Annotated in this window: 49 protein-coding genes and 1 pseudogene (2 of these 50 cut by a window edge); 24 read left to right on the forward strand and 26 right to left on the reverse strand. The window is 63.0% G+C overall.

What is annotated here, in order from left to right:
* From V7787_RS09435 to trxC, 4 genes are all read left to right on the forward strand, one after another.
* Window positions 1–1,565 carry the 3' portion of a potassium/proton antiporter gene (locus tag V7787_RS09435; protein WP_336087578.1) on the forward strand. The gene continues 178 nt to the left of window position 1, outside the view, so only the last 1,565 of its 1,743 coding nucleotides appear in the window; its start codon lies off the left edge, out of view; its stop codon occupies window positions 1,563–1,565.
* A gap of 35 nt (window positions 1,566–1,600) precedes the next feature.
* Entirely contained in the window at window positions 1,601–4,909 is a 3,309-nt protein-coding gene (mscK, locus tag V7787_RS09440; protein WP_198748275.1) for a mechanosensitive channel MscK, read from the forward strand.
* A gap of 183 nt (window positions 4,910–5,092) precedes the next feature.
* Entirely contained in the window at window positions 5,093–6,553 is a 1,461-nt protein-coding gene (selO, locus tag V7787_RS09445; RefSeq protein ID WP_064491021.1) for a protein adenylyltransferase SelO, read from the forward strand.
* 130 nt (window positions 6,554–6,683) lie between these two features.
* Window positions 6,684–7,118: a thioredoxin TrxC gene (trxC, locus tag V7787_RS09450; protein ID WP_010955616.1), complete on the forward strand. Its 435-nt coding sequence runs from the start codon at window positions 6,684–6,686 to the stop codon at window positions 7,116–7,118.
* On the opposite strand, the gene V7787_RS09455 is transcribed toward trxC, so the two are convergent.
* Together V7787_RS09455 and V7787_RS09460 are read right to left on the reverse strand one after the other, a co-directional pair.
* Window positions 7,115–7,888 (reverse strand): ParA family protein, encoded by a 774-nt coding sequence (locus V7787_RS09455; protein WP_010955617.1) that lies wholly within the window; start codon window positions 7,886–7,888, stop codon window positions 7,115–7,117. The two genes, trxC and V7787_RS09455, sit on opposite strands and share 4 nt — an antisense overlap.
* Window positions 7,889–7,964: 76 nt before the next feature.
* A complete protein-coding gene (locus tag V7787_RS09460; protein WP_064491022.1) occupies window positions 7,965–8,864 on the reverse strand; it encodes a LysR family transcriptional regulator in 900 nt (299 codons plus the stop codon).
* Window positions 8,865–9,029: 165 nt separating this feature from the next.
* On the opposite strand from V7787_RS09460, the gene V7787_RS09465 reads away from it, so the two are divergent.
* Window positions 9,030–10,217, forward strand: coding sequence for an MFS transporter (locus tag V7787_RS09465; RefSeq protein WP_231114223.1), 1,188 nt, complete (start codon window positions 9,030–9,032; stop codon window positions 10,215–10,217).
* A gap of 67 nt (window positions 10,218–10,284) precedes the next feature.
* On the opposite strand, the gene V7787_RS09470 is transcribed toward V7787_RS09465, so the two are convergent.
* From V7787_RS09470 to pilM, 11 genes are all read right to left on the reverse strand, one after another.
* Window positions 10,285–10,632: a YgiW/YdeI family stress tolerance OB fold protein gene (locus tag V7787_RS09470; RefSeq protein ID WP_014859120.1), complete on the reverse strand. Its 348-nt coding sequence runs from the start codon at window positions 10,630–10,632 to the stop codon at window positions 10,285–10,287.
* Window positions 10,633–10,748: 116 nt separating this feature from the next.
* The gene (gene hemE, locus V7787_RS09475) at window positions 10,749–11,813 is read right to left on the reverse strand and encodes a uroporphyrinogen decarboxylase (RefSeq protein WP_336087584.1); all 1,065 of its coding nucleotides are present in this window, start codon (window positions 11,811–11,813) and stop codon (window positions 10,749–10,751) included.
* Window positions 11,814–12,007: 194 nt separating this feature from the next.
* Window positions 12,008–13,426 carry an FAD-dependent oxidoreductase gene (locus V7787_RS09480; protein ID WP_003249156.1) on the reverse strand — a complete coding sequence of 473 codons (1,419 nt, stop codon included), beginning with the start codon at window positions 13,424–13,426 and terminating at the stop codon, window positions 12,008–12,010.
* Between the two features lie 123 nt (window positions 13,427–13,549).
* Complete coding sequence (gltB, locus tag V7787_RS09485) at window positions 13,550–17,995, reverse strand: glutamate synthase large subunit (protein ID WP_020191280.1); 4,446 nt, start codon at window positions 17,993–17,995, stop codon at window positions 13,550–13,552.
* Window positions 17,996–18,368: 373 nt separating this feature from the next.
* Window positions 18,369–19,958 carry an SPOR domain-containing protein gene (locus tag V7787_RS09490; protein ID WP_020191281.1) on the reverse strand — a complete coding sequence of 530 codons (1,590 nt, stop codon included), beginning with the start codon at window positions 19,956–19,958 and terminating at the stop codon, window positions 18,369–18,371.
* A 15-nt stretch (window positions 19,959–19,973) separates the two neighbouring features.
* Window positions 19,974–21,071 carry a 3-dehydroquinate synthase gene (gene aroB / locus V7787_RS09495; RefSeq protein ID WP_104886949.1) on the reverse strand — a complete coding sequence of 366 codons (1,098 nt, stop codon included), beginning with the start codon at window positions 21,069–21,071 and terminating at the stop codon, window positions 19,974–19,976.
* Between the two features lie 96 nt (window positions 21,072–21,167).
* Entirely contained in the window at window positions 21,168–21,686 is a 519-nt protein-coding gene (gene aroK, locus V7787_RS09500) for a shikimate kinase AroK (protein ID WP_010955625.1), read from the reverse strand.
* Between the two features lie 4 nt (window positions 21,687–21,690).
* Window positions 21,691–22,953 (reverse strand): type IV pilus secretin PilQ, encoded by a 1,263-nt coding sequence (locus V7787_RS09505; RefSeq protein ID WP_010955626.1) that lies wholly within the window; start codon window positions 22,951–22,953, stop codon window positions 21,691–21,693.
* Complete coding sequence (locus V7787_RS09510; RefSeq protein ID WP_336087593.1) at window positions 22,877–23,878, reverse strand: pilus assembly protein PilP; 1,002 nt, start codon at window positions 23,876–23,878, stop codon at window positions 22,877–22,879. Before V7787_RS09510 ends, V7787_RS09505 begins: the two co-directional genes overlap by 77 nt.
* An 11-nt stretch (window positions 23,879–23,889) precedes the next feature.
* Window positions 23,890–24,426, reverse strand: a complete 537-nt coding sequence (locus tag V7787_RS09515; protein ID WP_020191285.1) for a PilN domain-containing protein — start codon at window positions 24,424–24,426, stop codon at window positions 23,890–23,892.
* Entirely contained in the window at window positions 24,423–25,304 is an 882-nt protein-coding gene (pilM, locus tag V7787_RS09520; RefSeq protein WP_336087596.1) for a type IV pilus biogenesis protein PilM, read from the reverse strand. The genes V7787_RS09515 and pilM overlap by 4 nt, the downstream gene beginning before the upstream one ends.
* 206 nt (window positions 25,305–25,510) lie before the next feature.
* On the opposite strand from pilM, the gene V7787_RS09525 reads away from it, so the two are divergent.
* On the forward strand, window positions 25,511–27,961 hold the full coding sequence (locus V7787_RS09525) for a penicillin-binding protein 1A (RefSeq protein ID WP_371919370.1): 2,451 nt from the start codon (window positions 25,511–25,513) through the stop codon (window positions 27,959–27,961).
* Between the two features lie 154 nt (window positions 27,962–28,115).
* Here the strand turns inward: V7787_RS09525 and V7787_RS09530 are convergent, their stop codons facing one another.
* From V7787_RS09530 to rpmE, 3 genes are all read right to left on the reverse strand, one after another.
* Window positions 28,116–29,384 carry a malic enzyme-like NAD(P)-binding protein gene (locus V7787_RS09530; protein ID WP_004575488.1) on the reverse strand — a complete coding sequence of 423 codons (1,269 nt, stop codon included), beginning with the start codon at window positions 29,382–29,384 and terminating at the stop codon, window positions 28,116–28,118.
* Between the two features lie 177 nt (window positions 29,385–29,561).
* Window positions 29,562–30,383 (reverse strand): thermonuclease family protein, encoded by an 822-nt coding sequence (locus tag V7787_RS09535; RefSeq protein WP_336087601.1) that lies wholly within the window; start codon window positions 30,381–30,383, stop codon window positions 29,562–29,564.
* A 2-nt stretch (window positions 30,384–30,385) separates the two neighbouring features.
* On the reverse strand, window positions 30,386–30,601 hold the full coding sequence (rpmE, locus tag V7787_RS09540; RefSeq protein ID WP_003249127.1) for a 50S ribosomal protein L31: 216 nt from the start codon (window positions 30,599–30,601) through the stop codon (window positions 30,386–30,388).
* A gap of 167 nt (window positions 30,602–30,768) precedes the next feature.
* Between rpmE and V7787_RS09545 the strand changes: the two genes are divergently transcribed.
* The 3 genes from V7787_RS09545 to V7787_RS09555 all read left to right on the forward strand — a co-directional run bounded on the left by V7787_RS09545 (window position 30,769) and on the right by V7787_RS09555 (window position 35,612).
* Window positions 30,769–32,988, forward strand: a complete 2,220-nt coding sequence (locus V7787_RS09545) for a primosomal protein N' (RefSeq protein ID WP_010955632.1) — start codon at window positions 30,769–30,771, stop codon at window positions 32,986–32,988.
* A gap of 187 nt (window positions 32,989–33,175) precedes the next feature.
* A complete protein-coding gene (gene argS, locus V7787_RS09550) occupies window positions 33,176–34,912 on the forward strand; it encodes an arginine--tRNA ligase (RefSeq protein WP_010955633.1) in 1,737 nt (578 codons plus the stop codon).
* A 1-nt stretch (window position 34,913) separates the two neighbouring features.
* Window positions 34,914–35,612, forward strand: coding sequence for an SPOR domain-containing protein (locus V7787_RS09555; protein ID WP_014859104.1), 699 nt, complete (start codon window positions 34,914–34,916; stop codon window positions 35,610–35,612).
* A 90-nt stretch (window positions 35,613–35,702) separates the two neighbouring features.
* On the opposite strand, the gene V7787_RS09560 is transcribed toward V7787_RS09555, so the two are convergent.
* Complete coding sequence (locus tag V7787_RS09560; protein WP_010955634.1) at window positions 35,703–36,122, reverse strand: NINE protein; 420 nt, start codon at window positions 36,120–36,122, stop codon at window positions 35,703–35,705.
* A 164-nt stretch (window positions 36,123–36,286) separates the two neighbouring features.
* On the opposite strand from V7787_RS09560, the gene V7787_RS09565 reads away from it, so the two are divergent.
* Window positions 36,287–36,910: a C40 family peptidase gene (locus V7787_RS09565; RefSeq protein ID WP_020191289.1), complete on the forward strand. Its 624-nt coding sequence runs from the start codon at window positions 36,287–36,289 to the stop codon at window positions 36,908–36,910.
* Between the two features lie 139 nt (window positions 36,911–37,049).
* Here the strand turns inward: V7787_RS09565 and V7787_RS09570 are convergent, their stop codons facing one another.
* The gene (locus V7787_RS09570) at window positions 37,050–38,048 is read right to left on the reverse strand and encodes a type IV pilus twitching motility protein PilT (RefSeq protein ID WP_336087610.1); all 999 of its coding nucleotides are present in this window, start codon (window positions 38,046–38,048) and stop codon (window positions 37,050–37,052) included.
* Window positions 38,049–38,113: 65 nt separating this feature from the next.
* On the opposite strand from V7787_RS09570, the gene V7787_RS09575 reads away from it, so the two are divergent.
* The 9 genes from V7787_RS09575 (at window position 38,114) to V7787_RS09615 (ending at window position 44,683) form a co-directional block, all read left to right on the forward strand.
* Window positions 38,114–38,800: a YggS family pyridoxal phosphate-dependent enzyme gene (locus tag V7787_RS09575; protein WP_010955637.1), complete on the forward strand. Its 687-nt coding sequence runs from the start codon at window positions 38,114–38,116 to the stop codon at window positions 38,798–38,800.
* A 38-nt stretch (window positions 38,801–38,838) separates the two neighbouring features.
* Complete coding sequence (proC, locus tag V7787_RS09580) at window positions 38,839–39,657, forward strand: pyrroline-5-carboxylate reductase (RefSeq protein ID WP_004575483.1); 819 nt, start codon at window positions 38,839–38,841, stop codon at window positions 39,655–39,657.
* A gap of 10 nt (window positions 39,658–39,667) precedes the next feature.
* Window positions 39,668–40,258: a YggT family protein gene (locus tag V7787_RS09585; RefSeq protein WP_003249110.1), complete on the forward strand. Its 591-nt coding sequence runs from the start codon at window positions 39,668–39,670 to the stop codon at window positions 40,256–40,258.
* A 99-nt stretch (window positions 40,259–40,357) separates the two neighbouring features.
* On the forward strand, window positions 40,358–41,497 hold the full coding sequence (metX, locus tag V7787_RS09590; protein ID WP_010955639.1) for a homoserine O-succinyltransferase MetX: 1,140 nt from the start codon (window positions 40,358–40,360) through the stop codon (window positions 41,495–41,497).
* A 7-nt stretch (window positions 41,498–41,504) separates the two neighbouring features.
* On the forward strand, window positions 41,505–42,125 hold the full coding sequence (metW, locus tag V7787_RS09595) for a methionine biosynthesis protein MetW (RefSeq protein ID WP_003249106.1): 621 nt from the start codon (window positions 41,505–41,507) through the stop codon (window positions 42,123–42,125).
* A gap of 22 nt (window positions 42,126–42,147) precedes the next feature.
* Window positions 42,148–42,582, forward strand: coding sequence for a DUF4426 domain-containing protein (locus V7787_RS09600; RefSeq protein WP_020192921.1), 435 nt, complete (start codon window positions 42,148–42,150; stop codon window positions 42,580–42,582).
* Window positions 42,579–43,175, forward strand: a complete 597-nt coding sequence (rdgB, locus tag V7787_RS09605; RefSeq protein WP_336087615.1) for an RdgB/HAM1 family non-canonical purine NTP pyrophosphatase — start codon at window positions 42,579–42,581, stop codon at window positions 43,173–43,175. The genes V7787_RS09600 and rdgB overlap by 4 nt, the downstream gene beginning before the upstream one ends.
* A complete protein-coding gene (hemW, locus tag V7787_RS09610; RefSeq protein ID WP_336087616.1) occupies window positions 43,172–44,347 on the forward strand; it encodes a radical SAM family heme chaperone HemW in 1,176 nt (391 codons plus the stop codon). The genes rdgB and hemW overlap by 4 nt, the downstream gene beginning before the upstream one ends.
* Window positions 44,348–44,356: 9 nt before the next feature.
* Entirely contained in the window at window positions 44,357–44,683 is a 327-nt protein-coding gene (locus V7787_RS09615; RefSeq protein ID WP_003249095.1) for a DUF3392 domain-containing protein, read from the forward strand.
* A gap of 745 nt (window positions 44,684–45,428) precedes the next feature.
* Here the strand turns inward: V7787_RS09615 and trmB are convergent.
* The 4 genes from trmB to V7787_RS09635 form a co-directional block, all read right to left on the reverse strand.
* Window positions 45,429–46,151, reverse strand: coding sequence for a tRNA (guanosine(46)-N7)-methyltransferase TrmB (trmB, locus tag V7787_RS09620; protein WP_004575478.1), 723 nt, complete (start codon window positions 46,149–46,151; stop codon window positions 45,429–45,431).
* A 9-nt stretch (window positions 46,152–46,160) separates the two neighbouring features.
* Window positions 46,161–46,973 (reverse strand): thiazole synthase, encoded by an 813-nt coding sequence (locus V7787_RS09625; protein WP_003249091.1) that lies wholly within the window; start codon window positions 46,971–46,973, stop codon window positions 46,161–46,163.
* Between the two features lie 54 nt (window positions 46,974–47,027).
* A complete protein-coding gene (gene thiS, locus V7787_RS09630) occupies window positions 47,028–47,228 on the reverse strand; it encodes a sulfur carrier protein ThiS (protein WP_003249090.1) in 201 nt (66 codons plus the stop codon).
* 102 nt (window positions 47,229–47,330) lie between these two features.
* Entirely contained in the window at window positions 47,331–47,702 is a 372-nt protein-coding gene (locus V7787_RS09635) for a DUF423 domain-containing protein (protein WP_010955645.1), read from the reverse strand.
* A 29-nt stretch (window positions 47,703–47,731) separates the two neighbouring features.
* Here V7787_RS09635 and mtgA point away from each other — a divergent pair.
* Window positions 47,732–48,477: pseudogene (mtgA, locus tag V7787_RS09640) on the forward strand (monofunctional biosynthetic peptidoglycan transglycosylase).
* A gap of 474 nt (window positions 48,478–48,951) precedes the next feature.
* Here mtgA and rpoH read toward each other — a convergent pair.
* The 4 genes from rpoH to ftsY all read right to left on the reverse strand — a co-directional run bounded on the left by rpoH (window position 48,952) and on the right by ftsY (window position 53,098).
* Window positions 48,952–49,806: an RNA polymerase sigma factor RpoH gene (rpoH, locus tag V7787_RS09645; RefSeq protein ID WP_003249083.1), complete on the reverse strand. Its 855-nt coding sequence runs from the start codon at window positions 49,804–49,806 to the stop codon at window positions 48,952–48,954.
* 111 nt (window positions 49,807–49,917) lie between these two features.
* Complete coding sequence (gene ftsX, locus V7787_RS09650) at window positions 49,918–50,943, reverse strand: permease-like cell division protein FtsX (protein WP_010955647.1); 1,026 nt, start codon at window positions 50,941–50,943, stop codon at window positions 49,918–49,920.
* Window positions 50,940–51,611: a cell division ATP-binding protein FtsE gene (ftsE, locus tag V7787_RS09655; protein WP_003249079.1), complete on the reverse strand. Its 672-nt coding sequence runs from the start codon at window positions 51,609–51,611 to the stop codon at window positions 50,940–50,942. Before ftsE ends, ftsX begins: the two co-directional genes overlap by 4 nt.
* A gap of 2 nt (window positions 51,612–51,613) precedes the next feature.
* Window positions 51,614–53,098, reverse strand: a complete 1,485-nt coding sequence (gene ftsY / locus V7787_RS09660; protein WP_336087628.1) for a signal recognition particle-docking protein FtsY — start codon at window positions 53,096–53,098, stop codon at window positions 51,614–51,616.
* Between the two features lie 231 nt (window positions 53,099–53,329).
* On the opposite strand from ftsY, the gene V7787_RS09665 reads away from it, so the two are divergent.
* From V7787_RS09665 to V7787_RS09680, 4 genes are all read left to right on the forward strand, one after another.
* The gene (locus tag V7787_RS09665; protein WP_021783655.1) at window positions 53,330–54,685 is read left to right on the forward strand and encodes a M16 family metallopeptidase; all 1,356 of its coding nucleotides are present in this window, start codon (window positions 53,330–53,332) and stop codon (window positions 54,683–54,685) included.
* The gene (locus tag V7787_RS09670) at window positions 54,678–56,168 is read left to right on the forward strand and encodes a M16 family metallopeptidase (protein WP_336087631.1); all 1,491 of its coding nucleotides are present in this window, start codon (window positions 54,678–54,680) and stop codon (window positions 56,166–56,168) included. The genes V7787_RS09665 and V7787_RS09670 overlap by 8 nt, the downstream gene beginning before the upstream one ends.
* On the forward strand, window positions 56,168–56,770 hold the full coding sequence (rsmD, locus tag V7787_RS09675; RefSeq protein WP_010955651.1) for a 16S rRNA (guanine(966)-N(2))-methyltransferase RsmD: 603 nt from the start codon (window positions 56,168–56,170) through the stop codon (window positions 56,768–56,770). The genes V7787_RS09670 and rsmD overlap by 1 nt, the downstream gene beginning before the upstream one ends.
* Before the next feature lie 90 nt (window positions 56,771–56,860).
* Window positions 56,861–57,671: the 5' portion of a M16 family metallopeptidase gene (locus V7787_RS09680; protein WP_336087633.1), read on the forward strand. It continues 491 nt past the right edge of the window; 811 of the gene's 1,302 nt are visible here — the first part of the coding sequence; its start codon is at window positions 56,861–56,863; its stop codon lies beyond the right edge, outside the window.

The raw sequence follows: 57,671 nt of genomic DNA on the forward strand, positions 1-57,671 counted from the left end.
CCTACCTGGTGGGCAACCTGGCACTGGCCGTCATCCTGCTTGACGGTGGCCTGCGTACGCGGGTGGCAAGCTTCCGCGTGGCGCTGTGGCCGGCGCTGTCGCTGGCCACGGTCGGGGTGATGATCACCACCGCCCTCACCGGCCTGGTTGCCGCCTGGCTGTTCAACCTGAGCCTGATTCAGGGTTTGCTGATCGGTGCGATCGTCGGCTCCACCGACGCCGCTGCAGTGTTCTCGCTGCTCGGCGGCAAAGGCCTGAACGAGCGGGTTACGGCTACCCTCGAGATCGAGTCGGGCAGCAACGACCCGATGGCGGTGTTCCTCACTGTCACCTTGATCGACATGATCGCCAGCGGCCAGACCGGGCTGCACTGGGGCCTGCTGGGCCACTTGTTGCGTGAGTTCGGTATCGGCGGGCTGCTGGGCTTGGGCGGTGGCTGGCTGATGCTGCAACTGGTCAACCGCATCAACCTGGCCGGCGGCCTTTACCCCATTCTGGTAGTGGCCGGCGGCCTGGTGGTGTTCTCGCTGACCAACGCCCTGCATGGTAGTGGCTTCCTCGCCGTTTACCTGTGCGGCCTGGTGCTGGGCAACAAGCCTATCCGCAGCCGCCACGGCATCCTGCACATGCTCGACGGCATGGCCTGGCTGGCGCAGATCGGCATGTTCCTGGTGCTGGGGTTGCTGGTCACGCCGCACGACCTACTGCCCATCGCCCTGCCGGCACTGGGCCTGGCGCTGTGGATGATCCTGGTGGCGCGGCCACTGTCGGTGGTCGCGGCCCTGCTGCCGTTCAAGGCTTTTCACGGCCGCGAAAAGGGCTTCATTTCGTGGGTCGGCCTGCGCGGCGCGGTACCGATCATTCTGGCGGTGTTCCCGCTGATGGCGGGCCTGCCAGACGCCCAGCTGTTCTTCAACCTGGCGTTCTTCATCGTGCTGGTGTCACTGCTGGTGCAGGGCACCAGCCTGCCGTGGATGGCCAAGCTGCTGAAAGTGACCGTACCGCCAGACCCGGCGCCGATTTCCCGCTCCGCCCTTGAGGTGCACATCACCAGCGAGTGGGAGATGTTCGTCTACCGCCTGGGCGCCGAAAAGTGGTGCATCGGTGCCGCCCTGCGCGAACTGAAAATGCCCGAAGGCACACGGATTGCCGCGCTGTTCCGTGGCGAGCAACTGCTGCACCCGTCGGGCAGCACCGTGCTGGAAGTGGGCGACATGCTCTGCGTGATCGGCCACGAGCACAACCTGCCGGCCCTCGGCAAATTGTTCAGCCAAGCGCCACAGCGTGGCCTGGACCTGCGTTTCTTCGGCGACTTCGTGCTCGAAGGCGATGCCGAACTGGGGGCGGTGGCAGCGTTGTATGGCCTGAAGCTCGATGGCCTCGACGCGAAAATGCCGCTGGCGCAGTTCATCCGACAGAAGGTCGGAGGCGCTCCAGTAGTGGGGGACCAGGTCGAATGGCATGGCACGATCTGGACCGTGGCGACCATGGACGGGAACAAGATCCAGAAAGTAGGCGTCAGATTCCCCGAAGGAACGCGACCCGGACCAGGATTGTTCCTCTAAACTTCGTTTCAGCCGGATCCACAAGTAGTCTGCCTATGTCCCTGCGCGTGTACCTTCGCACAGCCCTGCTCGGGTTGTGCCTGTCCCTTTCTTTTGCGGCTGGCGCGGCAGAAGCCCCGACCACCGCCAGTATCCAGAACAGCCTCGACAAGATCGCCGAGCGCAAGCTGCCCGAGGCAGACCAGAAGGCGCTGCAGCAGGTGCTCGAACAAACGTTGAGCCTGCTTGCTGCCAAGGAAGACAACGAAAAGAAACTGGCTGCACTCAAGCAGCAGCTGAGCAGTGCCCCCAAGGAGACCAGCGACAGCCAGAAGGAGTTGGCCAGGCTCAAGGAAACCAAGGCACAACCGGTGGCACAGCGCTACGCCAACCTCACCGTGCCACAGCTTGAACAGATGCTCAGCGAACGCAACACGCTGCAGGGCGAGCTGCAAAAGGCGTTGTCTGAAGCCAACAGCCTGATCATCAACTCGCAAACCCGCCCCGAGCGTGCCCAGGCGGAGATCAGCAGCAGCCAGACCCGCACCCAGCAGATCAACAACATACTCAAAACCGGCAAGGACGGTGGCAAAGCCATCAATGCCGACCAGCGCAATCAGCTCAACGCCGAGTTGGCTTCGCTCAACGCGCTGACCCTGCTGCGCCGCCAGGAACTGGCCGGCAACAGCCTGCTGCAAGACCTCGGCAATGCGCGTCACGACCTGCTGGTCGAGCGCGCTGCGCGCCTGGAGCAGGAAATCCAGGACCTGCAGACGCTGATCAACGCCAAACGCCTGGCCCAGTCCCAGGAAGCCGTCACCCAGCAGTCGATCGAGGCTCAGAAGGCCGGCGGCAGCAGCCTGCTGGCCACTGAAAGCGCGATCAACCTCAAGCTTTCCGACTACCTGCTCAAGAGCACCGATCGCCTTAACGAACTGACCCAGCAGAACCTGCGCACCAAGCAGCAGCTCGACAGCCTGACCCAGGCCGACCAGGCGCTTGACGAGCAGATCAACGTGCTCAAGGGAAGCCTGCTGCTGTCGAAGATTCTCTATAAACAGAAACAGACACTGCCGCACCTGAAGGTCGACCGCGACCTGGCCGACCAGATCGCCGACACCCGCCTGTACCAGTTCGAAGTCAACCAGCAACGCGAGCAGATGAGCAGCCCGGTCACCTACGTCGACAAGCTGCTGGCGGCGCAACCGCAGGAAGCTGTGACACCGCAGCTGCGCAAGGCCCTGCTGGAAGTGGCCATCACCCGCAGCGACCTGTTGGAGCGGCTGAACCGCGAGCTGTCGGCGCTGCTCAACGAATCGATCACCCTGCAGCTCAACCAGAAGCAGCTGCTGGGCACCGCGCAGAGCCTGCGCACCACCCTCGACGAGCAAATGTTCTGGATCCCCAGCAACAAGCCGCTGGACTGGGACTGGCTGCAATACGTGCCAGAGCGCCTGGCCGACCAGGTCGCCAACCTGCCATGGGGCTCCAGCCTGAAAGAGCTGGCCGATGGCCTGAGCCAGCGCCCGTTGCTGTTCCTGCCGCTGCTGTTGGTGATCGGCGCGCTGTTGTGGCGGCGCAAATACCTTTACCAACGATTAGGCAAAGTGCACCAGGATATCGGCCACTTCCGCCGTGACAGCCAATGGCACACGCCCCAGGCAATCCTAATCAACATTCTGCTGGCGATGCCGGTCAGCCTTGGTCTGGCGCTGTGCAGCTACGCCCTGCAGATCGACGCCCGCGGGCAGAATGCCAACCTGGGCGCCGCACTCTGGCAGCTGGCCCAGGCCTGGCTGGTGTTCTATACCGCCTACCGTATCCTCGCACCCGGTGGCGTGGCGGAAGTCCACTTCCGCTGGCACAAACCGCAGGTCGAGTTCCTGCGCGGCTGGGTTCGCCGCCTGGGCACCGTTGTGCTGGCACTGGTCGGCGTGGTGGCGGTGGCCGAGCACCAGCCTTCGGCATTGGCAGACGACGTGTTGGGCATCGGCGTGGTGCTGACCTGCTATGCGCTGATGGCCTGGCTGCTCAGCCGTCTGCTGCTCAGCAGCCCGGCACACCGTGACACCTCGCTGTTCCGCAGGGCGGTGGGGGTAGCGTTCACCGCCCTGCCCATCGCCCTGTTCGTCGCCGTGTGCTTCGGCTACTACTACACGGCACTGAAGCTTACCGACCGACTCATCTACACCCTGTACCTGCTGCTGTTCTGGCTGGTGATCGAGGCCGCCTTCGTGCGCGGTCTGTCGGTGGCTGCACGACGCCTGGCCTACCAGCGTGCGTTGACCAAGCGTGCGGCAGCCAAGGAAGGGCTGGATGGCGAAGTCATCACCGAGGAGCCAACGCTGGATATCGAACAGGTCAACCAGCAGTCGCTACGCCTGATCCGCCTGGCCCTGCTCGGCGGCTTCATCGCCGGCCTGTACTGGGTATGGGCCGACCTGATCTCGGTGTTCGCCTACCTCAACAATTTCGTCCTCTACGAATACACCAGCGGCACCGGCGCCGCCGCCAGCATGGTACCGATCAGCCTCGGCGACCTGCTCGGCGCGCTGGTGATCGTCGGCATCACCTTCGCCCTGGCCGGCAACTTGCCAGGCTTGCTGGAAGTACTGGTGCTATCTCGCCTGAACCTGGCCCAGGGCAGTGCCTACGCCACCACCACGCTGTTGTCGTACACCATCGTCGGCATCGGCATCGTCAGCACCCTGTCGACCCTGGGGGTGAGCTGGGACAAGCTGCAATGGCTGGTGGCTGCGCTGTCAGTAGGGCTGGGCTTCGGCATGCAGGAAATTTTCGCCAACTTCATCTCCGGCATCATGATCCTGTTCGAGCGCCCGGTACGGATTGGCGACACCATCACCATCGGCAACCTGTCGGGCACGGTAAGCAAGATCCGCATCCGTGCCACCACCATCACCGACTTCGACCGCAAGGACATCATCGTCCCCAACAAGACCTTCATCACTGGCCAACTGATCAACTGGTCGCTGACCGATACGGTCACCCGGGTGACGCTGAAGCTGGGCATCGACTATGGCTCAGACCTCGACCTGGTGCGCGACCTGCTGCTCAAGGGCGCGCATGAGAACCCACGCGTGCTCAAGGATCCGGAACCGATCGTGTACTTCCTCAACTTCGGCGAGAGCTCGCTGGACCACGAACTGCGCATGCACGTGCGTGACCTGGGCGACCGCAACCCGACGCTGGACGAGATCAACCGCTACATCAACCGCGAGTTCAAGGCCCACAACATCAAGATCTCGGTACGCCAGGTAGAGGTGTTCCTGATGGATGCGAAGGGCAGCAAGCAGCAATTGATTCCGATGGAGCAGCCGAAACCGGATGGCACTGCTTCGGCCTGAATAGGCTCGAATACTTTATTGTGTGCAAAATGGCTGCGAGGGCTTCGCCCTCGTTCGCGGGTGAACCCGCTCCTACACAGGGACCGCACTGCTTTCAGGCACTGCATGTTCTTTGTAGGGGCGGGTTCACCCGCGAAGGGCCGCCAAGCGGCCCCATAGGCACCGATTCCAAGGAGCAGTCCCGTGAAAGCCCTCGACCAACTCACCTTCGACAACCGCTTCGCCCGCCTGGGCGATGCGTTCTCCACCCAGGTGCTGCCTGAACCCATCGCAGACCCGCGCCTGGTGGTAGCGAGCGAGTCGGCCATGGCCTTGCTCGACCTCGACCCCGCCCAGGCCGAGCTGCCGGTGTTCGCCGAACTGTTCAGCGGCCACAAACTGTGGGAAGAGGCCGACCCTCGGGCGATGGTTTATTCCGGCCACCAGTTCGGCTCGTACAACCCACGTCTGGGCGACGGCCGTGGCCTGCTGCTGGCCGAAGTGCTCAACGACGCAGGCGAACACTGGGACCTGCACCTCAAGGGCGCCGGCCAGACACCCTACTCCCGCATGGGTGACGGCCGCGCCGTGCTGCGCTCGTCGATTCGCGAGTTTCTCGCCTCCGAAGCCCTGCACGCCCTGGGTATCGCGACCAGCCGGGCACTGTGCGTAATCGGTTCCAGCACCCCAGTGTGGCGCGAAACCCGTGAAAGCGCGGCCATGCTGACGCGTCTGGCGCAGAGCCATGTGCGTTTCGGCCATTTCGAGTACTTCTACTACACCAAGCAGCCCGAGCAGCAGCGCGTGTTGATCGACCATGTGCTGGAACAGCACTATCCCGAATGCCGTGACGCCGAGCAGCCTTACCTGGCCATGTTCCGCACCATCGTCGAGCGCAATGCCGAACTGATCGCCCGCTGGCAGACGTATGGCTTCTGCCACGGCGTGATGAACACCGACAACATGTCGATCCTCGGCATCACCTTCGATTTTGGCCCCTATGCGTTCCTGGATGACTTCGACGCCAACTTCATCTGCAACCACTCCGACGATCGAGGCCGCTACAGCTACGCCAACCAGGTGCCCATCGCCCACTGGAACCTCAGCGCGCTGGCCCAGGCACTGACCACCGTGATCGAAGTTGAGCCACTGAAGGAAGCGTTGGGCCTGTTCCTGCCGCTGTACCAGGCCCATTACCTGGACCTGATGCGCCGGCGCCTGGGGCTGACCACCGCCGAAGATGATGACATGGCGCTGGTCGAGCGCCTGCTGCAGTGCATGCAACGCGGTGGCGTGGACTACAGCCTGTTCTTCCGCAAACTGGGTGAGCAGCCGGTGGCTGAGGCGCTGAAGGTGGCGCGCGATGACTTTATCGACCTGGCCGGTTTCGATGCCTGGGGTGCAGACTACCTGGCCCGCTGTGGGCGTGAACCCGGCAATGCCGAAGGCCGCCGTGAGCGTATGCATGCGGTAAACCCGCTGTACGTGCTGCGCAACTACCTGGCGCAGAAAGCCATCGAAGCGGCCGAGGCGGGGGATTACAGTGAAGTTCGACGGCTGCACCAAGTCCTGACCAGGCCGTTCGAGGAACAGCCCGGGATGCAGGCCTACGCCGAGCGACCGCCGGAGTGGGGCAAGCACCTGGAAATCAGCTGCTCTTCCTGATTAGCGCCGAATCCTGTGGGAGCGGGCGTGCCCGCGAAGCAGGCAACGTGATGGATTGCACCGGCTTCGCCGGTGTTCGCGGGCACGCCCGCTCCCACAAGGAAACCGTGAACCCAACACCGGAGATGAAATGACCGACCCACTGGTAATCCCCTGCCCCCACTGCAACGGCCTCAACCGCCTGCCCGCCGAGCGCCTGGGCGATGCGCCGAAATGCGGTCGCTGCAAAAAGGATGTGCTGTTGAGCACCCCCTTCGAACTTACCGAAGCCAGCTACGCCAGCCAGATCAAAGGCGACCTGCCGCTGCTGGTCGACATCTGGGCCGACTGGTGCGGCCCGTGCAAGTCATTCGCCCCCACCTTCGAAGAGGCCGCCCGGAAGCTTGCTGGCCGCTGTCGCCTGGCCAAGCTCGACAGCGAAGCCAACCGTAACCTCGCAGGGCAACTGGGCATACGCTCGATCCCCAGCCTGCTGCTGTTCAAGAACGGCCGCGAAATCAGCCGTCAGGCCGGGGCGTTTCCACTCCAGTCGCTGCTAGAGTGGCTGCGTAGCCAAGGGGTTTAAGCGTTTTCTTCAAGCAGCGAATGCAACTCGACAAACTGCTGAGTCAGCTTGTGCCGCGGCTCCAGGTGAATCAGCGGCAGGCTGGCGTGGTGCGATTCGCGCATTTTCACCGAGCTGCCCAAGTACACCGGCAGCACCGGCAAACCTTCGGCCAACAGCTCGTCGAGCATCTGCTGTGGCAGGCTGGCACGTGACTGGAACTGGTTGACCACGATGCCTTCGACCACCAGGTCTTCGTTGTGGTCTTCCTTGAGGTCTTCGATCTCGGCCAGCAGGCCATACAGGGCCTGGCGCGAAAAGCTGTCGCAGTCGAAGGGGATCAGCACGCGATCGGCAGCGATCAGCGCAGAAACCGCATAGAAATTAAGCGCCGGCGGGGTATCGATGTAGATACGCTCGTAATCCTCGTCCAGCTCGTCGAGCAACTTGCGCAGCTTGTTGATCTTGTGTTTTGCCTCCAGCTTTGGCTGCAGGTCGGCCAGCTCGGCAGTGGCGGTGACCACATGCAGGTTGTCGAACGGGGTTTCGTAGATATCGACCTTGTTCTTCTTGCTGAACGGCCCGCTGGAAAGGCTTTGCTTGAAGAAATCGGCGATGCCCATGGGGATGTCCTCTCCGGTCAGGCCGGTGAGGTATTGGGTCGAGTTCGCCTGGGCATCCAGGTCGATCAACAAGGTCCGGTAGCCTTCATTGGCACTGACCGCCGCCAGGTTGCAGGCAATGCTCGACTTGCCCACGCCACCTTTCTGATTGAACACCACGCGCCGCATGATTGACCTCCGTGTATCAACGAATGCCCGAGTATGTGGTGGCAGTGGGGCAATGACCAGTGCCATTTGACCGGCATCACGCCTGACCGACCACCTGCCCTGTCAACAACTCGGCAAATGCCTTGGCCATCACCGAATGACCACGCTCGCGCTGCACCAGCCACACCGCCGTCATCGCCTCTTCATCGAGCAAGGTGCGGTACACCACCCCTTCGATGCGCATGCGCTGGAACGACGCCGGCAACACCGACACCCCCAGCCCCGCCGAGACCAGGCCGATGATGGTCATCGCTTCCCCTGCCTCTTGCGCAAAATGGGGGCTGAAACCCGCATGCCGGGCCATGCTCAGCAATTGTGCATACAAACCGCTGCCATAGCTGCGCGGGAAGAACACGAAGGGCTCAGGGGCCAACGCCGCCATGTAGACGCCTTGCTCAGTGCCCTCGGCCAGCGGATGCGAGGCATTGATCACCGCCACCAACGGTTCTCGGAACAACTCGGTGGCCACCAACCCCTCCGGCAGCGGCATCGGCCGCATCAACCCCACCTCGATGGACTCGTCGAATACCCCTTCGGCAACGTCACGGCTGCTCATTTCCTTGAGGTTCAGGTGCACCGCCGGAAAGCGCTGACGGAAGGCGTGAATGGCCTTGGGGATTTTCGAGGTGAACGGGGCCGAGGAAGTGAAACCGATTTTCATCTCGCCCAGCTCGCCCAACTGCGCACGCCGGGCGACATCCGCGGCCTTCTCCACCTGCGCCAATACCTGGCGCGCTTCCTCGAGGAACAATCGACCGGCCTCGCTCAGTTCGACACGACGGTTGGTCCGGTCGAACAACCGGGCCCCCAACTCCTGCTCCAGGGCCTGGATCTGCTGACTCAAGGGCGGCTGGGAAATACCCAGCTGCTGGGCGGCGCGGCCAAAGTGCAGCTCTTCGGCCACAGCAATGAAGTAACGCAGATGACGCAGTTCCATGATCCGCTCCAAACAAGTCGCCAAACATCTCAAATAGGTCGAACAATATATTGGATCTAATCGTTAGCCAGCTATATGCTTTTTTCATTGCGCCAGAGGTACCCGCCCGTGAAAACTGCAGTAGCCCCCCTCCTCCTTGAGCCAAAACCTGCCATCCTGACCGAAATGTGGATCGAAAAAGGCACACCCGCCTTCATGAAAACCGTGCTGGCCTTGTTCAGCGGCGGTTTCGCCACCTTCGCCTTGCTGTACTGCGTACAGCCGATGATGCCTCTGCTGTCCAGGGAGTTTGCCATCAACGCGGCACAGAGCAGCCTGGTGCTGTCGGTGTCCACCGCCATGCTGGCGTTCGGCCTGCTGATCACCGGCCCCATTTCTGACCGCATCGGACGCAAGCCCGTGATGGTGTTCGCGCTGGCCTGCGCCGCCCTGTCCACCTTGGCCAGCGCAGTGATGCCCAGCTGGGAGCTGGTACTGGCCACCCGCGCATTGGTCGGCCTGTCGCTGAGCGGCCTGGCGGCAGTGGCAATGACCTACCTGAGCGAAGAGATCCACCCGCAACACATTGGCCTGGCCATGGGCCTGTACATCGGCGGCAACGCGATTGGCGGCATGAGCGGGCGGCTCATCACTGGCGTATTGATCGACTTCGTCAGCTGGCACACGGCGATGCTGACCATTGGCGGCCTGGCCCTGGTGGCCGCGCTGGTGTTCTGGAAGGTGCTGCCGGAGTCACGCAATTTCCGCGCACAGACGATGAACCCACGCAGCCTGCTGGACGGTTTTGTCATGCACTTCAAGGATGCCGGCCTGCCCTGGCTGTTCCTTGAAGCCTTCCTGCTGATGGGCGCCTTCGTCACGCTGTTCAACTACATCGGCTACCGCCTGCTGGCCGAGCCCTACCACATGAACCAGGCGCTGGTCGGCTTGCTGTCGGTGGTTTACCTGTCGGGTATCTACAGTTCTGCACAGGTCGGCGCCCTGGCGGACAAACTGGGCCGGCGCAAGGTGTTCTGGGCCAGTATCGTGGTAATGGCGGTTGGCTTGCTGATGACGCTGGCCAGTCCACTGGTGATGGTGATCGTGGGCATGCTGGTGTTCACCTTCGGCTTCTTTGGTGCGCACTCGGTGGCCAGCAGCTGGATCGGCCGCCGGGCGCTGAAGGCCAAGGGGCAGGCGTCGTCACTGTACCTGTTCTGCTACTACGCCGGCTCCAGCGTGGCCGGTACGGCGGGCGGGGTGTTCTGGCACCAGTGGGGCTGGAACGGGATCGGGCTGTTCATTGGCAGCTTGCTGGCGGTGGCCTTGATGGTGGCGTTGCACCTGAGCAAGTTACCACCCAAAACGGTTTGATGCGTTCGTGGGCACGCCCGCACCCACAACCTGTGGGTGCGGGGGTGACCACGAAGAGGCCATCAGATCAGTTGATGATCTCGACAATATCCACATCCACTTCCCGGCTCATCAGGTGCTTTTCAACCTCACCGGTCAGCTTCACCTTGGTCTTGTCGTTGAACGGCGTCGGCGGCAGGTCCTCGTCGTCGATCTCGACAGTGATGGTGCCGGTGTTGTCCTTGAACTCGTACTTGTCGTCGTTGTTGATCTTCTTGGTCACGAAGCCCTGCAGCACAACCGGGGTGTCATCGGCGGCGTCGTTGGCGGCGGCAACCGTAGTTACCGACTGGGCGCCAGGGCCGGTGTAGCCAGCGGCAAATGCGCCAGTGCTGAACAAGGGGGCGAGGATGAGCGCGAGATAACGGATTTTCATGAGGATCGGGTCCTGTTTCGGTTTCGATGGGACCAGATTAGCGACGATCGCTGAATTCAAACTTAACGTACAAAAAACCCGGCATCGAAGCCGGGTTTACTGTGCAGTGCATCAAGTCACTGGTGGTACTGCGCCGACAGTTCGTGCACGGCGTTGATGAATGCACCCGCATGTTCCGGGTCAACTTCCGGCGTGATGCCGTGGCCAAGGTTGAACACATGGCCAGTGCCGTGGCCATAGCTGGCCAGGATGCGCGCCACTTCCTTGCGAATGGCCTCGGGCTTGGCGTACAGCACGGTCGGGTCCATGTTGCCTTGCAGCGCCACCTTGTCACCCACGCGGCGACGGGCGTCGCCGATCTCGCAGGTCCAGTCCAGGCCCAGCGCGTCGGCACCAGCTTCAGCAATGCTTTCCAGCCACAAGCCGCCATTCTTGGTGAACAGGATCACCGGCACCTTGCGCCCCTCGTGCTCGCGGATCAGGCCGCTGACGATCTTGCGCATGTAGGCCAGTGAGAACTCCTGGTAGGCCGCCGCCGACAGGTTGCCGCCCCAGGTGTCGAAGATCTGTACGGCCTGGGCGCCGGCCAGGATCTGGCCGTTAAGGTAGCTGGTGACCGACTGGGCCAGCTTGTCCAGCAGCAGGTGCAGGGCTTGCGGGTTGTCGTAGGCCATGGCCTTGGTCTTGCGGAAGTCCTTCGACGAGCCGCCCTCGACCATGTAGGTGGCCAGGGTCCACGGGCTGCCGGAGAAGCCGATCAGCGGCACACGGCCATTGAGCTCACGGCGAATGGTGCTGACCGCATCCATCACGTAGCCGAGGTCTTTCTGTGGGTCCGGAACTGGCAGCGCCTCGATGTCGGCGGGGGTGCTGATGACCTTCTTGAAACGCGGGCCTTCACCGGTTTCAAAGTACAGGCCCAGGCCCATGGCATCGGGAATGGTAAGGATGTCCGAGAACAGGATCGCTGCGTCCAGCGGGTAGCGGTCCAGCGGCTGCAGGGTGACCTCGCAGGCGAACTGCGGGTTCATGCACAGGCTCATGAAGTCACCGGCCCTGGCGCGGCTGGCGCGGTACTCCGGCAGGTAGCGGCCGGCCTGGCGCATCATCCACACCGGGGTGACGTCTACGGGTTGCTTGAGCAGTGCACGCAGGAAACGATCGTTCTTCAGGGCAGTCATGTCGGCATCCGGAAAAATAGTGCGGGCATTTTCTCAGACACCAGCGCAAAAGGCACGGCCATGGCCATGTGTTTTGTCTATTGGATGCCACAGATCAAGCGTTTTTGTATACAAAAGCTTCGCGGGCATGCCTGCCCCCACGGGTTCTGCGCTTAACCCTGCGGGAGCGGGCATGCCCGCGAACAGGTCGAACCTCAGACTTCGAGGTAGTCCAGGATACCCTCGGCAGCCGTACGCCCTTCGAAGATCGCAGTCACCACCAGGTCCGAACCGCGCACCATGTCGCCACCGGCAAACACTTTCGGGTTGCTGGTCTGGTGCTTGAACTTGCCCTTCTCCGGGGCAACCACACGGCCCTGGCTGTCCAGCTGAATGCCATGCTGTTCAAACCACGGTGCCGGGCTCGGGCGGAAGCCGAAGGCGATTACCACAGCGTCTGCCGGCAGGATCTCTTCGGAGCCCGGGATTGGCTCAGGGCTGCGGCGGCCACGGGCATCAGGCTCGCCCAGGCGGGTCTCGACCACTTTGACGCCTTCGACCTTGTCCTCACCCACAATGGCAATGGGCTGACGATTGTAGAGGAACTTCACGCCCTCTTCCTTGGCGTTCTTCACCTCTTTGCGCGAACCCGGCATGTTGGCTTCGTCACGACGATAAGCACAGGTTACCGCCTTGGCACCCTGACGGATCGAGGTACGGTTGCAGTCCATCGCGGTGTCACCACCGCCCAGCACCACCACTTTCTTGCCCTGCATGTCGACGAAGTCTTCCGGCGACTTCTCGAAGCCCAGGTTGCGGTTGACGTTGGCGATCAGGAAGTCCAGTGCGTCATGCACGCCCGGCAGGTCTTCACCCGGGAAGCCGCCCTTCATGTAGGTGTAGGTACCCATGCCCATGAACACCGCGTCGTACTCGGCGAGCAGCTGTTCCATGGTCACGTCCTTGCCCACCTCGGTGTTCAGGCGGAACTCGATGCCCATGCCGGTGAACACTTCACGGCGGTTGCTGAGCACGGTCTTTTCCAGCTTGAACTCGGGGATACCGAAGGTCAGCAGGCCACCGATCTCAGGGTTTTTGTCGAACACCACCGGGGTTACCCCGGCGCGCACCAGCACGTCGGCGCAGCCCAGGCCCGCCGGGCCGGCGCCGATGATGGCAACGCGCTTGCCGGTTGGCTTGACCTTGGACATGTCCGGACGCCAGCCCATGGCGAAGGCGGTGTCGGTGATGTACTTCTCCACCGAGCCGATGGTCACCGCGCCGAAACCGTCGTTCAGGGTGCAGGCACCCTCGCACAGGCGGTCTTGCGGGCAAACACGGCCGCATACTTCCGGCAGGGTGTTGGTCTGGTGCGACAGTTCCGCCGCGGCCAGGATGTTGCCTTCGGAGACCAGCTTCAACCAGTTGGGGATGAAGTTGTGTACCGGGCACTTCCACTCGCAATACGGGTTACCGCAGCCCAGGCAGCGGTGCGCCTGCTCCACGGACTGCTGCGGCTTGAACGGTTCGTAGATTTCCACGAACTCCTTCTTGCGCTGGCGCAACAGCTTTTTTTTCGGGTCCTTTCGGCCCACTTCGATGAACTGGAAGTCGTTGTTCAGACGTTCAGCCATTTTTCAAAACCTCTTTACAGCAGCTGCAAGCTACACGCTGCAAGCCGCAAGACGATCACTTAAGCCGGGCAAACCTCTCACTGCCATTACGTGCAGCTCGAGGCTTGCCACTTGCAGCTGTTTTTACTGCGGGTTGGCACGGGTGCTGGACAGCAGCTGCTTCAGGTTGGCTGCCTTCGGCTTGACCAGCCAGAAGCGCCGCACGTAGTCGTCCAGGTTCTCCGAGAGCTCACGCCCCCACTCGCTGCCGGTCTCATCCACATACTCGGCAAGGACACGCGCCAGGTGGCTACGGTAGGCCTCCATCGCTTCACCACTGATACGCTGGATTTCCACCAGCTCGTGGTTGAGCTTGTCGACGAAGCTATTGTCCATGTCGAGCACGTAGGCAAAGCCGCCAGTCATGCCAGAACCGAAGTTGTAACCGGTCTTGCCCAGAACGCAGACAAAGCCGCCGGTCATGTATTCACAGCAGTGATCGCCAGTGCCCTCGACAACAGCATGGGCGCCGGAGTTACGTACAGCGAAGCGCTCGCCCGCAGTACCTGCGGCAAACAACTTGCCGCCAGTGGCACCGTACAGGCAGGTGTTGCCGACGATGGCGCTGTGCTGGGTTTCGAACGGGCTGCCGGCTGGCGGCACGATGGTGACCTTGCCACCGGTCATGCCTTTGCCGACGTAATCGTTGGCGTCGCCTTCCAGGTGCAGGTTCAGGCCACCAGCGTTCCACACGCCAAAGCTCTGGCCCGCAGTGCCCTTGAAGCGGAAGGTGATCGGCGCCGCGGCCATGCCCTGGTTGCCGTGCAGACGGGCGATTTCGCCCGACACACGCGCACCAATGGAGCGGTCGCAGTTGCAGATGTCGAGGCTGAACTCGCCACCCGCCTGGTCGCGGATGGCCGGCATGGCCATATCAACCATCTTCTCGGCCAACTCGCCCAGGTCGAACGGCGGGTTCTTGTCGACTTCGCAGAACTGCGGTTTGTCCGCAGGAATGTGCGAGCTGCCCAGCAGCGGCGACAGGTCCAGGTATTGCTGGCGTTCGGTGTCACCTGGCAGCACTTCGAGCAGGTCGGTACGGCCGATCAGCTCGCCAAGGCTGCGCACGCCCAGCTTGGCCAACCACTCGCGGGTTTCTTCGGCGACAAAGGTGAAGAAGTTGATCACCATGTCGACGGTGCCGATGTAGTGGTCCTTGCGCAGCTTGTCGTTCTGGGTGGCCACGCCGGTGGCGCAGTTGTTCAGGTGGCAGATGCGCAGGTACTTGCAGCCCAGGGCAATCATTGGCGCGGTACCAAAGCCGAAGCTTTCGGCGCCGAGGATGGCCGCCTTGATCACGTCCAGGCCGGTTTTCAGGCCGCCGTCGGTCTGCACCCGCACCTTGCCACGCAGGTCGTTGCCACGCAGGGTCTGGTGGGTTTCCGCAAGGCCCAGTTCCCAAGGGGCGCCGGCGTATTTGATCGAGGTCAGCGGCGAAGCACCGGTACCACCGTCGTAACCGGAGATGGTGATCAGGTCGGCATAGGCCTTGGCCACACCTGCGGCGATGGTGCCCACGCCCGCTTCGGCTACCAGCTTGACCGATACCAGCGCCTGCGGGTTGACCTGCTTGAGGTCGTAGATCAGCTGCGCCAGATCTTCGATCGAGTAGATGTCATGGTGTGGCGGTGGCGAGATCAGGGTCACGCCCGGTACCGCATAACGCAGCTTGGCGATCAGGCCGTTGACCTTTCCGCCCGGCAACTGGCCGCCCTCACCCGGCTTGGCGCCCTGGGCAACCTTGATCTGCAGCACTTCGGCGTTGACCAGGTACTCCGGGGTCACACCAAAACGGCCGGTGGCCACCTGCTTGATCTTCGAGCTCTTGATGGTGCCATAGCGCGACGGGTCTTCGCCGCCTTCACCAGAGTTGGAGCGTGCGCCCAGGCGGTTCATGGCCTCGGCCAGCGCTTCGTGGGCTTCCGGCGACAGTGCACCCAGCGAGATACCCGCCGAGTCGAATCGCTTGAGAATCGCCTCCAGCGGCTCGATCTGCTCCAGCGCCAGCGGCTGGTCGGCCACTTTCACCTTGAGCAAGTCACGAATCATCGACACCGGGCGCTGGTCCACCAGCGTGGTGTATTCCTTGAACTTGGCGTAGTCGCCCTGCTGCACGGCGGCTTGCAGAGTGTTGACCACGTCCGGGTTGTAGGCGTGGTATTCGCCACCGTGGACGAACTTCAGCAAGCCACCTTGCTGGATCGGCTTGCGCGCGCTCCAGGCTTCGGCCGCCAGCAGCTTCTGGTCGTTTTCCAGGTCTTCGAAGCGCGCACCCTTGATGCGGCTGGACACGCCCTTGAAGCTCAGGCCTACCACTTCCTCGGCCAGGCCAATGGCTTCGAACAGCTGTGCACCGCGGTATGAGGCGATGGTGGAGATACCCATCTTGGACAGTATCTTCAGCAGGCCCTTGGAGATACCTTTGCGGTAGTACTTGAACACTTCGTCCAGGTCGCCCAGCACTTCGCCGGTACGGATCAGGTCAGCCAGTACTTCATACGCCAGGTACGGGTAAACGGCCGAGGCACCGAAGCCCAGCAGCACGGCGAAGTGATGCGGATCACGGGCGGTAGCGGTTTCCACCAGGATGTTGCTGTCGCAACGCAGGCCCTGTTCGGTCAGGCGGTGGTGCACTGCACCAACGGCCAGCGAAGCGTGCACCGGCAGCTTGCCCGGGGCGATATAACGGTCGCTCAGCACCAGCTGGGTCTTGCCGCCACGCACAGCTTCTTCGGCCTGGTCGGCAATGTTGCGGATGGCCGCTTCCAGGCCGACGCCCTGCTCATAGTTGAGGTCGATCAGCTGGCGGTCGAAGCCTTCGCGCTCCAGGTTCATCAGCGAACGCCACTTGGCGGGCGAGATGACCGGCGAGCTGAGGATGACCCGCGAAGCGTGCTCCGGGGACTCCTGGAAGATGTTGCGCTCTGCACCCAGGCAGATTTCCAGCGACATCACGATCGCTTCGCGCAGCGGGTCGATCGGCGGGTTGGTTACCTGAGCGAACTGCTGGCGGAAGAAGTCGTACGGCGAGCGCACGCGCTGCGACAGCACGGCCATCGGCGTGTCGTCACCCATCGAGCCAACGGCTTCCTGGCCCTGCTCACCCAATGGGCGCAGTACCTGGTCACGCTCTTCGAAGGTGACCTGGAACATCTTCATGTATTGCTTGAGCTGGTCAGCGTCGTAGCTGGCCACACCCTGGTCGTCGGTCAGCGTCGCCTGGATGCGGGTGGCGTGCTGACGCAGCCAGCGCTTGTACGGGTGGCGCGACTTCAGGCGGTTGTCGATGGCGTCGGTGTCGAGGATCTGGCCGGTTTCGGTGTCCACGGCAAGGATCTGGCCCGGGCCGACACGGCCCTTGGCCAGCACTTCCTCAGGCTGATAGCCCCATACGCCGATTTCCGAGGCGATGGTGATGTAACCATTGGTGGTGGTCACCCAGCGCGCCGGGCGCAGACCGTTACGGTCGAGCAGGCACACCGCGTGGCGGCCTTCGGTCATGACGATACCGGCCGGGCCATCCCACGGCTCCATGTGCATGGAGTTGTATTCGTAGAAGGCGCGCAGGTCGGCGTCCATGGTCTCGACGTTCTGCCACGCTGGCGGTACCAGCATGCGCACGCCGCGGAACAGGTCGATGCCACCGGTGACCATCAGTTCCAGCATGTTGTCCATGCTGGACGAGTCGGAACCGACGCGGTTGACCAGCGGGCCGAGCTCTTCGAGGTCCGGGATCTGGTCATTGGCGAACTTGGTGCGACGAGCAACGGCCCAGTTGCGGTTGCCGGTGATGGTGTTGATCTCGCCGTTATGGGCGAGGAAGCGGAACGGCTGCGCCAGCGGCCATTTCGGCAGGGTGTTGGTGGAGAAGCGCTGGTGGAACACGCAGATCGCGGTTTGCAGGCGCTCGTCACCCAGGTCTGGATAAAACGCCGCGAGATCGCGCGGCATCATCAGGCCTTTGTAGATGATGGTCTTGTGCGAGAAGCTGCAGATGTAGTGGTCGGCGTCGTGGGCGTTGGCCACCGACGAACGACGACGGGCACTGAACAGCTTGATGGCGAATTCCTGGTCGCTCAGGCCTTCACCGCCAATGAACACCTGCTCGATCTGCGGCAGGCGCTCCAGGGCCAGGCGGCCGAGGACGCTGGTGTCGATCGGCACCTTGCGCCAGCCGACCAGTTTCAGGCCAGCGGCGAGGATCTCGCGGTCCATGTTGGCGCGGGCAGCTTCGGCTTTGACCGGGTCCTGGTTGAAGAACACCATGCCGACGGCGTACTGCTTGGGCAGCTCGACAGCAAAGTGCTCCTGGGCCATGGCACGCAGGAATTGATCGGGCTTCTGCATGAGCAGACCGCAACCGTCACCGGTCTTGCCGTCGGCATTGATGCCGCCGCGGTGGGTCATGCACGTCAGCGCCTGCATGGCAGTTTGCAGAAGGTGGTGGCTCGGCTCACCCGTCATATGGGCGATCAGGCCAAAACCACAGTTGTCCTTGAATTCTTCGGGATGGTACAGACCTGTTTTCATAGACACATTCTCACCAGGTTCACCTCTCAACGGAGGTAAATCTCTTTTTTAACAACCACTTACCATCCACGCCGATCAAACGCCAGCTTTTTTGCGGTGGTCATGGAAAACCATTGTTGCACAGCGACAGCGACGCCCACAAATTTTCATGTCTCGTCATTGAAAATTTATGTCGCAATTTTGAATGTTTTTGCGCCATGCGCCGTGATAGCGGCTTGGCTCGAGTCTGAAGCGTTTCAGCCATGACTGCAACTAAGGGCTTGTGGCCGGCAGTCCGGGACAGAAAAGCCTGCCGCGCTCGGGCGCAGCAGGCTAGTCGAAAGCTAGAATTCGCTTAGCTACTGGGCGACGGGGTGATGCCGCCCGGAAGGTATCAGCGGGCCGTGGCCAGCTCTTGTTGGACGCTGCCGACGGTACGTGGCCAAGGTTTACCAGCCTGGACCTTCGCTGGCAAGTTCTTGATTGCCGCAACCGCTGCGTCGCGGTTGGCGAAACTGCCGTAAGTCACGACGTACAGAGGCTTGCCCTGTAGGTTTTTCTTGAAGTAGCGATAGTCGCCACCCTGGGCCTTGACGTAAGCCTGGGCCGACGCCTCGGAGCTGGTACCAAGGATCTGCACCACATAATTGCCCGGCTTCTGTCCGGCATACCAGCCACTGTTTCCAGCGCCAGCGGCGGCTGGTTTTTCCGCAGCTTTGGCAGCCGGCTTGGCCACGGCGACCTGGGTCGGCGCCGGTGCTGGCTTGGCCGGCGCAACCGGCTTGGCGGGCTGGGTTGCAACAGGCTTGGGCGCAGGCGCAACCGACTGCACGGGCTGGGCAGGCGCAGGCGCCGGGCCAGCCGGCACACCTTGTGGCGGAGCGATGGTGGTCACGGTAGGTGGCGGGTTGCCAGGCTGCAGCGCGGTGTCGACAGCCGGGCCTCCCTCTTCACCCTCGCCCATGCCTGCGGCTTGGGCCAGCGGCTCGCGCATCACCGGCTGCGACTGGCCAACCAGTGGCAGCGGCATTGGCTGGGACGAGCCAGAGAACTCGATGGCAGCACCCTGCTTGCCGTCGCCCAGTGGCAACTGGGCCTGGGCAGCCGGCGCTTCGGCAGGGGCCTTGTCGCCTTTCTTGGGCATCAATACCGCGGCCGCAACGGCAACCACGACCACAGCGGACAGCGCGAGCACATGTTTTTTAGGCATCTTGAACCCCATGGTTGGTCGCTTGGCCGTAGAGCGGCTGGCGATCATGGCTTCGATCAAAGTGTCACGGGCGACCTGATTGATGTTGCCAGGCCAGCCGTCGGAGTTTTCATGGATATCGGCGATCTGTTCACGGCTGAACACCTCGATGCCCCGACCAGCCCCTTCCAGGCGCTGTTCCAGGTACTCGCGGGTTTCTTCTTCACTGTAGGGCGCAAGCTCGATGATGTGAAAACGTTCTTCCTCGACATTGAGCTCATCCAGCCCGGCAATCAGCGATGGCTCACCGAACAGAAACACGTGCGGACGCCCTTCAGGAACCCCCGCCGCCAACTCCAGCAACGCTTGGAGTGCCGACTCGTCGAGTTGTTCCGCATCGTCCACCAGCAAATACACTTCCTGCCCGGTCAGTGCCAGCTGCACCACCTTCGACAGGATCGCCTGCACCTCGGGCTGGGCGACACCCAGCTCCTGCGCAACCTGCGCGAGCATACTGGAGGCATCGCTGGCGCTGCGGGCCGACACCACCACACTTTGCACAGCCTGCTTGTTGGTGCTGGCCACCAGGGCCTGGCGCAGCAGCGACTTGCCGCTGCCCAATGGGCCACTGACCACCAGCATCAGCTGGCTATAGCGCGCCAGGTGGTGCAGTTGGCCAAGCACGGGCTTGCGCTGGGCCGGGAAGAACTTGAAGCCAGGTACGCGGGGCGCGAACGGATCATGGCTCAACTGGTAATGGTCGAGAAAGGCCTCATCGGCATGCAAACTTGTCATTGCGCTGTCACAACCTCAAAGCTGGGCCACGATCGCGCGGTAGTCCGCCGACAGCGTGGCCTGGAGAATCTCTTTCGAATAGTCGTCGGTCACCACGGCCTCGCCCATCTGGCGCAGCAGCACCAGACGCAAACGACCGTCGAGCACCTTCTTGTCGACCGCCATGTGCTCCATGAAATGCGCCGGGGTCATTTCCTGTGGTGGCACCACCGGCAAACCTGCGTCCTGCAACAGGCGGATTCCACGATCGCGCTCAGCCTGGTCGATCCAGCCAAGGCGCATGGACATTTCCAGGGCCATCACTGTGCCCGCCGCGACGGCTTCGCCGTGCAGCCACACGCCATAGCCCATATGGGTTTCGATAGCATGCCCGAAGGTATGCCCCAGGTTCAGCGTGGCCCGTAGGCCGGACTCGCGCTCGTCGGCACCCACCACTGCGGCCTTGGCCGCGCAGGAGCGGCGGATGGCCTCGGTCAGGGCTGTCGAATCGAGGGCACGCAGTGCCTGCATATTGTCTTCGAGCCAGGCGAGGAACGGCTTGTCGCAAATCAGGCCGTACTTGATCACTTCGGCCAGACCTGCAGACAGCTCGCGCGCTGGCAGGGTCTTGAGGCTGGTGGTATCGATCAGCACCGCCTTGGGCTGATAGAACGCACCGACCATGTTCTTGCCCAGCGGATGATTGATGCCGGTCTTGCCACCTACGGAAGAGTCGACCTGGGACAACAGGGTAGTCGGCACCTGGATGAAATCGACACCGCGCTGGTAGCAGGCGGCTGCGAAACCTGCCATGTCACCAATCACGCCACCACCCAGAGCGACCACAGTAGTACGACGATCATGCCGAGCTGTCAGCAGGCCATCGAAGATCAGCTGCAATGTTTCCCAGTTCTTGTGGGCTTCACCATCGGGCAACACAACGGGCAGTACCGAGTAGGCACCAAGGGCCTTGCTCAGGCGTTCGAGATACAGCGGCGCGACGGTCTCGTTGGAGACGATGGCAACCTGCCGACCCGCAATGTGCGGCGCCAGCAGCTCAGGCTGGTCCAGCAGGCCTTCGCCAATGTAGATCGGGTAGCTACGCTCGCCCAGGTCGACCTTTAGTGTCTGCATGTATCCCCACAATGTACTTGGGCGCGGCGCCATCCGGCGACCTGCGCGGTAACGTTGAGCCTCGCCTCGGCGCTGGAGGCCGAGAATAGTCCCGGGTTAACGGGGCGGCAACTGCTGCAAGCGCTCGAGAATATCGATCACCACCATGCGTGGTGGCCGCTCGTCGGTTTCAACCACCAGGTCGGCGATCTCGCGGTAGAGCGGGTCGCGGGTTTCCAGCAAGGTGCGCAAGGTCGCCTCAGGATTGGCCGTGCGCAGCAGCGGGCGATTGCGGTCGCGCGCGGTGCGGCCGACTTGCTGCTCGACCGAAGCATGCAGGTAGATCACCCGGCCACCCTGATGCAGCGCCTGCCGGTTGGCTTCGCGCATCACCGCGCCACCGCCGGTGGCCAGCACCACACCGTCGAGCGCGCACAACTCGGCAATCATCGCTTGCTCGCGATCACGGAAACCCGGCTCGCCTTCCTTGTCGAATATCCACGGGATGTTCGCGCCGCATCGCAGTTCGATTTCCTTGTCGGAATCCTTGAACAGCAGGCGCAGCTCTTTGGCCAACAGGCGTCCGATGGTGCTTTTACCAGCGCCCATGGGCCCCACAAGTATCAAATTTCGCACAGAATCAACGACTCACAGCAATCGCCTGGTCACTCATGATACGCGGAGTCAGGAAGACCAGCAGCTCGGATTTTTTCTCTTGTAATGCATCGCGTCGAAACAGCCGCCCAACATACGGCAGATCGCCGAAAAATGGCACCTTGTCGACCACATTGTTTTGCGAAGTCGAGTAGACGCCACCGATCACGATCGTTTCGCCGTCAGCCACACGAACCTTGGCATTGACCTCGTTCTTGCGAATCGGCGGTACGTTGTTCAAGGCATTGACGTAATCCGGCTCGTCCTTGGTCACCCTGACGGTCATGATCACCTTGTTGTCCGGGGTGATCTGTGGCGTTACTTCCAGCGACAGCGAGGCTTCGCGAAACGATACCGAGGTAGCGCCGCTTTGGCTCGTTTCCTGGTAAGGCACCTCGGTACCCTTGAGGATCCTCGCCGTTTCCTTGTCAGCCGTGACCACCTTGGGCTGCGAAATGATTTCGCCGTTGCCGCTTTTTTCCATGGCACTGAGCTCCAGGTCCAGCAGCACGTCACCGCGCAACAAACCCAGGCCGATACTGCTGCCGGCACGCTCCAGACCGAGGTCGACGAACAGCTCCTTGCCGGGCCGCAGTTTCTCGCCGTACAGCGGCCCACCCCAGCGTACCCCCAGGCTTTTCTCATAATCGACGTTGGCCTCGACAATACGCGCCTCGATCGCTACCTGGCGCACCGGCACATCCAACTGCGCCACCAGCTGGCGCATCTCGGCCAGGCGGTCAGCGGGCAGATGCACCACCAACGTGTTGGTGCGCTCATCGACACTCAAGCTAGCCGGAGGGATGCCGTCACCCTCCAGGCCTGCCAGCAGCAACTGCGCCAGATCGGCGGCCTTGGCGTGGTGAATGGGCAGCAGCTCCCGACGCAATGGCTGCAGGTGCGCATCCAGCGCCTGACTCACCCGGGCGTCTGCTGATTGCGCGGCAAACTCGGCTGCAGGTGCCACCAACAGCACATTGCCCTCCTGGCGCCGGGACAGGCCCTTGCTGCGCAGCACCAGGTCAAGCGCCTGATCCCACGGCACGTCCTGCAAACGCAAAGTGACACTGCCTTGTACTGCGTCACTGGCGACCAGGTTGACGCCAGCGTAGTCAGCCAGCACCTGCAGCACCGCACGCACCTCAACATCCTGGAAGTTCAGCGACAGGGGTTCACCCTGGTAAGGCGTCGCCGAAGCCAGCGGGATCGACAGCAGGGTCGCCAACAGGTATTTCATCCACGTTTTCATTCGGGTCCGAGGCCTCCTTGCCCAGGCGCTTGGTGAGGGTGATGAACGCCGTGCGCTCGTGCCATACCCCCGCCATGAACAGCCGCTCTCGCACTTCGACCTGACGTTGGTCTATATGCATCACTACCCCCTGATCACGCCCTACCCGGTCGCCCGGGCGTACGCGATAGAGCTTGCCAGCCGCCATCAGCAGAGCCTCGCGTGCCGCCCCGCGCGCCAGGCTGCCGACCATTTCCAGCTGCGCCAACGGCACGCCGACCAGCCCGGCGCTGGCCACTCGCGCCGCAGCGGGCGCAAACGGGTCCACTTCAGGCGCAGCCATTGCGGCCCTTGCCGGCAGGTGCGCCAGCATTGCAGGTGCCTTCATGGGCGAAGCCGCGTGATAGGCATCAACCCGCAACTGCAGGCGCAACAGTCCAGGCTGGCGATCAACGGTTGCCAGGCTCATGTCACCGCTGCGCAGAATCCGTGCCTGCCCTAACCAGTCGTCCAGCCACAGCCGCAAGGCCGGATAACGCCCCACCACTTGCACCACCAGCGGTACCTTGCTGAATCCGGCCTGTTGCTCACCCGCCTCTACATCGAGGCGTTCGACAAGCAAGCCATGTGCATGCCCCGACACTGCCAGCCGTTCAAGCAGGTCGCTCATGCTCTCCCCGGCGGCCAGATACCAGTGCGCCTCTTGCAACCGCTGTTCGGCAATCACCACTAAAGCCTTCAGCCGCTCCAGTTCGGCCAACTGCGCTGCATTGGCTGCCTGCAGCTGGTTCAACTCGACATGCCTGGCATCCTCCCGCGCCTGCTGCTGTAACAGGGCAGGCAGGCGCATCGCGCAGCCCAGGCTGAACAACACAACAGCGATCAGCACTGGCGCCAGCCGTCGGAAGCGGCCTGAGCCCTCGACCACCGCCAGCCAAGCGAGCATCTGCGCTGGACTCACGACCAGAACGCCGCAACACGAGCGGTGAGCAGAAACTCGTCGCCGTCCGGCAGACTCTTGATGCGCTTGAGCTCCAGATCGAGCAAAACGTTCGAGCGGTTCAAGTCGCGCATGAACTGCGCCACCACAGCACCGGACGCAGCCAACCCTGTCACCTGCAGGCGACCACTATCAAGGCTCAGGCCGACTAGCTGCACACCTTCAGGCAACGCCCCTTCAAGGTCGGCGAAGACACCGGCCAATACACCCTGATGGGCGCGCAGGCCCTCCAGGGCCACCACACGGGCAAGTAGCGCTTCATGCTGTGCACGCACTTCGGCCAGCGGCTGCAACTGCTCATCCTGTATATCAAGGGTCGCTTGGCGCTGGGTATTGGCCAGCACCTGCTGCTGCCCGCGTTGGCGGGCCAGCTGATCGACCAGCATCACGGCGCACAAAGCCAGGAGTGCGCCAGCAATCAACTGTCCTCGAAAGCGCCGCAGCGCCGCCTGACGCTGCCGTTCGCGCCAGGGCAGAAGGTTCAGCCGCATCATGGGCGCAGCCCTCCCAAGGCCAAGGCGCAGGCCAGGAGCATCGCCCCATCAACATGTTCCAGCCCTGCCAGCCCTGGCAGGTAGGTGCACGGCACATTCAGCCGGCTGCCAAGGGCTTGTAACCAGCCCGGATTGATCGATGGGCTGCTGGCAACCCACAACCCCGCAGGCCGGCTCTGCCCGACCAGTAAAGCCTGGAGACGCTCTGGCCATTGCCCGTTCATGTCCGGGCCAGTCGTTTGCAGCTCACAGCGCTGGTACGCCCTGCCCAGCTGCCAGTCATGAAGGGTTACGCTGCGGTTTTCGACACGCAGCAGCGCTGCTCCCTCAAGGCCACCCTGTGGCAACATGCGGCACAAGGCAATGTTGTCGACCTCGACGGCTTCCAACTGCAAGCCCGCCTCCTCGACGACGGCTTCGAGTGACGCCAGCGCACTCTGCCGACAGGCTGCAACCATTACCTCGGAGCAACCTGGCTGGTCATGGGAAGCCCCCATGACCTGAAAATCCAAGGCCAGGTCTTCCAGCGGAAACGGAAACAGCCGCTCTGCATCGGCAAGCAGCTGTGCCTCCAACTGCGCCCCGCTCTGCTCCACCGGCAGATGGCACAACTTGCAGATAACCTGACTGGCCGGCAATGCCAGCGCTACCCGGCGTTGCCTGAGGCCGCTGCGCCGGTAAGCTCGCTGCAGCGCAGCCACCACCACCCCAGGCGCCTGAGCCCAGTCATCGGCCAGCGGCGCCTGAAACAGCTCTTGTGCCGACCCCATCACACGGCAGCGTCGATTGCGCTGCTGCAGTTGCATGATCCGAACGGCGTCGGGCGTAATTTCCACCCCCACGAGTGAACCGGCATCCTTGCCGAAGCGTCCAAACATCGCGACTCCTTTGCTGTCTGTTACAGCTGCCAAGCGCAGCCACCTGTCGCAACCCCGCGGCAACACTGGGCCAGGGCTACCCATCGAGTCGACGAGTAGCCTGGCCGGTCACCCGGAAAGGCGAAAAATGCTTATAATGCCCAGCGTTTTTTGGTCCACCGGACCTGCGTGCAATCCACTCCCAACCTGGACACCGAAAAGCCTTGATACGTCTGCTGAAGTTCTTCTGGTGGTCTTCCGTCGCAGTCATCTGCGCGCTCGTACTCGGTGTGAGCGGTGCGTTTCTGTATCTTAGTCCCAGCCTGCCCTCGGTCGAGTCCCTCAGAAGCATCCAGTTGCAGATCCCCCTCAGGGTGTACAGCAGCGATGGCAAGCTGATTGCCGAATTCGGCGAAATGCGCCGCTCGCCGATCCGCTTCGCGGAAATTCCCCCACAATTCATTCAGGCGCTGCTGTCAGCCGAGGACGACAATTTCCTCAACCACTACGGCGTCGACCCCAGCAGCCTGATGCGCGCAGCAACCCAGCTGGTGAAAACCGGTCATATCCAGACCGGCGGCAGCACCATCACCATGCAGGTAGCGAAGAACTTCTTCCTCACCAGCGAGCGCAGCTTCTCACGCAAGACCAACGAAATCCTGCTGGCCCTGCAGATCGAGCGTGAGCTGACCAAGGACGAAATCCTCGAGCTGTACGTGAACAAGATCTACCTGGGCAACCGCGCCTACGGTATCGATGCAGCTGCGCAGGTGTACTATGGCAAGTCCATCCGTGACGTGAGCCTGGCGCAGATGGCGATGATCGCCGGCCTGCCCAAGGCACCGTCGCGCTTCAACCCGCTGGCCAACCCGGTGCGCGCCAAAGAGCGCCGCGACTGGATCCTCGGGCGCATGTACAAGCTGGGCAAGATCGACCAGGCCAGCTACGAGGCCGCCCTGGCCGAGCCGCTCAACGCCAGCTATCACGTGCCGACGCCTGAGGTGAATGCCCCCTACATCGCCGAAATGGCCCGCGCGGAAATGGTCGGCCGCTACGGCAGCGACGCCTACACCGAAGGCTTCCGCGTCACAACCACCGTGCCTAGCGACATGCAGGAAATGGCCAACAAGGCCGTCCTCAAGGGTCTCTCCGATTACGATGAGCGCCACGGCTACCGTGGCCCTGAAGCACGCTTCCCGGGCCGCACCCAGGCAGCGTGGCTGCAGGAGCTGGGCAAGCAACGCACCCTTGGCGGCCTGGAGCCAGCCATTGTCACCCAGGTGGAACACACCGGCCTCAAGGTGCTGACCCGTGACGGCCAAGAGGCGCAGGTTGCCTGGGACACCATGAAATGGGCGCGCCCGTTCATCAACAACAACGCCCAGGGCCGTTCACCGCAGTCGCCGGCCGACGTGGCCCAGGTCGGTGACCTGGTGCGCCTGCAACGCCTTGACGATGGCACATTGAAGTTCAGCCAGGTGCCCGTTGCGCAGAGCGCCCTGGTCACCCTCGACCCGAACAGCGGCGCCATCCGCGCCCTGGTCGGCGGTTTCTCGTTCGAGCAGAGCAACTACAACCGCGCCGTGCAGGCCAAGCGCCAACCGGGCTCAAGTTTCAAACCATTCATCTACAGCGCCGCGCTGGACAGCGGCTACACCGCTTCCAGCCTGGTCAACGATGCGCCGATCGTGTTCGTTGACGAGTCAGTGGATAAAGTGTGGCGACCGAAGAACGATACCAACACCTTCCTCGGCCCTATCCGCATGCGTGAGGCGCTGTACAAGTCACGTAACCTGGTGTCGATCCGCCTGCTGCAAGCCATGGGCGTGGACCGCACCATCGACTACATCGCCAAGTTCGGCTTCAACAAGCAGGACCTGCCGCGCAACCTGTCGCTGGCCCTGGGCACCGCCACCCTGACCCCGATGGAAATCGCCACCGGCTGGAGCACCTTTGCCAACGGTGGGTACAAGATCACCCCGTACCTGATCGAGCGCATCGAGAGCCGCAGCGGCGAGACACTGTTCACCGCCAACCCGGCCCGCGTACCGCAAGGTGCCGAAGACCAGGCGGGCCTGGCCGCACCCGAGCAGCCAATCAGCACTGCGGCCATGCCAGGCGAGGCACCTTCTGCCTTCAGCCAGGTGGGCGCGGCATCGCAAGCGCCGGCAGTGGCCGAACAGATCATCGACGGGCGTACCACCTACATCCTCACCAGCATGCTGCAGGACGTGATCAAGCGCGGCACCGGCCGCCGGGCGCTGGCCTTGGGCCGCACCGACCTGGCGGGCAAGACGGGTACGACCAACGAATCCAAGGACGCCTGGTTCTCCGGTTACAACGCCGATTACGTGACTACCGTTTGGGTCGGCTTCGACCAACCGGAAACCCTCGGCCGCCGCGAATATGGTGGGACTGCGGCACTGCCGATCTGGATGAACTTCATGGGCGCGGCGCTCAAGGACAAGCCTGCGCATGCCCCGGCAGAACCGGAAGGCATTCTCAGCTTGCGCGTCGACCCGATCAGCGGGCGCGCTGCATCGCCGAGCACACCGAATGCCTACTTCGAGCTGTTCAAGGCCGAAGATTCTCCGCCGTCGGTGGACGAGCTGGGCAATGGCGCGGCACCGGGCAGCCCGCTGCCAGCCGATGAAGCGACGCCGATGGATCTGTTCTAAGGCAGGGCGCCTGACTCAGGTTTTGCGTGGGCGATCGATCTGATAGGCGCCACAAGTGCCCTGACCAACACCTTGCAGCCCTGACACATTCCCAAGCCCCAACAAAAAGCCCCGGCTCATGCGAGCCGGGGCTTTTTTATGTCGCTTGCTGCAATCAGCCGTTGAACACTTCATCCACGCTGGTCAGCGGGTAGTGCTTCGGATAAGGCAGGGTAGCCACGCCGGATTCGATGGCAGCCTTGGCCACAGCATCGGAAACGACGGTGATCAAGCGTGCATCCAGCGGCTTCGGAATGATGTACTCACGGCCGAACTCCAGGCCTTCAACGCCATAGGCTTCGCAAACTTCCTTCGGCACTGGCAGCTTGGCCAGGTCTTTCAGGGCGATAGCGGCAGCGATCTTCATCTCTTCGTTGATACGCTTGGCGCGAACGTCCAGAGCACCACGGAAGATGAACGGGAAGCCCAGTACGTTGTTGACCTGGTTCGGGTAGTCGGAACGACCGGTAGCCATGATCACGTCGTTGCGAGTGGCATGCGCCAGCTCTGGCGAGATTTCCGGGTCCGGGTTCGAGCAGGCGAACACGATCGGGTTGGCAGCCATCGACTTCAGGCCTTCCGGGCTCAGCAGGTTCGGGCCAGACAGACCTACGAACACGTCGGCACCGTCAAGGGCGTCGGCCAGGGTGCGCTTGTCGGTCGCGTGGGCGAACTGCGCCTTGTACTGGTTCAGGTCGTCACGGCCAGCGTGGATCACGCCACTACGGTCGATCATGAAGATGTTCTCGACCTTCGCACCCATGCTTACCAGCAGCTTCATGCAGGAAATGGCAGCAGCGCCGGCGCCCAGGCAGACGATCTTGGCTTCTTCCAGTTTCTTGCCGGCGATTTCCAGGGCGTTGATCATGCCAGCGGCAGTCACGATGGCAGTACCGTGCTGGTCATCGTGGAACACCGGGATGTCGCACTGTTCGATCAGGGTACGTTCGATTTCAAAGCACTCAGGTGCCTTGATGTCTTCAAGGTTGATGCCACCGAAGGTGATCGAAATGCGGCGAACGGTGTCGATGAACGCTTGCGGGCTTTCCGATTCGACTTCGATGTCGAACACATCGATACCGGCGAAACGCTTGAACAGAACACCCTTGCCTTCCATGACCGGCTTGGAAGCCAGTGGGCCGAGGTCACCCAGACCGAGGATGGCAGTGCCATCGGAAATCACCGCAACCAGGTTGCCTTTGCCGGTGTATTTGTAAGCCAGCTCTGGATCACGGCCAATTTCGCGCACCGGCTCTGCAACACCTGGGCTGTAGGCCAGGGCGAGGTCACGGGCGGTGGCAGTGGGCTTGGAGAGTTCAACGCTCAGTTTCCCCGGACGAGGTTGAGCGTGATATTCGAGAGCGGCGGTTTTCAGGTCTGACATGGTGGGCATTCCGCTATTTACTGTTCTGACGGACCGCCGAGGATACGCAAAGAGCCGGGGAGCCACAAGACTGGCCGGTCACTTGTGTCAAGGCCTTTAGCCTACGACTTTACGCTACAACCCACGGGGCATACGACCAACAGTGTGTACAATCCAGTAGCGAAATGTCTACATCTTTTAGCCTGAAATGCGCTCCAACATGCTCGGATCGGTCAATGGCAACACCCAGCGTCGCTGCCCGGGCTTGAGGCCACCACTGCGGGAACGATCCAGCACCCAGCCGCGCGCTTCGACCTGGCGTCCCTTGAGGTTATCGAAGAAGCTGGCGGGGAAGTTGCGCTGCAGACGAGCGGGAACCTGCAGCACCAGGGTACTGCCCAGGGTCAGCCAGACCCCACCGCGATTTCGCTCGATACCTTCGATACGACCACGCACAACAGCGAAACCTGACTGCCTGACATCGCTTGCAGCCACTACAGGCGAACGCCGCCACAGGCCAACGCCAGCCTGGCGCGCTACTTGTTCGGCAAGCTGCTGACAACCACTGAAACGCACATTGGGGGCAATGGCCACGCGGTAGCCCAAGCCGTCGCTAAGCAATTGTGCTTCCAGATTGTCGCCATTGCGGCTGTAGATGTGCGCCAGTGTGCGACCATACTTGTCCTTACCTTCAACACCAGGCACCAGCCCGACACGATCGTCATTGGCCTTTACCAAGGCCTGCAATCGCCGCCTGGCAGCTTCGGCATAGGGCTCACTGGTACGCCCCTTGCGGCCTATTTCCGGGGCATTGATACCGATCAGCCGCACACTGCGGCCATCGACCAGACGCAAGGTGTCGCCATCAACCACCTGTCGTACCGCTACCCATTGGGGCTTGTCCGGCTGTGGGCAGAACGCCAGGACCGGGAAATGACAGATAACGCCCACAAAAAAGGCGCCCACAAGGGACGCCTTCTTCAGCAACAATGCGAAACCCGAAGGATTCGCCATGCGCATGATTACTTCTTGGCACCGAACATGCCGAAGCGATCGGCGAACTTCTGTACGCGACCACCGGTGTCCAGAACTTTCTGCTTACCGGTGTAGAACGGGTGGCACAGGTTGCAAACGTCGATCGACAGGACGTTGCCCAGGGTCGAACGAGTTTCGAACTTGTTACCGCAGCTGCAGGTGACTGCAACTACTTCGTAGTTCGGGTGGATACCTTCTTTCATGGTCACTTCCTCGAGCTGCGTGCCGCCACCCAACACCAATTGTTGAATACCGCACGTAATTAGGCGGCGAATAATACCAGAGCACACCGTCAGCGCAAGATGTCGCTTGCACCGACCGTCGTCTGCTAGGCTCGCCAGTCCTTGTAACGCCCTCCGAGACTTTCCGCGTGTCCGACGTCATCCTGCGCCTTGCCCTGCCCTCTCCGCTGCGGCGCCTGTTCGACTACAAGGCGCCGGCGAGCATGGCGCGCCTGACCTTGACCCCTGGCATGCGCATCCGCGTGCCCTTTGGCCGCCGCGAAATGATCGGCGTGCTGATAGAGGTGTGCACGCAGAGCGAAGTGCCCGCCGACAAACTGAAGCCTGCCAGCGCCCTGCTCGACCCGGTATCCCCCATCCCCGCGTCGCTGTTCAAGCTGTGCCTGTGGACCGCCCAGTACTACCAGCACAGTCTGGGCGATACCCTGAGCTGGGCGCTGCCCACGCTACTGCGCCAGGGCGAGGCCGCCGAGATGCGCCAGGAACGCTTCTGGCACATAGCCCCTGGCGCCCGCCTGGAAGACCCGCGCATCGCCCGCGCGCCGCGCCAGCGCGACGCCCTCAAGACCCTGGCTCAGCACCCGCATGGCGTGGCCCACAGCCTGCTGGCCAAACTCAACCTGAACAAGGACAGCCTCGACCTGCTGCTGGCCAAGGATCTGGTGCAGATCGAGACGCGCCGCCACTTGCCGGCACTACGCCATGAGCACTGGCTGGCACAGCCGGAACTGCCGCTCAACGAAGAGCAACGCGAAGCCTTCGACGCCGTGTGCGAGGGTTTTGGCGGTTTCGGCGCGTTCTTGCTGGCCGGCGTCACCGGCAGTGGCAAGACCGAGGTCTACCTGCAACTGATCCGTGAAACCCTGGAAGCCGGCAAGCAGGCGCTGGTGCTGATCCCGGAGATCAACCTCGGCCCGCAAACCCTGGCCCGCTTCGAGCAACGCTTCAACGCGCGCATTGCCCTGCTGCACTCTGCGGTGAACGACCGCGAACGCCTGGATGCCTGGCTGGCGGCACGGGACGGCGAGGCCGATATCATCATCGGCACCCGCTCGGCATTGTTCACGCCGATGAAAAACCCCGGCCTGATCATCATCGACGAAGAGCACGACGGCTCCTATAAACAGCAGGAAGGCCTGCGGTACCACGCCCGCGACCTGGCGCTGGTACGCGCTCACCAGGAGAACATCCCGATCCTGCTCGGTTCCGCCACACCCTCGCTGGAAACCCTGCATAACGCCCTGACCGGCCGCTACCGCCTGCTGCGTATGAACCAACGCGCCGGGGGGGCACGCCCGCCGCGCATGCTGCGCCTGGATGTGAAGAGCCTGCCACTGGACAGCGGTATCAGCGGCCCGCTGCAGCAGGCTATCCGACAGACGCTGGAGGCCGGCCAACAAGTGCTGGTGTTCCTCAACCGCCGCGGCTTTGCTCCAACCCTGCTGTGCCACGATTGCGGCTGGCTGTCCGAATGCCCACGCTGCGATGCGCGCATGACCGTGCACCAGCGCTCCGGCGTGCTGCGCTGCCACCACTGTGGCTATGACGAACGCCTGCCGCACCAGTGCCCGCAATGCAACCACGTCGACCTGCGCCCGGTCGGTGCCGGTACCGAGCGCGCCGAAGAGCGCCTGAAGGTGCTGTTCCCGGATTACCCGATCCTGCGCGTGGACCGCGACAGCACGGCGCGCAAGGACGCCATGCACAACCTGTTCAGCACCATCCAGCGCGGCCAGCCGAGCATCCTCGTCGGCACCCAGATGCTCGCCAAGGGCCACCACTTCCCGCGGGTGACCCTGGTGGCCATCCTTGATGCCGATGGCGGGCTGTTTTCCGGTGACTTCCGCGCCAGCGAGCGCATGGCACAACTTATCGTACAGGTGGCCGGACGGGCCGGACGGGCCGAAGAGCCCGGCAAGGTCATCATCCAGACCCACCTGGCCGACCACCCACTGCTGGTCCAGCTAACCGAGCAAGGCTACTTCGCCTTCGCCGAACAGGCCCTGGACGAACGCCGAGCCGCCGGGCTGCCGCCCTACTCGCACCTGGCCTTGCTGCGTGCCGAAGCACACAAGCCGGGGCAGGCCGAAGGTTTCCTCGACGAAGCCTGTGCCGCCGCCGAGCGCCTGGTGGCCGAACAGCGCCTGCCGGGTATCGAACTGCTGGGCCCGGTACCGGCGCCCATGGAGCGCCGCGCCGGACGATTCCGCGCACAATTGTTGATACAGGCCAATACCCGGGCGCCGTTGCATCGACTGATCAGCGCCTGGTTGCTAGTGTTGGAGCAGTTGCCGAGCGGGCGCCAGGTGCGCTGGTCGCTGGATGTCGACCCGGTAGACCTGTATTGAGCTGCAAGCTGCGAGTTGCCAGCCGCAAGCAAGCGCCGGGCGGGTGCGATGCCGCTTTTTCTTGCCGCTTGTGGCCCCCAGCTTGCCGCCCAAAGGTTGGCAACCTGCTCCCGGCAACGGATAATGCCCAGTTTTTCCACCTGCGCATCCAGGCGCTCACCGCGCTTGCGGTCGAAAAGAGATCCCCATGAAAGACACCATTCGCCAGCTGATCCAGCAAGCCCTCACCCAACTCGTCACCGACGGTGTGCTGCCTGAAGGGCTGTCGCCGGCGATCCAGGTGGAAAACGCCCGGGACAAGACCCACGGCGACTTCGCCAGCAACATCGCCATGATGCTGGCCAAGCCGGCCGGCATGAAGCCGCGCGACCTCGCCGAAAAACTGATCAACGCCCTGCCGGCCAGCGCCGACATCAGCAAGGTCGAGATTGCAGGCCCCGGCTTCCTCAACTTCTTCCAGAACACCGACGCCCTGGCCAACCGCCTGGATGCCGCCCTGGCCGACGCCCACCTGGGTGCGCGCAAAGCCGGCCCGGCGCAAAAGGTGGTGATCGACATGTCGGCACCCAACCTGGCCAAGGAAATGCACGTCGGCCACCTGCGCTCGACCATCATCGGTGACAGCGTTGCGCGCGTGCTGGAGTTCCTGGGCGACAACGTCATCCGCCAGAACCACGTCGGCGACTGGGGTACCCAGTTCGGCATGCTGATGGCCTACCTGCAGGAAAACCCGATCACCAGCGACGAGCTGTCGGACCTGGAAAACTTCTACCGCGCGGCGAAGAAACGCTTCGATGAATCGGAAGAGTTCGCCACTCGCGCTCGCGGCCTGGTGGTCAAGCTGCAAGCCGGTGACCCCGAGTGTCTGGCCCTTTGGACACGCTTCAAGGACATCTCGCTGTCGCACTGCCAGAAGACCTATGAGCTGCTCAACGTCAAGCTGACCATGGCCGACGTGATGGGCGAAAGTGCCTACAACGACGACTTGGCCAACGTGGTGGCCGACCTCAAGGCCAAGGGCCTGCTGGTCGAAGACCAGGGCGCCCAATGCGTGTTCCTCGAAGAGTTCAAGAACAGCGACGGCGACCCCCTGCCGGTGATCGTGCAGAAGGCTGACGGCGGCTATCTGTACGCCACCACCGACCTGGCTGCCGTGCGTTACCGCAGCAACGTGTTGAAGGCTGACCGCGCACTGTACTTCGTCGACCAGCGCCAGGCCCTGCACTTCAATCAGGTGTTCGAAGTGGCCCGCCGCGCTGGCTTCGTCGGCCACCCGATGCAAATGGAGCACATGGGCTTCGGCACCATGAACGGCGCCGACGGCCGCCCGTTCAAGACCCGTGACGGCGGCACCGTGAAGCTGATCGACCTGCTCACCGAGGCCAAGGAGCGCGCCTACGCGCTGGTCAAGGAAAAAAACCCGAGCCTGGCCGACGACGAACTGCGCCACATCGGCGAGGTGGTGGGCATTGGCGCGGTGAAATACGCCGACCTGTCCAAGCACCGCACCAGCGACTACAGCTTCAACTTCGAGTTGATGCTCAACTTCGAAGGCAACACCGCGCCTTACCTGCTGTACGCTTACACCCGCGTAGCCGGCGTGTTCCGCAAGCTGGGCAAAGGCTTTGACGAAGTCGACGGCAAAATCGTGCTGCAAGCTGCCCACGAGCAGGACTTGGCCGCGCGCCTGGCGCAGTTTGGCGAAATCCTCAACAACGTCGCCGAAAAAGGCACGCCGCACGTGCTGTGCAGCTACCTGTACGACTTGGCCGGCCTGTTCTCCAGCTTCTACGAGAACTGCCCGATCCTCGCAGCCGAAACCCCTTCGCAGCAGCAGAGCCGGCTGCGCCTGGCCGCCCTGACTGGCCGCACCCTCAAACAAGGTCTGGAACTGCTCGGCCTGGAAACCCTGGAGCGCATGTAAGTTGGCTGCCAAGAAAAAACCTGCCCCGAAACGCGGCGCCAGCCGCCAGACGGCACCGGCCAAACAGCCGATCCCCGGCTGGGTATGGCTGGCGGTCGGCCTGACCGTAGGCGCGTTCATCGTGTTCCTGATGAAGCTCGAACCCGGTGGCGATGACATCAAGCGCACCAAGCCCGAGCAGGAGAAACCGGCGAAAGCGGCCGAAGCCGGCAAGCCCGCGCAAGCTACCCCGCAACAGCCGGTGAAGCCGAAGTACGACTTCTACACCCTGCTGCCGGAGTCTGAGGTGATCGTGCCGCCGGAAGCCGTACCGGAGAAAACCCCACCGGTGCCGGCCCAGCCAGTAACCCCGGTAACACCAGCAGAAGCGGCGAAAATCGACACGGCGAGGGCCCAGGCAGCGTTGCTCGGCCAGACCCCGCCACCGCCACCACCCGTGATCAAGCCGGCGGCGACCACGCAGTACTTCCTTCAGGCCGGCTCGTTCCGCAAGCAGGCCGATGCCGACAAGGTACGGGCACAGATCATCCTGCTGGGCCAGTCCGTGAAAGTGGAGTCGGGCACGGTCAAGGATGAAACCTGGTACCGCGTGCTGGTCGGGCCGTTCAGCAACCGCGAGCAGTTGACCGGAGCACAGAAGCAGCTGGCTGGGGCCGGGTTCAGCAACCTGTTGCTGCAACAGCGGCAGACCCGTCAGTAATGAAGAAGGCCTTGCCGCAGCGGTGCGACAAGGCCTTCTTTATATGGACAGCATTGCCCGTGAAGGGGCTGTAAAGCAGCCCCGCTACCGTCAGCCCCGCCCCGCATTCCTTTCGGACACCTGGCTGTTCAACGTCCAGAAGTCATACAGCACCCCCACCAGGAACAACCCGCCGGTAAAGAAGTAGATGATCGCGGTGATCCACTTGCCCTGATACAGCCGGTGCAGGCCAAACACCCCCAGGAAGGTCAGCAGGATCCAGGCGATGTTGTAGTCGATACGCCCGGACTGAAACCTCAGGTCGGCTTCACGGTCCATGGACGGGATCAGGAACAGGTCGATCAACCAGCCAATGCCCAGCAAGCCCAAGGTGAAGAACCAGATGGTCCCGGTAATCGGCTTGCCGTAATAGAAACGATGGGAACCGGTGAAGCCGAAAATCCACAGCAGGTAGCCGATGGTTTTGCTGTGGGTGTCGTGAAAGGGCACCCCCTGTTGATAACTGTTCATTCATAGCCCCTGTGGGTTATCCGAAAATTTTCTAAGAAAAAATGTGACTTTTTCGTCGCAAGCCGACATACGGCGCCTGGCAATCGACCAACGGATCAATAACTGATCAAAAAGCTGTTATAAAGTTGCGCGCCAACACATAACTATTCATAAGAGCTTCATCTATGCCGCCTTTGATCAAGACATGGCTGACCCTCTGCCTATTATTGCCCCTGGCCGCCCACGCCACCAATCGTGAGCAACGTCTTCCCAATGGTTTCACCGGCTACACGACCAACGCCTCGGTGAAACGCGCACCAGTCAAACAGACCGCGCTACGCGCCCGCCCAAGCAATGCCGCCAGCAGCCGCGGTGCGAATGTCGCCGCCATGTCGCCTAAGCAAAGCAGCGATGTGCTGAGCCGTGCGGTAAATGTGCTCGGCACTCCTTATGTTTGGGGCGGCAGCAGCCCGAAAAAAGGCTTTGACTGCAGCGGGCTGGTCAAATACGCCTTCAACGACGTCGCCGACGTCGACCTGCCGCGCACCTCCAATGCCATGGCCCGGGGCCACGGGGTGAAGGTGGCCAAGGGTGATCTGAAGCCTGGCGACCTGATCTTCTTCAACATCAAGAGCCGTCGGGTCAATCACGTAGCCATCTACCTGGGTAACGACCGCTTCATCCACGCTCCACGTCGTGGCAAGCGGGTGAGTATCGACACCTTGAGCAAGCCTTACTGGCAGAAGCACTACGTGGTGGCCAAGCGGGTGCTGCCGAAAGAGCAGCAGCTGAGTCTGGCCAAGCGTTAATCTGATCGGCGCTATCCGGTACCGGCCCCTTCGCGGGCACGCCCGCTCCCACAGGTAGCGCGTCGCTCTCGCGGGCAGCGCCATACCTGTGGGAGCGGGCGCGCCCGCGAAAGGGCCTTTGCAGGTACTACAAGCCTTACTACAAGCCTTTGATCAACCCTCGCTCCCTCAGCCTCCGCAACGCCCCCTCCATCGTCAGCATCCCCTCCGCCGCCCCGCCCTGCATCACTGAAGACAACTGCGCCAACCGCCCCTCCCGAACCAGGTTACGCACCGCCGGCGTCGCCACCAGCACTTCCCGCGCCGCCACCCGCCCACCCCCTACGCGCCTGACCAGCACCTGCGCGACCACCAGGCGCAGCGACTCGGCCAGCATCGCCCGCACCAACGGCTTTTCCTCGGCAGCAAACACCTCCACCAACCTGTCGATGCTGCTGGTCGCCGAACGCGCATGCACGGTTGCCAGCACCAGGTGCCCGGTTTCCGCCGCGCGCAGGGCCAGGCGAATGGTTTCCAGGTCGCGCAACTCGCCGATCATGATCACGTCCGGGTCCTGGCGCAGCGCACTGCGCAGCCCCTGAGCAAAGCCGCGAGTATGGCGCCCCATCTCACGCTGGTTGACCAGGCTGCGCTGGCTGGCATGGATGACCTCGACAGGGTCTTCCAGGGTAATGATGTGCAGCGCCCGCTCGCGGTTCAGCTGGTCGAGCAGCGTTGCCAGGGTGCTGGACTTGCCACTACCGGTCGGCCCGCCCACGAGGATCAAGCCATCCCGGCAATGCGCAACAGCTTGAAACACATCCGCAAGGTCCAGCTCACTCACCGTCGCAATGCGCCCCGGGATCAGCCGAAAGGTAATCGCCGGGCCATTCAACTGGCGAAACAGGTTCAGCCGAAAGCGCCCAAGCGCCGGCAACTCCAGCGCAAGGTCCATTTCATCGCCTTGGGCCCACTGCCGGCGCTGATCGTCATCCAGCACGCTGGCCATGCCCTCGATCAAGGCACCCTGATTCAACGGCGGCAAGCCCATACGCTGCAACTCGCCATCCAGGCGCAGCATCGGAATCTGGCCCGTCGCCAGGTGCAGGTCTGAAGCCCCCGCATCCACAGCTCGGGCCAACAGGTCGGTCACATCCATAAGACTCCCCAAAGGCCTTCAAGCAGGTAGAATGCCGCAGACCCCACAGCTGCCGGCATCGATCCATGTCCACCCTAGCAGACAACCTTTCCGCGATTTCCGCCCGTATCGCCAGTGCTGCCCAGGCAGTCGGGCGTGATCCGGCCAGCGTCCAGTTGCTGGCCGTGAGCAAGACCAAGCCCGCCAGCGCTATCCGCGAGATCCATGCCGCCGGTGTGCACGACTTCGGGGAGAATTACCTACAGGAAGCACTGACAAAGCAGCAGGCCCTCAGCGACTTGCCCTTGATCTGGCACTTCATCGGCCCCATTCAGTCGAACAAGACCAAAGCCATCGCCGAGCATTTCGACTGGGTGCATTCCGTGGACCGCCTGAAAATTGCCCAACGCCTGTCGGAACAGCGCCCCGCCGGGTTGGCGCCGCTGAACATCTGCCTGCAGGTAAACGTCAGCGGCGAAGACAGTAAATCCGGCTGCACCCCGGCCGACCTACCCGCGTTGGCCAAAGCCGTAGCCGCACTGCCCAACCTGCGCCTGCGCGGGCTGATGGCAATCCCGGAACCCACCGAAGACCGCGCCACCCAGGAGGCCGCCTTCGCCAGCCTGCGCAAGTTGCAGGAAGGCCTGGGGCTTGGCCTGGACACCCTGTCCATGGGCATGAGCCACGACCTGGAAGCGGCCATCGCCCAGGGCGCGACGTGGGTACGGATTGGCACGGCCCTGTTCGGAGCCCGCGACTACGGCAACACCTGATTCCATGCTTCACTCACTCTTTTCCACAAGGACCTGACATGAGCAAGACACGTATTGCCTTTATCGGCGCCGGCAACATGGCCGCCAGCCTGATCGGTGGTCTGCGTGCCCAGGGCCTGGACGCCTCGCAGATCCGCGCCAGCGACCCGGGCGCCGAGACCCGCAGTCGCATCCAGGCCGAGCACGGCATTGAAGCCTTCGAGGACAACGCCCAGGCCATCGATGGCGCTGACGTCATCGTGCTGGCGGTCAAGCCACAAGTCATGAAAACCGTATGTCAGGCACTGCAACCCAACCTGCAGGATGGCCAGCTGATCGTTTCCATCGCCGCCGGCATCACGTGCGCCAGCCTGCAAAGCTGGGTGGGCGCTCGCCCGGTGGTGCGCTGCATGCCCAATACCCCGGCATTGCTGCGCCAAGGCGTGAGCGGCCTGTACGCCACCGCTGAAGTGTCCGGCGAACAGCGTCAGCAGGCCGAACAACTGCTGTCGGCCGTGGGCACCGCCCTGTGGCTGGAGCAGGAGCAGCAACTGGACGCCGTGACAGCTGTGTCCGGCAGTGGCCCGGCGTACTTCTTCCTGCTGATCGAGGCCATGACCGCGGCAGGCGAAAAACTCGGCCTGCCACGCGAAACAGCCTCCCAACTGACCTTGCAGACGGCCCTGGGCGCCGCGCGCATGGCAGTTGCAAGCGACGTCGATGCCGCTGAACTGCGCCGCCGCGTCACTTCGCCCGCCGGCACCACGGAAGCGGCGATCAAGTCGTTCCAGGCCAGCGGCTTCGAAGCCATCGTCGAGCAGGCGCTGCAGGCTGCAGCCACGCGCTCTGCCGAGCTGGCCGAACAACTGGGCAAATAAGGAGCCTTAGATGAATGCACTGTCAGGCGCCGCGATTTTCGTGGTGCAAACCCTGGTCAGCCTTTACCTGGTAATCGTCCTGCTGCGCTTCGTGCTGCAACTGGTCAAGGCCAACTTCTACAACCCGCTGTGCCAGTTCGCCGTTCGTGCCACCCAACCGCTGCTCAAGCCGATCCGCCGGATCATCCCTAGCGTTGGCGGGCTGGATACCTCGTCGCTACTGCTGGCGGTGGTCATCCAGGCCTTGCTGATGGGCTTTGTGCTGATGGTCACCTACGGTACCTTCGGCGACGTCCTGCACCTGCTGATGTGGGCGATCATCGGCATCACCTCGCTGTTCCTGAAGATTTTCTGGGTGGCGATGATCGTCATGGTGATCGTTTCCTGGGTTGCACCCAACAGCCACAACCCGGCGGCCGAACTGGCCTACCAGATCAGCGAGCCGGTGCTGGCGCCGTTCCGCCGCCTGGTGCCAAATCTGGGTGGCATGGACATCTCGCCGATCTTCGCCTTCCTGGCGATCCAGGTGGTCCAGTCGTTTGTCATGCCCCCGCTGGCCGCCTACGCCGGCATGCCTCAAGAGCTGTGGCGAATGATCTGAGGCTCGCCAGCGCCAGCTTGCCCCCAGTCGCAAGCCTTTGCTTGCCGCTGGGGGTAGCGCTCTTTAGACTTACGCCTCCGTCAAGCGTGAGCAGGGTCGATGTCAACTGTCTTTCCCGAAGATTCCGTCGGTCTGGTAGTACCGCAAACCGCCCGGTTCGATGAACCGCTGGCACTGGCCTGTGGCCGTTCACTGGCCAGTTACGAACTGGTCTACGAGACCTATGGCACCCTGAACGCCAGCGCGAGCAACGCCGTGCTGATCTGCCATGCCCTGTCCGGCCATCACCATGCCGCTGGCTACCATGCCGCCACCGACCGCAAGCCGGGCTGGTGGGACAGCTGCATCGGCCCCGGCAAGCCGATCGATACCAACCGCTTCTTCGTGGTCAGCCTGAACAACCTCGGCGGCTGCAACGGCAGTACCGGCCCCAGCAGCGTCAACCCTGCCACCGGCAAACCGTATGGCGCCGACTTCCCTGTACTGACCGTAGAGGACTGGGTACACAGCCAGGTGCGCCTGGGCGAGCGCCTGGGCATCCAGCAATGGGCCGCTGTCGTCGGCGGCAGCCTTGGCGGCATGCAGGCACTGCAATGGACCATCAGCTACCCCGAGCGTGTGCGTCATTGCGTCGACATTGCCTCGGCGCCCAAGCTGTCGGCGCAGAACATCGCCTTCAACGAGGTGGCGCGCCAGGCCATTCTCACCGACCCTGAGTTCCATGGCGGTTCGTTCCAGGACCAGGGCGTGATCCCCAAGCGCGGCCTGATGCTGGCGCGCATGGTAGGCCACATTACCTATCTGTCCGATGATTCGATGGGTGAAAAATTCGGCCGTGAGCTGAAAAGCGACAAGCTCAACTACGACTTCCACAGCGTCGAGTTCCAGGTCGAAAGCTACCTGCGCTATCAGGGCGAGGAGTTTTCCGGCCGTTTCGACGCCAACACCTACCTGCTGATGACCAAGGCACTGGACTATTTCGACCCGGCCGCCACGCACGGTGGTGATCTGGCCGCCACCCTGGCCCACGTCACGGCGGACTACTGCATCATGTCGTTCACCACCGACTGGCGCTTCTCTCCGGCCCGTTCGCGCGAGATCGTCGACGCGCTGATGGCCGCGCGCAAGAACGTCTGCTACCTGGAGATCGATTCGCCCTACGGGCACGATGCTTTCCTGATTCCCACACCTCGCTACATGCAGGGTTTCTCGAACTACATGAACCGCATTGCCATCTGAGGACAGCATGAGAGCCGATCTGGAAATCATCCACGACTGGATCCCCGCCGGCAGCCGGGTACTCGACCTGGGCTGCGGTAGCGGCGAACTGCTGGCCTCGCTGCGTGACCGCAAACAGGTCACCGGCTATGGCCTGGAAATCGACGCCGACAATATCGCCGCCTGCGTGGCCAAGGGCGTCAACGTCATCGAACAAGACCTGGACAAAGGCCTGGGCAACTTCGCCAGCAACAGCTTCGACGTGGTGATCATGACCCAAGCCCTGCAGGCCGTGGAATACCCCGACCGCATCCTCGACGAAATGCTGCGGGTGGGCCGTCAGTGCATCATCACCTTCCCAAACTTCGGCCACTGGCGCTGCCGCTGGTACCTGGCGACCAAAGGCCGCATGCCGGTATCGGACTTCATGCCGTATACCTGGTACAACACGCCGAACATCCACTTCTGCACCTTCGCCGACTTCGAAGAACTTGTGCACGAACGCCGAGCCAAGGTACTGGACCGCCTGGCGGTCGACCACTTGCACCGCAACGGGTGGGGTGGCCGGCTATGGCCTAATCTTCTAGGTGAGATCGGCATCTACCGCGTCAGCAGTCCGGGCCTGCAAGAGCACCAGCTCGCGGTCTGACGCCCACCGGAGGAATCGCCCCATGCGTCGCCTAGCCCTGTTCCTGATCAGCCTGTGCCTGGCCCTGCCAGTGCTGGCTGCCGATGCCGCACGCCCCGAGCGCAAGGAGGTATTTGGCGACGTGACGGTGCACTACAGTGCATTCACCTCGAGCATGCTCACACCCGAGGTGGCCGCGGCCACCGGCCTGGTGCGCAGCAAGAACCAGGGCGTGCTCAACATTACCGTCCTCAAGGCCAGCAAACCTGCCACGGCGGTGATCAGCGGCACGGTCAAGGACCTGACCGGGCGCAGCAGCCCGCTGTCGTTCAAGCAGATTACCGAACAGGGCGCGGTGTACTACATCGCCCAGTTCAAGATCGACCAGCCAGAAACCGTCACCTTCGACCTCAACATCGAAACCGGCGGCATCAGCAACTCTCTCCGCTTCAACCAGGAAGTGTTCCCAGGCGAATGATGAATTTCCAGCAACTCGTATTGGCCAGCCACAACGCCGGCAAACTCAAGGAACTCCAGGCCATGCTCGGCCATTCCGTGCAACTGCGCTCGATTGGTGAGTTCAGCCAGGTGGAGCCGGAAGAAACCGGCCTGTCGTTCGTCGAGAACGCCATCCTCAAAGCGCGCAACGCCGCCCGCATTTCCGGCCTGTCGGCCCTGGCCGATGACTCTGGCCTGGCGGTGGACTTCCTCGGTGGCGCGCCGGGCATCTACTCGGCGCGCTATGCCGATGGCAAAGGCGACGCGGCAAACAACGCCAAGCTGCTCGAAGCCTTGAAAGACGTGCCTGAAGCTGAGCGCAGTGCACAGTTCGTCTGCGTGCTGGCGCTGGTGCGCCACGCCGACGACCCGTTGCCGATCCTGTGCGAAGGCCTGTGGCACGGGCGCATCCTGTTCGAGGCCAGCGGCGACCAGGGCTTTGGCTACGACCCGCTGTTCTGGGTACCGGAGCGCAACTGCTCCAGCGCCGATCTAGCCCCCGCAGACAAGAACCAGCTCAGCCACCGCGCCCGTGCCATGGCCCTGCTGCGCAAACGTCTGGGCCTGGCATGATCGAAATGCTGTCGCCCCCCGGCGCGGCAGGCTTTAGCAGCCTGCCGCCGCTGGCGCTGTACATCCACATTCCGTGGTGCGTACGCAAATGCCCTTATTGCGACTTCAACTCCCACGCTGCCGGGCCTGAGCTACCGGAAGATGCCTACGTCACAGCCCTGCTCGACGACCTCGACCAGGAACTGGCTGCCGCACAAGGCCGCCCGATCAGCTCGATCTTCTTCGGTGGCGGTACGCCAAGCCTGTTCAGTGCCAACGCCCTTGGCCGGCTACTGCGTGGCGTAGAGCAACGTATTCCGTTCGCGCCAGACATCGAAATTACCCTGGAAGCCAACCCGGGCACCTTCGAGCAGGACAAGTTCAAGGCCTACCGGCAGACCGGCATCAACCGTCTTTCGATCGGTGTGCAGAGCTTTCAGCCAGCCAAGCTGGAGGCACTGGGGCGCATCCACAATGGCGACGAAGCGGTTCGAGCCGCCGGCATGGCGCGCGCGGCCGGTTTCGACAATTTCAACATGGACCTGATGCACGGCCTGCCCGACCAGTCGCTGGACGACGCGCTGGGTGACCTGCGCCAGGCCATCGACCTGGGGCCGACCCACCTGTCGTGGTATCAGCTGACCGTGGAACCGAACACGGTGTTCTGGAACCAGCCGCCAGAGCTGCCCGAAGACGACATCCTCTGGGATATTCAGGAAGCCGGCCAAGCGCTGATGGCCGAGCACGGCTACCGCCAGTACGAGGTATCAGCCTACGCCCAGGCAGGCCGCGCCGCCCGGCACAACCTCAACTACTGGCGCTTCGGCGACTTCATCGGCATTGGTGCCGGCGCCCACGGCAAGCTCACCTTCGCCGACGGGCGCATCCTGCGTACCTGGAAGACCCGCCTGCCCAAGGACTACCTGAACCTGGCCAAGCCGTTCAGGGCCGGCGAGAAGCTGCTGCCAGTCGATGAAATGCCGTTCGAGTTCCTGATGAACGCCCTGCGCCTGACCGATGGCGTGGAAGCCGAACTGTTCACCCAGCGCACCGGCTTGCCACTGGCACAGCTGCAGGAAGCACGCCGTGCCGCCGAACAAAAGGGCCTTTTGCAGGTCGAACCGGATCGACTGGTGGCCACGCCAAGGGGCCAGTTGTTCCTCAATGACCTGCTGCAGTATTTCTTGACCTGAGGATGACCCATGGATCTGGTACTTGATCTGCTCGCGACGGTTTCCCGCTGGAGCCGCAGCAACCTGTCGGAGATTTCACTGGCCTTGGTAGGCTGCCTGCTGGTGTTGTTCGGCACCGATGTCAAAGCCTGGGCCGAGCAACGCCTGGGCGGCCTCGCCGGCGCCCTGCGCGTGCCGTTCATGGCGCTGATGGTGATGATCGGCAGCGGTGCTGCGCTGATCTATGCCACGCCATGGGTGGTGAAAGGCCTGAGCCAGTTCAACAACTATGCGCTGGCGCCTGTGTTGCTGGTGGTGCTGGTGTTGATTGGCGTGGTGGCGGATCGCCGCGGCTGAGCTAATGGCCCCTGGGTCAACTGTCTTGCTCAACATTTGAAAGACCTGCGCGGCCGCCCGTAGGAGCGGGTTTACCCGCGAAGAGGCCGGCCCTGCTGGCCAATCTCCACCCGCCGTTCACCGTTGCCCCCGCCACCGTATTCGCGGGTAAACCCGCTCCTACACAGATTGGTGGTGGACACACATCGGTGGCTGGACACAGCCCACCCGTAGGAGCGGGTTTACCCGCGAAAGGGCCGGCCCTGCTGGCCAATTTCCACCCGCCGTTCACCTTTGCCGCCGCCACCGTATTCGCGGGTAAACCCGCGCCTACACCGGATTGGTGGTGGGCGCACATCGGTGGTTGTACACAGGCCGCCCGTAGGAGCGGGTTTACCTGCGAAAGGGCCGGCCCTGCTGGCCAATTTCCACCCGCCGTTCACCGTTGCCGCCGCCACCGTATTCGCGGGTAAACCCACTCCTACACAGATTGGTGGTGGACACACCTCGGTGGTTGTACACAGGCCGCCCGTAGGAGCGGGTTCACCCGCGAAAGGGCCGGCCCTGCTGGCCAATCTCCACCCGCCGCTCACCGTCGCAGCCGCCCGCGAACACCGGCAAAGCCGGTGCCATCCACCGCGTTGGTTTCTTCGCGGGCATGCCCTGAGGTGTTGTGTATTACCGAAAAAAAACCGCCCTTCTCAAGGCGGTTATTTTCGCCTGCATTCCTGCCGGCATCAGCACATCGAAAAGCCGTATCAGCCGCTCAATCCACCTTCTCGAACTTCAAGTCCCACACCCCATGCCCCAGCCGCTCACCGCGGCGTTCGAACTTGGTGATCGGGCGCTCTTCGGGGCGCGGCACATAGGTGCCGTCTGCCGCACGGTTGCGATAGCCAGGAGCTGCGCTCATCACTTCCAGCATGTACTCGGCATACGGCTCCCAATCGGTGGCCATGTGGAACACACCACCGGGCTTGAGCTTGCGACGTACCAGCTCGGCGAACTCCAGCTGGACAATGCGGCGCTTGTGGTGACGCGCCTTGTGCCAAGGGTCTGGGAAGAACAGCATCAACCGATCAAGACTGTTATCCGCCACGCAGCGGTTCAGCACTTCGATGGCATCGCAGTCATACACCCGCAGGTTTTTCAGCCCCTGGGTCAGCACGCCATTGAGCAGCGCACCAACACCCGGGCGGTGCACTTCCACACCGATGAAGTCCTGCTCAGGGGCGGCGGCCGCCATTTCCAACAGGGAATGGCCCATGCCGAAGCCGATCTCCAAGGTGCGCGGGGCCGAACGGCCGAACACCTGGTCGTAGTCCACCGGGCTATCAGCCAGTGGCAGGATGTACAGCGGGCCGCCTTGATCCAGGCCGCGTTGCTGGCCTTCGGTCATGCGCCCGGCACGCATCACGAAGCTCTTGATGCGGCGGTGTGGGCGGGCTTCGCCGTCGGGGGTGATCGGCGTATCGTGCGATTCAGTCATCAGTTGCTCTTACTTGATCAGACCATCCAGCGGCGAAGAGGCGCTGGCATAGAGTTTCTTCGGCATACGGCCGGCCAGGTAGGCCATGCGACCCGCGACAATGGCGTGTTTCATGGCCTCGGCCATCAGCACCGGCTGCTGGGCGTGGGCGATGGCCGAGTTCATCAGCACTGCCTCACAGCCCATTTCCATGGCGATGGTGGCGTCGGATGCGGTACCCACGCCAGCATCGACCAGCACCGGCACCTTGGATTCTTCCAGGATGATCTGCAGGTTGTAGGGGTTGCAGATACCCAGGCCGGTGCCAATCAGGCCAGCCAGCGGCATGACCGCGATGCAGCCGACTTCGGCCAGCTGACGGGCGATGATCGGGTCGTCGCTGGTGTAGACCATGACGTCGAAACCTTCCTTGACCAGCACTTCGGCTGCCTTGAGGGTTTCGATCACGTTGGGGAACAGGGTTTTCTGGTCGGCCAGCACTTCCAGCTTCACCAGCGTCCGGGACTCGTGCGATTTGCGCCCATCGAGCAGTTCGCGGGCCAGACGGCAAGTGCGTACCGCTTCCACCGCGTCAAAGCAGCCTGCAGTGTTCGGCAGGATGGTGTACTTGTCGGGCGACAGTACATCGAGCAGGTTCGGCTCGCCCGCGTTCTGGCCAAGGTTGGTGCGGCGCACAGCGACGGTGACGATTTCGGCACCCGAGGCCTCGGTGGCCAGGCGGGTTTCTTCCATGTCACGGTACTTGCCGGTACCGACCAGCAGGCGCGACTGGAAAGTACGCCCGGCCAGGGTGAAGGGCTTGTCGCTACGAACGTTGCTCATCGTTGTTCCTCGGGAAAAGGTTGCAGGGCTTGCTTGTGAACCGCCGGGCTGCTGTCAGCCGCCACCGATGGCGTGGACCACTTCGACCTGGTCGCCGTCATTCAGCAGCGTGCTGTCGTGCTGGCTACGCGGCACGATATCCAGGTTCAGTTCCACTGCAACACGGCGCCCGGTCAGTTCCAGGCGCGCCAGCAGGGCTGCAACGCTTTCGCCGGCAGGCAGTTCGTAAGGTTCACCGTTCAATTTAATGCGCATGCGCACGGCCACCATTGTTCTTTGGGGCCAGCATTCTAGCGCCGAACCGTCCTGCAACCCAAGGGCGGTGCGCGCCATTAGTCGTGATTGTGGACCACTCGGTCAGCCCAGCCGCCAGGCTGCCAGGCCCAGGCACAGCCAGCCGACAAGGAAGCACAAGCCACCAATCGGGGTGATGATGCCAAGCTTGCCAAGGCCACTGAGGGTCAGCAGGTACAGGCTGCCGGAGAACAGCACGATGCCTAACGCAAACAGGCCGCCAGCCCACCCGACCAGGCGCCCGGGCAGGTGCGCCGAGAGCACCGCAACGCCGAAGATCGCCAAGGCATGGACCAGTTGGTAAGTCACGCCGGTATGGAAGATCGCCAGGTAGTCAGCCGTCAGCCGGTTTTTCAGGCCATGAGCGGCGAAGGCGCCCAGGGCGACACCGGTAAAGCCAAAAAAGGCGGCAAGCATCAGGAAGCTGCGAAGCATGGGACGACTCCTTGTATCGGGTCTGTATAATGGCCCCTTCCACCCTTAGGGCCAAGCCATCGACATGCTGTCAACGCTTATCCGTCGCCTCTCCCGCGCCCTGCTCTGGTTCGTTGCCGGCAGCATCGTGCTGGTGCTGGTGTTCCGCTGGGTACCACCGCCCGGCACGGCGCTGATGGTCGAGCGCAAGGTACAGTCATGGGTGAATGGTGAACCGATCGACCTGCAGCGCGACTGGGAGCCATGGGAGAACATCTCCGATGAGCTCAAGGTTGCGGTCATTGCTGGCGAGGACCAGAAGTTCGCCAACCACTGGGGCTTCGACCTCCCGGCCATTCAGGCGGCGCTGGCCCACAACGAGCGTGGCGGCAACATTCGCGGCGCCAGCACCCTGACCCAACAAGTGGCCAAGAACCTGTTTCTGTGGTCAGGCCGCAGCTGGTTTCGCAAGGGGCTGGAGGCCTGGTTCACCGCCCTGATCGAGCTGTTCTGGTCGAAGGAACGGATTCTCGAGGTCTATTTGAACAGCGCCGAGTGGGGCAAGGGCGTGTTTGGTGCCCAGGCAGCGGCGCGTTATCACTTTGGCGTCGACGCCAGCCGGCTCAGCCGCCAGCAGGCAGCGCAGCTGGCAGCGGTGCTGCCAAGCCCAATCAAGTGGAGTGCCAGCCGCCCAAGTGCCTACGTGGCCAGCCGGGCCGGCTGGATTCGCCGGCAGATGAGCCAGCTGGGTGGGCCCAGCTACCTGATGCAGCTGGACTCCTCCAGAAAGCTTTGAATGCAGGCCCGGCCCTTTCGCGGGTAAACCCGCTCCTACGGGCAACCGCATACCCGGCCTCTTCGCGGGTAAACCCGCTCCTACGGGCAACCACATCCCCGGCCTCCTCACGGGCAAACCCGCGCCTACGGGCAACCGCCCCCCCGGCCTCCTCGCGGGCAAACCCGCGCCTACGGGCAACCGCATCCCCGGCCTCCTCACGGGCAAACCCGCGCTTACGGGCAACCGCATCCCCGGCCTCCTGACGGGCAAACCCGCGCCTACGGGCAACCGCATCCCCGGCCTCCTGACGGGCAAACCCGCGCCTCCGGGCAACCGCATACCCGGCCTCCTCGCGGGCAAACCCGCGCCTACGGGCAACCGCATCCCCTGTAGGAGCGGGTTTACCCGCGAAGAGGCCGGCAAAGCCAGCACAAACAAAAAAGCCGCTCACCCCATCAGGGCCAGCGGCTTTTCTTTACAACCCAGACTCGATCAGGCAGCGATCAGGGCCTTGACCTTGTTCATCGCATTCTTCTCCAACTGGCGAATACGCTCAGCCGATACGCTGTACTTGTCTGCCAGTTCATGCAGCGTGGCCTTCTCTTCCGCCAGCCAACGCTGGTAGAGAATGTCGCGGCTACGCTCGTCCAGGCCCTGCAGCGCTTCGTGCAGGTTGCTGGTGGAGTTGTCACTCCAGTCGGCATCCTCAAGCTGCACCGCCGGATCGTAACGGTGGTCTTCCAGGTAATGCGCAGGCGACTGGAAGGCGCTGTCGTCGTCAGCTTCCGCTGCCGGGTCAAAGGCCATGTCCTGGCCACTGAGGCGGCTTTCCATCTCGCGCACTTCGCGCGGCTCGACGCCAAGGCTTTCCGCCACGCGATGCACTTCGTCGTTGTTCAGCCACGCCAGGCGCTTCTTCTGGCTACGCAGGTTGAAGAACAGCTTGCGCTGAGCCTTGGTGGTAGCCACCTTGACGATGCGCCAGTTGCGCAGAATGAACTCGTGGATCTCTGCCTTGATCCAGTGCACGGCGAACGACACCAGGCGCACGCCCATTTCCGGGTTGAAGCGCTTGACGGCTTTCATCAGGCCGACATTGCCTTCCTGGATCAGGTCAGCCTGGGCCAACCCGTAGCCGGCGTAACTACGGGCGATATGTACGACGAAACGCAGGTGGGCCATCACCATCTGACGAGCGGCCTCGACATCCTGCTCATAATAGAGACGCTCGCCCAGATCACGCTCCTGCTCGACCGTCAGCAGCGGGATGCTGTTGACCGTGTGCACATAGGCTTCCAGGTTTGCACCGGGTACCAGGGCATAGGCAGGTTGCAACGATGTGGTCATTCAAGAACCTCCGACTTACAAAACTCGCACCTTGTGGGCGCTGCCAACATTGACCTGGAACGACGGTACAAGTTCCGCAGTGAAGAAAATGTCAATGCTGGCACGTAAAAACTATCGCGGCGCCAGCTCGTTCAAGTGGCGGGCGACTGCAATCCATGCACCGATATACCCCAACAACACTGCTCCGATCAAGAGCGACAGACCATCGGAAGCCGGAACGCCGCCCAGGGCGAAGTCACTGCCATACAGCCCGGAAAGCCCTACCACCGCCTCGTTCAGCCAGTTCAGGCCAAACGCCAGGATGCCCCACGCCAGCAGGCCTGCGCCCAGGCCATACAGGGCGCCCATGTACAGGAAAGGCCGGCGCACGTAGGCGTCGGTGCCGCCGACCAGCTTGATCACTTCGATCTCGATACGACGGTTTTCAATGTGTAGACGAATTGTGTTACCGATTACTAACAACAGGGCAGAAATCAGCATCACGGCCAGGCCGAAGACGAAGCGGTCACCCAGCTTGAGGATGGCTGCCAGGCGCTCGACCCAGACCAGGTCCAGTTGCGCCACGTCCACCCGCGGCAGCTCCGACAGGCGCTGACGCAAGGCGTCCAGGGCCGGTTTGTCGACCTCGGTCGGGGTTACCACCACCACACCCGGCAGTGGGTTGTCAGGCAGTTCGCGCAAGGCCTCGCCCAGCCCGGACTGCTGCTGGAACTCCTCCAGGGCCTGCTCGCGGCTGACATACTGGGCGTCCGCCACGCCAGGCATGCCCTTGATCTCGTCGCGCAGCGCTTCGCCATCGCGGCTGCCGGCATCGAGCTTGAGGTACAACGAAATCTGCGCAGCGCGCTGCCACGAACCGCCCAGCTGCTCGACGTTCTTCAGCAACAAGGACAGGCCCATCGGCATGCTCAGCGCCACGGCCATGACCAGGCAAGTGAAGAAGCTGCCGATCGGCTGCTTGCCCAGGCGGCGCAGGCTGTCGGCCAAGCTGGCACGGTGGCTTTCCAGCCAGGCATGCAGCAGGGTGCGGAAGTCCGGGCCATCATCGTCTTCACCGCGCTTTTTCTTCGCAGGTTGCGGATCGGCCGGTTTCGGTGCGACCCGCTCGGAAACCTTCGGCGTACGTGTTGTGTTCATTGCCCGGCCTCCCCATCGCCGATCAAGCGGCCGCGTTGCAAGGTCAGCATGCGGTGACGCATGCGCGCGATCAGCGCCAGGTCGTGGCTGGCGATCAATACCGTCGTGCCCAGGCGGTTGATGTCCTCGAACACGCCCATGATCTCTGCAGCCAGGCGCGGGTCGAGGTTACCGGTGGGCTCGTCGGCCAGCAGCAGAGCCGGCTGGTGAACGATGGCGCGGGCGATACCCACCCGCTGCTGCTGCCCGGTGGACAGGTCGGCCGGGAACAGCTCGCCTTTGTCGGACAGCGATACACGCTCCAGGGCCGAGTCCACGCGCTTGGCGATCTCGACCTTGGACAGGCCGAGAATCTGCAGCGGCAAGGCAATGTTGTTGAACACCGTGCGGTCGAACAACAGCTGGTGGTTCTGGAACACCACGCCGATCTGCCGGCGCAGGAACGGGATTTGCGCATTGCTGATCTGGCCCAGGTCCTGCCCTGCCAGCATCAGCTTGCCGCTGGTCGGGCGCTCCATGGCCAGCAACAGGCGCAGCAGGGTGCTCTTGCCTGCGCCCGAGTGGCCGGTGACGAACAGGAATTCGCCCCGGCGCGCCCGGAAACTCAGCTCATGCAACCCCACATGACCGTTGGGATAGCGCTTGGCAACCTGCTCGAATCGGATCATGGTCAATCTCGCTCGGCGAACAGAGCCTTGACGAACGGCTCGGCTTCGAAGGTACGCAGGTCGTCGATGCCTTCACCGACGCCGATGAAACGGATCGGGATGTTGAACTGCTTGGCCAGGGCGAAGATCACCCCGCCCTTGGCAGTGCCGTCCAGCTTGGTCAGGGCCAGGCCGGTCAGCTCGACGCTCTGGTTGAAGTACTTGGCCTGACTGATGGCGTTCTGGCCGGTGCCGGCGTCAAGCACCAGCAGCACCTCGTGCGGCGCCTCAACGTCGAGCTTGCCGATGACCCGGCGGACCTTCTTCAGCTCTTCCATCAGGTTGTCTTTGGTGTGCAGGCGGCCGGCAGTGTCGGCGATCAGCACGTCAACGCCACGTGCCTTGGCGGCCTGCACGGCATCGAAGATTACCGAAGCAGAGTCGGCACCCGTGTGCTGGGCGATCACCGGAATCTGGTTACGCTCGCCCCACACCTGCAACTGCTCGACCGCCGCTGCGCGGAAGGTATCACCGGCAGCCAGCATGACCTTCTTGCCTTCCAGTTGCAGCTTTTTCGCCAGTTTGCCAATGGTGGTGGTCTTGCCGGCGCCGTTCACGCCAACCACAAGGATCACATAGGGTTTGTTCTGGGCCTGCACATTCAGCGGCTGCTCGACCGGGCGCAGCAGCGCAGCCAGTTCTTCCTGCAACGATTTGTACAGGGCATCGGCATCGGCCAACTGCTTGCGCGCGACCTTCTGGGTCAGGTTCTGGACAATGGCCGATGTAGCCTCCACACCCACGTCGGCAGTCAGCAGGCGCGTCTCGATTTCGTCGAGCAGGTCGTCGTCGATGACCTTCTTGCCGAGGAACAGGCTGGCCATGCCCTCGCCGATGCTGGCACTGGTCTTGGACAGGCCTTGCTTGAGGCGCGCGAAGAAGCCGGGCTTGGCCTGTTCAACGGGTGCAGCAACAGGGGCTGGTGCCGCGCGTTCCGGGATTGCGGGCGGTGCCTTCGGCTCCAGGTCCGGCACCAGGGCCACGGGCTCTTCGGCAACCGGCAGCACCAGGTTGCTGACCGGCGCTGCGGCCTCGACAGGGGCAGACTCGACAGGGGCCGCCTGCAAGGGCATGGACGCAACCGGCTGCGGTGCAGGTGCCACCAGCGGCTGGGATGCGACCGGCTCTGGCTCAGGCGCCTGCAACGGCTGGGACGCAACCGGTTCAGGGACGGGGGCCTCGACTACCGGGGGCCGGGGGGGGGCCGCGAGCGGCTGCGGCTCAGCTAGCTGTGGGGCCGCAACGGCCTGAACGGGTTCGGGGGCCTGTGGCGCTTCGGCGGCAGATCCCTCGACCGGAGCGGCTGCAGACTGCTCGACAGCGGGGGGTTCATGCGCGGGCACGCCCGCTCCCGCAGGTGGCTGCGGCTTCTTGCGAAACCAGCTGAACAGGCCTTTCTTCTCACCAGCCTCGGCCGGCGCTTTTTTGTCGTCGTTGGAACCAAACATGGAAGACGGCTATCTCAGGGTAGCGATAGGCCAGCTACGGCCAATCGGGAATTCTCTCTACGCAGAACAGACTATCTTGAAGCCGGCTGGTTCATGCGCAACGTTTTGACTTAGTGTCCTGTGGGCCAGAACGGCGACAGGCATGGTCGCCAGGCAACCGGATCAGTATCCTAGCACCTCCTGGCCCGCCGACGCTAAACCCAGCGGGCCGCCGAACAGGTTAAACACCGTATGAATGCTCTAGCCCGCCGCGCCGCTGGCCTGTTGCTCGGCACGCTCTGCCTGCCGCTCGCGGCCTTCGCCGCCGATGTGCAACCCACCCACGAATTCATCCTCGACAATGGCCTGAAGGTCGTGGTCCGCGAAGACCATCGCGCCCCCGTGGTGGTCTCGCAGATCTGGTACAAGGTCGGCTCCAGCTACGAGACCCCGGGCCAGACCGGCTTGTCCCATGCGCTGGAACACATGATGTTCAAGGGCAGCGCCAAGGTCGGCCCCGGCGAGGCCTCGCGCATTCTGCGTGACCTCGGCGCCGATGAAAACGCCTTCACCAGCGACGATTACACCGCCTATTACCAAGTGCTGGCCCGCGACCGCCTGCCGGTAGCCCTGGAGCTGGAGGCCGACCGCCTTGCCAGCCTGCGCCTGCCTGCCGACGAGTTCAGCCGCGAAATCGAGGTCATCAAGGAAGAACGCCGCCTGCGCACCGACGACCAGCCCAATGCCAAGGCATTCGAGCTGTTCCGCGCCATGGCCTACCCGGCCAGCGGCTATCACACGCCGACCATTGGCTGGATGGCCGACCTGGAACGCATGAAGGTCGAGGAACTGCGCCACTGGTACGAGTCCTGGTACGCCCCCAACAACGCCACCCTGGTGGTGGTCGGTGATGTCACCGCCGACGAGGTCAAGGGCCTGGCGCAGAAGTATTTCGGCAATATTCCCAAACGCGCCGTGCCGCCAGCCAAGCTGCCTCTGGAACTGGCCGAACCAGGGTGGCGCCAGTTGACCCTGCACGTACGCACCCAGCTGCCAAGCCTGATCTACGGCTTCAACGTGCCCGGCCTGCCCACCGCCAAGGACCCTCGGACGGTGCACGCCCTGCGCCTGATCTCGGCACTGCTCGACGGTGGCTACAGCGCCCGCATGCCGGCCCGCCTGGAGCGTGGCCAGGAACTGGTGGCCGGCGCGTCGTCCAGCTACAACGCCTTCACCCGCGGCGACAGCCTGTTCCTGATCTCGGCGACGCCGAATGTGCAGAAGCAGAAAACCCTCGCCGACGTCGAAAAAGGCATCTGGCAGCTGCTTGACGAACTCAAGAGCACGCCGCCCAGCGCAGAAGAGCTGGAACGCGTACGCGCCCAGGTCATCGCCGGCCTGGTCTACGACCGCGACTCCATCAGCAGCCAGGCCACCACCATCGGCCAGCTGGAAACCGTCGGCCTGTCCTGGAAGCTGATCGACAGCGAACTGGACGAACTCAAGCGCGTCACCCCACAGGACATCCAGAACGCCGCGCGCACCTACTTCACCCGCGAACGCCTGAGCGTTGCCCATGTACTGCCCGAGGAGTCCGCCCATGAGTGATCGCCGCGCACCACGCCCAACCCTGCTGGCCACGGGCATTCGTGCCCTGGCGCTGGCGGCAGTGCTGGCCGCTCCGGCCATGGCCGATAACGCTGCCAAGGCCGACAGCAGCGCGGCCCGCCCGGCCAACACCCTGCAGTCGCTGGCCGAACTGAATGGTAAGGCACCCAGCCGGCGTCAGTTGAACATCCAGCACTGGAACACCGCCGAAGGTGCCCGGGTGCTGTTCGTCGAAGCCCGCGAACTGCCCATGTTCGACCTGCGCGTCACCTTCGCCGCCGGCAGCAGCCAGGACGGCGGCACGCCAGGCCTGGCCGCGCTGACCAACGCCATGCTCAACGAGGGCGTGGCCGGCAAGGACGTCACCGCCATCGCCGAGGGCTTCGAAGGCCTGGGCGCAGACTTTGGCAACGGCTCCTACCGCGACATGGCCGTCGCATCGCTGCGCAGCCTCAGTGCCAAAGACAAGCGCGAACCGGCCCTCAAACTGTTTACAGAGGTGGCGGGCAAGCCGACATTCCCCGAGGATGCCCTCAAGCGCATCAAGAACCAGATGTTGGCTGGCTTCGAATATGAGAAGCAAAACCCCGGCAAGATCGCCGGCAAGGCCCTTTTCGGCAAGCTCTATGGCGACCACCCCTATGCCCACCCAAGCGACGGCACCGCCGAGAGCGTCACGGGAATAAGCCTTGCCCAACTGCGCGCGTTCCACGCGAAGGCCTATACCGGCGGCAATGCGGTAATCGCCCTGGTCGGCGACCTCAGCCGTGCAGAGGCCGAAGCCATCGCCGCACAGGTGTCTGCCGGCCTGCCCAAGGGCCCTGCGCTGGCCGCACCGGCCCAACCCGCAGACGCCAAGGCCGGCCTGACCCACATCGACTTCCCGTCCAAGCAGACCCACCTGATGCTGGCCGAACTGGGGATCGACCGCCAAGACCCGGACTGGCCAGCCCTGTCCATGGGCAACCAGATCCTTGGCGGTGGCGCCTTCGGTACCCGGCTGATGAGCGAGGTGAGAGAGAAGCGCGGCCTGACCTACGGCGTTTACTCGGTATTCAGCCCGATGCAGGTACGCGGCCCGTTCATGATCAACCTGCAAACCCGTGCCGAGCTCAGCGAAGGTACGCTCAAGCTGGTGCAAGGCATTCTCGCCGACTACCTGAAGACGGGCCCGACCCAACAGGAACTGGACGATGCCAAGCGCGAACTGGCCGGCAGCTTCCCGCTGTCCAACGCCAGTAATGCCAGTATCGTCGGCCAACTGGGCGCGATCGGCTTCTACAACTTGCCGCTGACCTGGCTTGAGGACTTCATGCAACAGTCCCAGGCCCTTACCGTCGAACAGGTCAAGGCAGCCATGAACAAACACCTGTCAGCCGATAAACTGGTGATCGTCACCGTTGGCCCGAAAGTGCCACAAAAACCGCTGCCAGCACCCACTGACAAGCCCTCCGAGCAACCGCTCGGGGTACCGGAGCACTAATGCCAAGATCCACCCCTCCCGCCCGCCCGCAAGCGGGCCAAAGCAAGGGCCAGGGCCACCTGCGCATCATCGCCGGCGAGTGGCGCAGCCGCCGCCTGGCGGTGCCGGAAGGCGAAGGCCTGCGGCCAACGCCTGACCGCGTGCGGGAAACCGTATTCAACTGGCTGGCCCCCTACATCGAGGGCGCCCGCGTGCTGGACGCCTTCACCGGCAGTGGTGCCCTGGTGCTCGAAGCCCTGTCCCGTGGGGCCGAGGACGCCGTGGCGCTGGACAGTAACCCTGCGGCCATCGCCAACCTGAAGAACAACCTCGAAATCCTGCGCTGCCCTCGCGGGCAAATCCTGCAAACCGACGCCCTGCGCTACCTGCAAGGCCCGGCCAAGCAGCAGTTCGATGTCGTGTTCCTCGACCCGCCGTTCCATCAGGACCTGCTGGCCAACACCTGCAACATGCTGGAGCAGAATCAGTGGCTGGGCGAGCAGGCATGGGTCTACACCGAAAGCGAAGCGGCACCCTCGACCTTGCAGCTGCCGGGCAACTGGCGGCTGCACCGCGAGAAGAAGACCGGCCAGGTGCACTACGCACTCTGGCAGCGGGGCTGATTACCCGCGGGTTGGGTGTACTTAGTTACCGCACCCCACCTGCGCCATGGTTGAAGCTGCACCTTCATTTCCTGAAGGAGCAGTTCAACCATGGCCGAACACCCCTCCCCGCCGCTAATGGCAGCCTCGAAAGGTTCTTTTACCCTCGCCAATGGCCTGCACGTCTGCCTGCGTGAAGACCACCGTGCGCCACTGGTCAGCGTGCAGCTGTGGTACCACGTAGGCTCCAGCTACGAACCTGAAGGCCACACCGGCCTGTCCCATGCCTTGGAACATCTACTGTTCGAGGGCAGCAGCAAACTGGCGCCTGGCCAGTACTCAACCCTGATGACCCGCTTGGGCGGCGACCCGAATGCATTCACCTATGCGGATGCCACGGTATTTCCGCTCACCTTGCCAACCCGCCACCTGGAAATTGCCCTGGAGGCCATGGCTGATGTCATGGCCAGTGCCACCCTCGGCGATACGCCCTTTGCTCGGGAACTGGCAGTGGTCATGGCTGAGCGACGCGAGGCAGTGGACAACAACCCTTGGGCATTGGCGCTGGAGCATCACGACTTGCTGGCTTACGGCAATAGTGGCCATGGCACGCCTGTCATTGGCCACATGTCAGATCTGGAGAGCCTCACTCCAGCCGCAGCGCGTACCTGGTACAAGACCTGGTACCACCCCAATAATGCCACCCTCGCCGTGGCCGGCGACATCAGCCTGCTACAACTGCAAACCTTGGTGAAGCGCCACTTTGCGGCGATCCCCGCCCATCGCTTGCCGATGCGGCCCTTACCCACAGGGCCCTCCTCCCAGGGCCGGCGTTTTCAGACGCTGCGCCTGCCAGGCTTGCACAACGGCGTGATCATAAGCTTCAAACTACCCAGCCAGCGTACCGCGCGGTCTGCCAGGC

Source organism: Pseudomonas sp. CGJS7, from assembly GCF_036961695.1.

What these genes read in the sequence shown, in the direction of transcription:
- argS (WP_010955633.1), top strand. Translation starts at nt 33,176, where the DNA reads ATGAAAGACACCATTCGCCAGCTGATCCAGCAAGCCCTCACCCAACTC.
- V7787_RS09575 (WP_010955637.1), top strand. Translation starts at nt 38,114, where the DNA reads ATGTCCACCCTAGCAGACAACCTTTCCGCGATTTCCGCCCGTATCGCC.
- V7787_RS09480 (WP_003249156.1), bottom strand. Translation starts at nt 13,426, where the DNA reads ATGGCTGAACGTCTGAACAACGACTTCCAGTTCATCGAAGTGGGCCGA.
- V7787_RS09535 (WP_336087601.1), bottom strand. Translation starts at nt 30,383, where the DNA reads ATGCGCATGGCGAATCCTTCGGGTTTCGCATTGTTGCTGAAGAAGGCG.
- V7787_RS09570 (WP_336087610.1), bottom strand. Translation starts at nt 38,048, where the DNA reads ATGGATGTGACCGACCTGTTGGCCCGAGCTGTGGATGCGGGGGCTTCA.
- V7787_RS09670 (WP_336087631.1), top strand. Translation starts at nt 54,678, where the DNA reads ATGAGTGATCGCCGCGCACCACGCCCAACCCTGCTGGCCACGGGCATT.
- rsmD (WP_010955651.1), top strand. Translation starts at nt 56,168, where the DNA reads ATGCCAAGATCCACCCCTCCCGCCCGCCCGCAAGCGGGCCAAAGCAAG.
- rpmE (WP_003249127.1), bottom strand. Translation starts at nt 30,601, where the DNA reads ATGAAAGAAGGTATCCACCCGAACTACGAAGTAGTTGCAGTCACCTGC.
- proC (WP_004575483.1), top strand. Translation starts at nt 38,839, where the DNA reads ATGAGCAAGACACGTATTGCCTTTATCGGCGCCGGCAACATGGCCGCC.
- ftsY (WP_336087628.1), bottom strand. Translation starts at nt 53,098, where the DNA reads ATGTTTGGTTCCAACGACGACAAAAAAGCGCCGGCCGAGGCTGGTGAG.
- metW (WP_003249106.1), top strand. Translation starts at nt 41,505, where the DNA reads ATGAGAGCCGATCTGGAAATCATCCACGACTGGATCCCCGCCGGCAGC.
- V7787_RS09665 (WP_021783655.1), top strand. Translation starts at nt 53,330, where the DNA reads ATGAATGCTCTAGCCCGCCGCGCCGCTGGCCTGTTGCTCGGCACGCTC.
- hemW (WP_336087616.1), top strand. Translation starts at nt 43,172, where the DNA reads ATGATCGAAATGCTGTCGCCCCCCGGCGCGGCAGGCTTTAGCAGCCTG.
- V7787_RS09515 (WP_020191285.1), bottom strand. Translation starts at nt 24,426, where the DNA reads ATGATGCGGCTGAACCTTCTGCCCTGGCGCGAACGGCAGCGTCAGGCG.
- rpoH (WP_003249083.1), bottom strand. Translation starts at nt 49,806, where the DNA reads ATGACCACATCGTTGCAACCTGCCTATGCCCTGGTACCCGGTGCAAAC.
- V7787_RS09585 (WP_003249110.1), top strand. Translation starts at nt 39,668, where the DNA reads ATGAATGCACTGTCAGGCGCCGCGATTTTCGTGGTGCAAACCCTGGTC.
- aroB (WP_104886949.1), bottom strand. Translation starts at nt 21,071, where the DNA reads ATGCAGACACTAAAGGTCGACCTGGGCGAGCGTAGCTACCCGATCTAC.
- V7787_RS09530 (WP_004575488.1), bottom strand. Translation starts at nt 29,384, where the DNA reads ATGTCAGACCTGAAAACCGCCGCTCTCGAATATCACGCTCAACCTCGT.
- hemE (WP_336087584.1), bottom strand. Translation starts at nt 11,813, where the DNA reads ATGACTGCCCTGAAGAACGATCGTTTCCTGCGTGCACTGCTCAAGCAA.
- ftsX (WP_010955647.1), bottom strand. Translation starts at nt 50,943, where the DNA reads ATGAACACAACACGTACGCCGAAGGTTTCCGAGCGGGTCGCACCGAAA.
- V7787_RS09625 (WP_003249091.1), bottom strand. Translation starts at nt 46,973, where the DNA reads ATGAGCAACGTTCGTAGCGACAAGCCCTTCACCCTGGCCGGGCGTACT.
- mscK (WP_198748275.1), top strand. Translation starts at nt 1,601, where the DNA reads ATGTCCCTGCGCGTGTACCTTCGCACAGCCCTGCTCGGGTTGTGCCTG.
- V7787_RS09615 (WP_003249095.1), top strand. Translation starts at nt 44,357, where the DNA reads ATGGATCTGGTACTTGATCTGCTCGCGACGGTTTCCCGCTGGAGCCGC.
- V7787_RS09565 (WP_020191289.1), top strand. Translation starts at nt 36,287, where the DNA reads ATGCCGCCTTTGATCAAGACATGGCTGACCCTCTGCCTATTATTGCCC.
- V7787_RS09505 (WP_010955626.1), bottom strand. Translation starts at nt 22,953, where the DNA reads ATGAAAACGTGGATGAAATACCTGTTGGCGACCCTGCTGTCGATCCCG.
- V7787_RS09510 (WP_336087593.1), bottom strand. Translation starts at nt 23,878, where the DNA reads ATGCTCGCTTGGCTGGCGGTGGTCGAGGGCTCAGGCCGCTTCCGACGG.
- rdgB (WP_336087615.1), top strand. Translation starts at nt 42,579, where the DNA reads ATGATGAATTTCCAGCAACTCGTATTGGCCAGCCACAACGCCGGCAAA.
- V7787_RS09635 (WP_010955645.1), bottom strand. Translation starts at nt 47,702, where the DNA reads ATGCTTCGCAGCTTCCTGATGCTTGCCGCCTTTTTTGGCTTTACCGGT.
- trxC (WP_010955616.1), top strand. Translation starts at nt 6,684, where the DNA reads ATGACCGACCCACTGGTAATCCCCTGCCCCCACTGCAACGGCCTCAAC.
- V7787_RS09600 (WP_020192921.1), top strand. Translation starts at nt 42,148, where the DNA reads ATGCGTCGCCTAGCCCTGTTCCTGATCAGCCTGTGCCTGGCCCTGCCA.
- V7787_RS09455 (WP_010955617.1), bottom strand. Translation starts at nt 7,888, where the DNA reads ATGCGGCGCGTGGTGTTCAATCAGAAAGGTGGCGTGGGCAAGTCGAGC.
- pilM (WP_336087596.1), bottom strand. Translation starts at nt 25,304, where the DNA reads ATGTTTGGACGCTTCGGCAAGGATGCCGGTTCACTCGTGGGGGTGGAA.
- thiS (WP_003249090.1), bottom strand. Translation starts at nt 47,228, where the DNA reads ATGCGCATTAAATTGAACGGTGAACCTTACGAACTGCCTGCCGGCGAA.
- ftsE (WP_003249079.1), bottom strand. Translation starts at nt 51,611, where the DNA reads ATGATCCGATTCGAGCAGGTTGCCAAGCGCTATCCCAACGGTCATGTG.
- metX (WP_010955639.1), top strand. Translation starts at nt 40,358, where the DNA reads ATGTCAACTGTCTTTCCCGAAGATTCCGTCGGTCTGGTAGTACCGCAA.
- V7787_RS09470 (WP_014859120.1), bottom strand. Translation starts at nt 10,632, where the DNA reads ATGAAAATCCGTTATCTCGCGCTCATCCTCGCCCCCTTGTTCAGCACT.
- V7787_RS09460 (WP_064491022.1), bottom strand. Translation starts at nt 8,864, where the DNA reads ATGGAACTGCGTCATCTGCGTTACTTCATTGCTGTGGCCGAAGAGCTG.
- V7787_RS09560 (WP_010955634.1), bottom strand. Translation starts at nt 36,122, where the DNA reads ATGAACAGTTATCAACAGGGGGTGCCCTTTCACGACACCCACAGCAAA.
- gltB (WP_020191280.1), bottom strand. Translation starts at nt 17,995, where the DNA reads ATGAAAACAGGTCTGTACCATCCCGAAGAATTCAAGGACAACTGTGGT.
- V7787_RS09490 (WP_020191281.1), bottom strand. Translation starts at nt 19,958, where the DNA reads ATGACAAGTTTGCATGCCGATGAGGCCTTTCTCGACCATTACCAGTTG.
- V7787_RS09465 (WP_231114223.1), top strand. Translation starts at nt 9,030, where the DNA reads ATGTGGATCGAAAAAGGCACACCCGCCTTCATGAAAACCGTGCTGGCC.
- trmB (WP_004575478.1), bottom strand. Translation starts at nt 46,151, where the DNA reads ATGACTGAATCGCACGATACGCCGATCACCCCCGACGGCGAAGCCCGC.